The 52,709-nt window shown below is 64.5% G+C and carries 65 protein-coding genes (2 of these 65 cut by a window edge); 44 read left to right on the top strand and 21 right to left on the bottom strand.

Annotation, left to right across the window (positions count from 1 at the left end; translation table 11 throughout):
* The 12 genes from F3H32_RS07425 to F3H32_RS07375 form a co-directional block, all read right to left on the bottom strand.
* Window positions 1-848, bottom strand: the 5' portion of a protein-coding gene (locus F3H32_RS07425; protein WP_149765282.1) for a tyrosine-type recombinase/integrase. Its footprint begins 232 nt before the window's first position; only the first 848 of its 1,080 coding nucleotides appear in the window; the start codon lies at window positions 846-848; the stop codon falls past the left edge of the window.
* A complete protein-coding gene (locus F3H32_RS07420) occupies window positions 845-1,078 on the bottom strand; it encodes a helix-turn-helix domain-containing protein (protein WP_394349611.1) in 234 nt (77 codons plus the stop codon). Before F3H32_RS07420 ends, F3H32_RS07425 begins: the two co-directional genes overlap by 4 nt.
* Window positions 1,075-1,260 (bottom strand): hypothetical protein, encoded by a 186-nt coding sequence (locus tag F3H32_RS07415; protein ID WP_149765280.1) that lies wholly within the window; start codon window positions 1,258-1,260, stop codon window positions 1,075-1,077. Before F3H32_RS07415 ends, F3H32_RS07420 begins: the two co-directional genes overlap by 4 nt.
* Window positions 1,257-1,514 (bottom strand): hypothetical protein, encoded by a 258-nt coding sequence (locus tag F3H32_RS07410; RefSeq protein ID WP_149765279.1) that lies wholly within the window; start codon window positions 1,512-1,514, stop codon window positions 1,257-1,259. Before F3H32_RS07410 ends, F3H32_RS07415 begins: the two co-directional genes overlap by 4 nt.
* Window positions 1,507-2,292 carry a hypothetical protein gene (locus F3H32_RS07405; RefSeq protein ID WP_149765278.1) on the bottom strand — a complete coding sequence of 262 codons (786 nt, stop codon included), beginning with the start codon at window positions 2,290-2,292 and terminating at the stop codon, window positions 1,507-1,509. The genes F3H32_RS07410 and F3H32_RS07405 overlap by 8 nt, the downstream gene beginning before the upstream one ends.
* Entirely contained in the window at window positions 2,289-2,708 is a 420-nt protein-coding gene (locus tag F3H32_RS07400) for a hypothetical protein (RefSeq protein WP_149765277.1), read from the bottom strand. Before F3H32_RS07400 ends, F3H32_RS07405 begins: the two co-directional genes overlap by 4 nt.
* Window positions 2,705-5,350: a DNA methyltransferase gene (locus tag F3H32_RS07395; RefSeq protein ID WP_149765276.1), complete on the bottom strand. Its 2,646-nt coding sequence runs from the start codon at window positions 5,348-5,350 to the stop codon at window positions 2,705-2,707. Before F3H32_RS07395 ends, F3H32_RS07400 begins: the two co-directional genes overlap by 4 nt.
* A gap of 3 nt (window positions 5,351-5,353) precedes the next feature.
* Window positions 5,354-6,472, bottom strand: a complete 1,119-nt coding sequence (locus tag F3H32_RS07390) for a DNA polymerase III subunit beta (protein WP_149765275.1) — start codon at window positions 6,470-6,472, stop codon at window positions 5,354-5,356.
* Between the two features lie 134 nt (window positions 6,473-6,606).
* Window positions 6,607-6,756 carry a hypothetical protein gene (locus tag F3H32_RS17680; protein WP_188128616.1) on the bottom strand — a complete coding sequence of 50 codons (150 nt, stop codon included), beginning with the start codon at window positions 6,754-6,756 and terminating at the stop codon, window positions 6,607-6,609.
* Window positions 6,753-7,013 carry a hypothetical protein gene (locus F3H32_RS07385; protein ID WP_149765274.1) on the bottom strand — a complete coding sequence of 87 codons (261 nt, stop codon included), beginning with the start codon at window positions 7,011-7,013 and terminating at the stop codon, window positions 6,753-6,755. Before F3H32_RS07385 ends, F3H32_RS17680 begins: the two co-directional genes overlap by 4 nt.
* Window positions 7,013-7,210: a hypothetical protein gene (locus tag F3H32_RS07380; RefSeq protein WP_149765273.1), complete on the bottom strand. Its 198-nt coding sequence runs from the start codon at window positions 7,208-7,210 to the stop codon at window positions 7,013-7,015. The genes F3H32_RS07385 and F3H32_RS07380 overlap by 1 nt, the downstream gene beginning before the upstream one ends.
* A 223-nt stretch (window positions 7,211-7,433) precedes the next feature.
* A complete protein-coding gene (locus tag F3H32_RS07375; protein ID WP_149765272.1) occupies window positions 7,434-7,745 on the bottom strand; it encodes a helix-turn-helix domain-containing protein in 312 nt (103 codons plus the stop codon).
* A 93-nt stretch (window positions 7,746-7,838) separates the two neighbouring features.
* Here F3H32_RS07375 and F3H32_RS07370 point away from each other — a divergent pair, with 93 nt between their 5' ends.
* The 20 genes from F3H32_RS07370 (at window position 7,839) to F3H32_RS07275 (ending at window position 22,932) form a co-directional block, all read left to right on the top strand.
* Window positions 7,839-8,141 carry a helix-turn-helix domain-containing protein gene (locus tag F3H32_RS07370; RefSeq protein ID WP_149765271.1) on the top strand — a complete coding sequence of 101 codons (303 nt, stop codon included), beginning with the start codon at window positions 7,839-7,841 and terminating at the stop codon, window positions 8,139-8,141.
* A 16-nt stretch (window positions 8,142-8,157) separates the two neighbouring features.
* A complete protein-coding gene (locus tag F3H32_RS07365) occupies window positions 8,158-8,436 on the top strand; it encodes a hypothetical protein (protein WP_149765270.1) in 279 nt (92 codons plus the stop codon).
* Between the two features lie 262 nt (window positions 8,437-8,698).
* Window positions 8,699-9,031 carry a hypothetical protein gene (locus F3H32_RS07360; protein WP_149765269.1) on the top strand — a complete coding sequence of 111 codons (333 nt, stop codon included), beginning with the start codon at window positions 8,699-8,701 and terminating at the stop codon, window positions 9,029-9,031.
* A 31-nt stretch (window positions 9,032-9,062) separates the two neighbouring features.
* On the top strand, window positions 9,063-9,347 hold the full coding sequence (locus F3H32_RS07355; protein WP_149765268.1) for a hypothetical protein: 285 nt from the start codon (window positions 9,063-9,065) through the stop codon (window positions 9,345-9,347).
* Window positions 9,347-10,486, top strand: coding sequence for a DUF7146 domain-containing protein (locus tag F3H32_RS07350; protein WP_223191374.1), 1,140 nt, complete (start codon window positions 9,347-9,349; stop codon window positions 10,484-10,486). Before F3H32_RS07355 ends, F3H32_RS07350 begins: the two co-directional genes overlap by 1 nt.
* Entirely contained in the window at window positions 10,479-12,323 is a 1,845-nt protein-coding gene (locus F3H32_RS07345) for a DNA primase family protein (RefSeq protein ID WP_149765266.1), read from the top strand. Before F3H32_RS07350 ends, F3H32_RS07345 begins: the two co-directional genes overlap by 8 nt.
* A gap of 347 nt (window positions 12,324-12,670) precedes the next feature.
* Window positions 12,671-13,540, top strand: a complete 870-nt coding sequence (locus F3H32_RS07340) for a hypothetical protein (protein WP_223191373.1) — start codon at window positions 12,671-12,673, stop codon at window positions 13,538-13,540.
* Window positions 13,541-13,721: 181 nt separating this feature from the next.
* Window positions 13,722-14,072, top strand: a complete 351-nt coding sequence (locus F3H32_RS07335; RefSeq protein ID WP_149765265.1) for an HNH endonuclease — start codon at window positions 13,722-13,724, stop codon at window positions 14,070-14,072.
* A 250-nt stretch (window positions 14,073-14,322) separates the two neighbouring features.
* Window positions 14,323-14,805: a helix-turn-helix transcriptional regulator gene (locus tag F3H32_RS07330; protein ID WP_115754571.1), complete on the top strand. Its 483-nt coding sequence runs from the start codon at window positions 14,323-14,325 to the stop codon at window positions 14,803-14,805.
* A 55-nt stretch (window positions 14,806-14,860) separates the two neighbouring features.
* Window positions 14,861-16,498, top strand: a complete 1,638-nt coding sequence (locus F3H32_RS07325; protein ID WP_223191372.1) for a terminase large subunit domain-containing protein — start codon at window positions 14,861-14,863, stop codon at window positions 16,496-16,498.
* Window position 16,499: 1 nt separating this feature from the next.
* On the top strand, window positions 16,500-17,741 hold the full coding sequence (locus tag F3H32_RS07320) for a phage portal protein (protein ID WP_149765264.1): 1,242 nt from the start codon (window positions 16,500-16,502) through the stop codon (window positions 17,739-17,741).
* Between the two features lie 16 nt (window positions 17,742-17,757).
* Complete coding sequence (locus F3H32_RS07315; protein ID WP_149765263.1) at window positions 17,758-18,609, top strand: head maturation protease, ClpP-related; 852 nt, start codon at window positions 17,758-17,760, stop codon at window positions 18,607-18,609.
* A 1-nt stretch (window position 18,610) separates the two neighbouring features.
* On the top strand, window positions 18,611-19,825 hold the full coding sequence (locus tag F3H32_RS07310; protein WP_115754574.1) for a phage major capsid protein: 1,215 nt from the start codon (window positions 18,611-18,613) through the stop codon (window positions 19,823-19,825).
* A gap of 62 nt (window positions 19,826-19,887) precedes the next feature.
* The gene (locus tag F3H32_RS07305) at window positions 19,888-20,490 is read left to right on the top strand and encodes a hypothetical protein (protein ID WP_147296765.1); all 603 of its coding nucleotides are present in this window, start codon (window positions 19,888-19,890) and stop codon (window positions 20,488-20,490) included.
* Window positions 20,487-20,846 carry a head-tail connector protein gene (locus F3H32_RS07300; RefSeq protein WP_149765262.1) on the top strand — a complete coding sequence of 120 codons (360 nt, stop codon included), beginning with the start codon at window positions 20,487-20,489 and terminating at the stop codon, window positions 20,844-20,846. The genes F3H32_RS07305 and F3H32_RS07300 overlap by 4 nt, the downstream gene beginning before the upstream one ends.
* Window positions 20,761-21,174 carry a phage head completion protein gene (locus tag F3H32_RS07295; protein ID WP_441339208.1) on the top strand — a complete coding sequence of 138 codons (414 nt, stop codon included), beginning with the start codon at window positions 20,761-20,763 and terminating at the stop codon, window positions 21,172-21,174. The genes F3H32_RS07300 and F3H32_RS07295 overlap by 86 nt, the downstream gene beginning before the upstream one ends.
* Window positions 21,174-21,740 (top strand): HK97-gp10 family putative phage morphogenesis protein, encoded by a 567-nt coding sequence (locus F3H32_RS07290; protein ID WP_149765261.1) that lies wholly within the window; start codon window positions 21,174-21,176, stop codon window positions 21,738-21,740. Before F3H32_RS07295 ends, F3H32_RS07290 begins: the two co-directional genes overlap by 1 nt.
* A 3-nt stretch (window positions 21,741-21,743) precedes the next feature.
* Window positions 21,744-22,130: a DUF3168 domain-containing protein gene (locus F3H32_RS07285; RefSeq protein ID WP_149765260.1), complete on the top strand. Its 387-nt coding sequence runs from the start codon at window positions 21,744-21,746 to the stop codon at window positions 22,128-22,130.
* Entirely contained in the window at window positions 22,123-22,590 is a 468-nt protein-coding gene (locus F3H32_RS07280) for a phage tail tube protein (protein ID WP_149765259.1), read from the top strand. Before F3H32_RS07285 ends, F3H32_RS07280 begins: the two co-directional genes overlap by 8 nt.
* Before the next feature lie 9 nt (window positions 22,591-22,599).
* Window positions 22,600-22,932: a hypothetical protein gene (locus F3H32_RS07275; RefSeq protein ID WP_149765258.1), complete on the top strand. Its 333-nt coding sequence runs from the start codon at window positions 22,600-22,602 to the stop codon at window positions 22,930-22,932.
* 279 nt (window positions 22,933-23,211) lie between these two features.
* Here F3H32_RS07275 and F3H32_RS07270 read toward each other — a convergent pair whose 3' ends face one another.
* On the bottom strand, window positions 23,212-23,541 hold the full coding sequence (locus F3H32_RS07270; RefSeq protein ID WP_149765257.1) for a signal recognition particle: 330 nt from the start codon (window positions 23,539-23,541) through the stop codon (window positions 23,212-23,214).
* Between the two features lie 22 nt (window positions 23,542-23,563).
* Between F3H32_RS07270 and F3H32_RS07265 the strand changes: the two genes are divergently transcribed.
* From F3H32_RS07265 to F3H32_RS07230, 8 genes are all read left to right on the top strand, one after another.
* Window positions 23,564-25,516 carry a phage tail tape measure protein gene (locus F3H32_RS07265; RefSeq protein WP_149765256.1) on the top strand — a complete coding sequence of 651 codons (1,953 nt, stop codon included), beginning with the start codon at window positions 23,564-23,566 and terminating at the stop codon, window positions 25,514-25,516.
* Complete coding sequence (locus F3H32_RS07260; protein ID WP_149765255.1) at window positions 25,516-26,178, top strand: hypothetical protein; 663 nt, start codon at window positions 25,516-25,518, stop codon at window positions 26,176-26,178. Before F3H32_RS07265 ends, F3H32_RS07260 begins: the two co-directional genes overlap by 1 nt.
* Complete coding sequence (locus F3H32_RS07255) at window positions 26,178-26,768, top strand: hypothetical protein (protein ID WP_149765254.1); 591 nt, start codon at window positions 26,178-26,180, stop codon at window positions 26,766-26,768. Before F3H32_RS07260 ends, F3H32_RS07255 begins: the two co-directional genes overlap by 1 nt.
* Window positions 26,769-26,800: 32 nt before the next feature.
* A complete protein-coding gene (locus tag F3H32_RS07250; RefSeq protein WP_149765253.1) occupies window positions 26,801-27,151 on the top strand; it encodes a hypothetical protein in 351 nt (116 codons plus the stop codon).
* Complete coding sequence (locus F3H32_RS07245) at window positions 27,151-29,241, top strand: phage tail protein (protein ID WP_149765252.1); 2,091 nt, start codon at window positions 27,151-27,153, stop codon at window positions 29,239-29,241. The genes F3H32_RS07250 and F3H32_RS07245 overlap by 1 nt, the downstream gene beginning before the upstream one ends.
* A 64-nt stretch (window positions 29,242-29,305) precedes the next feature.
* A complete protein-coding gene (locus F3H32_RS07240) occupies window positions 29,306-33,715 on the top strand; it encodes a hypothetical protein (RefSeq protein ID WP_149765251.1) in 4,410 nt (1,469 codons plus the stop codon).
* Window positions 33,716-33,899: 184 nt separating this feature from the next.
* A complete protein-coding gene (locus F3H32_RS07235; RefSeq protein ID WP_188128615.1) occupies window positions 33,900-34,910 on the top strand; it encodes a hypothetical protein in 1,011 nt (336 codons plus the stop codon).
* Window positions 34,911-34,987: 77 nt separating this feature from the next.
* A complete protein-coding gene (locus F3H32_RS07230; protein ID WP_149765249.1) occupies window positions 34,988-35,314 on the top strand; it encodes a phage holin family protein in 327 nt (108 codons plus the stop codon).
* On the opposite strand, the gene F3H32_RS07225 is transcribed toward F3H32_RS07230, so the two are convergent.
* Both F3H32_RS07225 and F3H32_RS07220 read right to left on the bottom strand, forming a co-directional pair.
* Complete coding sequence (locus F3H32_RS07225; protein ID WP_149765248.1) at window positions 35,248-35,499, bottom strand: hypothetical protein; 252 nt, start codon at window positions 35,497-35,499, stop codon at window positions 35,248-35,250. The two genes, F3H32_RS07230 and F3H32_RS07225, sit on opposite strands and share 67 nt — an antisense overlap.
* Window positions 35,500-35,557: 58 nt before the next feature.
* Window positions 35,558-35,962 (bottom strand): hypothetical protein, encoded by a 405-nt coding sequence (locus F3H32_RS07220; protein ID WP_223191371.1) that lies wholly within the window; start codon window positions 35,960-35,962, stop codon window positions 35,558-35,560.
* Window positions 35,963-36,201: 239 nt separating this feature from the next.
* On the opposite strand from F3H32_RS07220, the gene F3H32_RS07215 reads away from it, so the two are divergent.
* Together F3H32_RS07215 and F3H32_RS07210 are read left to right on the top strand one after the other, a co-directional pair.
* The gene (locus tag F3H32_RS07215; protein WP_223191370.1) at window positions 36,202-36,834 is read left to right on the top strand and encodes a peptidoglycan recognition protein family protein; all 633 of its coding nucleotides are present in this window, start codon (window positions 36,202-36,204) and stop codon (window positions 36,832-36,834) included.
* 10 nt (window positions 36,835-36,844) lie between these two features.
* A complete protein-coding gene (locus F3H32_RS07210) occupies window positions 36,845-37,240 on the top strand; it encodes a hypothetical protein (protein WP_149765246.1) in 396 nt (131 codons plus the stop codon).
* A gap of 115 nt (window positions 37,241-37,355) precedes the next feature.
* Here the strand turns inward: F3H32_RS07210 and F3H32_RS07205 are convergent, their stop codons facing one another.
* Window positions 37,356-38,558 carry a Y-family DNA polymerase gene (locus F3H32_RS07205; protein ID WP_115754593.1) on the bottom strand — a complete coding sequence of 401 codons (1,203 nt, stop codon included), beginning with the start codon at window positions 38,556-38,558 and terminating at the stop codon, window positions 37,356-37,358.
* 71 nt (window positions 38,559-38,629) lie between these two features.
* Between F3H32_RS07205 and F3H32_RS07200 the strand changes: the two genes are divergently transcribed.
* From F3H32_RS07200 to F3H32_RS07190, 3 genes are all read left to right on the top strand, one after another.
* Entirely contained in the window at window positions 38,630-38,950 is a 321-nt protein-coding gene (locus F3H32_RS07200) for a hypothetical protein (protein ID WP_115754594.1), read from the top strand.
* 23 nt (window positions 38,951-38,973) lie between these two features.
* Complete coding sequence (locus F3H32_RS07195; protein WP_115754595.1) at window positions 38,974-39,246, top strand: hypothetical protein; 273 nt, start codon at window positions 38,974-38,976, stop codon at window positions 39,244-39,246.
* Between the two features lie 175 nt (window positions 39,247-39,421).
* Window positions 39,422-40,804, top strand: coding sequence for a tyrosine-type recombinase/integrase (locus tag F3H32_RS07190; RefSeq protein WP_223191369.1), 1,383 nt, complete (start codon window positions 39,422-39,424; stop codon window positions 40,802-40,804).
* Here the strand turns inward: F3H32_RS07190 and F3H32_RS07185 are convergent.
* The 3 genes from F3H32_RS07185 to F3H32_RS07175 are packed head-to-tail and all read right to left on the bottom strand — an operon-like array spanning window position 40,801 to window position 41,916.
* Entirely contained in the window at window positions 40,801-41,064 is a 264-nt protein-coding gene (locus F3H32_RS07185; RefSeq protein ID WP_149765245.1) for a hypothetical protein, read from the bottom strand. The genes F3H32_RS07190 and F3H32_RS07185 overlap by 4 nt on opposite strands.
* Complete coding sequence (locus F3H32_RS07180) at window positions 41,064-41,291, bottom strand: hypothetical protein (protein WP_188128614.1); 228 nt, start codon at window positions 41,289-41,291, stop codon at window positions 41,064-41,066. Before F3H32_RS07180 ends, F3H32_RS07185 begins: the two co-directional genes overlap by 1 nt.
* Complete coding sequence (locus tag F3H32_RS07175; RefSeq protein ID WP_149765243.1) at window positions 41,281-41,916, bottom strand: hypothetical protein; 636 nt, start codon at window positions 41,914-41,916, stop codon at window positions 41,281-41,283. The genes F3H32_RS07180 and F3H32_RS07175 overlap by 11 nt, the downstream gene beginning before the upstream one ends.
* A gap of 241 nt (window positions 41,917-42,157) precedes the next feature.
* On the opposite strand from F3H32_RS07175, the gene F3H32_RS18155 reads away from it, so the two are divergent.
* The 3 genes from F3H32_RS18155 to F3H32_RS07155 all read left to right on the top strand — a co-directional run bounded on the left by F3H32_RS18155 (window position 42,158) and on the right by F3H32_RS07155 (window position 44,019).
* Window positions 42,158-42,502, top strand: coding sequence for a DUF6634 family protein (locus tag F3H32_RS18155; protein ID WP_316701641.1), 345 nt, complete (start codon window positions 42,158-42,160; stop codon window positions 42,500-42,502).
* A gap of 109 nt (window positions 42,503-42,611) precedes the next feature.
* Window positions 42,612-43,067, top strand: a complete 456-nt coding sequence (locus F3H32_RS07160) for a hypothetical protein (protein ID WP_223191367.1) — start codon at window positions 42,612-42,614, stop codon at window positions 43,065-43,067.
* Window positions 43,030-44,019 (top strand): PLxRFG domain-containing protein, encoded by a 990-nt coding sequence (locus F3H32_RS07155; RefSeq protein ID WP_223191366.1) that lies wholly within the window; start codon window positions 43,030-43,032, stop codon window positions 44,017-44,019. Before F3H32_RS07160 ends, F3H32_RS07155 begins: the two co-directional genes overlap by 38 nt.
* 421 nt (window positions 44,020-44,440) lie before the next feature.
* On the opposite strand, the gene def is transcribed toward F3H32_RS07155, so the two are convergent.
* On the bottom strand, window positions 44,441-44,962 hold the full coding sequence (gene def, locus F3H32_RS07150; RefSeq protein WP_149765241.1) for a peptide deformylase: 522 nt from the start codon (window positions 44,960-44,962) through the stop codon (window positions 44,441-44,443).
* A gap of 78 nt (window positions 44,963-45,040) precedes the next feature.
* Here def and F3H32_RS07145 point away from each other — a divergent pair, with 78 nt between their 5' ends.
* The 5 genes from F3H32_RS07145 (at window position 45,041) to F3H32_RS07125 (ending at window position 49,706) form a co-directional block, all read left to right on the top strand.
* Complete coding sequence (locus F3H32_RS07145; protein WP_149765240.1) at window positions 45,041-46,225, top strand: MalY/PatB family protein; 1,185 nt, start codon at window positions 45,041-45,043, stop codon at window positions 46,223-46,225.
* Complete coding sequence (locus tag F3H32_RS07140) at window positions 46,222-46,794, top strand: L,D-transpeptidase family protein (RefSeq protein ID WP_149765239.1); 573 nt, start codon at window positions 46,222-46,224, stop codon at window positions 46,792-46,794. The genes F3H32_RS07145 and F3H32_RS07140 overlap by 4 nt, the downstream gene beginning before the upstream one ends.
* Before the next feature lie 54 nt (window positions 46,795-46,848).
* On the top strand, window positions 46,849-48,225 hold the full coding sequence (locus F3H32_RS07135; RefSeq protein WP_149765238.1) for an MATE family efflux transporter: 1,377 nt from the start codon (window positions 46,849-46,851) through the stop codon (window positions 48,223-48,225).
* Between the two features lie 30 nt (window positions 48,226-48,255).
* Window positions 48,256-48,492 (top strand): Lrp/AsnC ligand binding domain-containing protein, encoded by a 237-nt coding sequence (locus F3H32_RS07130; RefSeq protein WP_028713408.1) that lies wholly within the window; start codon window positions 48,256-48,258, stop codon window positions 48,490-48,492.
* A gap of 110 nt (window positions 48,493-48,602) precedes the next feature.
* Window positions 48,603-49,706 (top strand): pyridoxal phosphate-dependent aminotransferase, encoded by a 1,104-nt coding sequence (locus F3H32_RS07125; RefSeq protein WP_149765237.1) that lies wholly within the window; start codon window positions 48,603-48,605, stop codon window positions 49,704-49,706.
* A gap of 49 nt (window positions 49,707-49,755) precedes the next feature.
* Here F3H32_RS07125 and F3H32_RS07120 read toward each other — a convergent pair whose 3' ends face one another.
* Complete coding sequence (locus F3H32_RS07120) at window positions 49,756-50,238, bottom strand: Lrp/AsnC family transcriptional regulator (RefSeq protein ID WP_149765236.1); 483 nt, start codon at window positions 50,236-50,238, stop codon at window positions 49,756-49,758.
* 122 nt (window positions 50,239-50,360) lie between these two features.
* Here F3H32_RS07120 and F3H32_RS07115 point away from each other — a divergent pair, with 122 nt between their 5' ends.
* The 3 genes in view from F3H32_RS07115 to F3H32_RS07105 are tightly spaced (each overlapping or abutting the next) and all read left to right on the top strand, a layout consistent with a single transcriptional unit that may run on beyond the window.
* Window positions 50,361-50,687 (top strand): DUF2849 domain-containing protein, encoded by a 327-nt coding sequence (locus tag F3H32_RS07115; protein WP_149765235.1) that lies wholly within the window; start codon window positions 50,361-50,363, stop codon window positions 50,685-50,687.
* Window positions 50,680-52,344, top strand: coding sequence for a nitrite/sulfite reductase (locus tag F3H32_RS07110; RefSeq protein ID WP_149765234.1), 1,665 nt, complete (start codon window positions 50,680-50,682; stop codon window positions 52,342-52,344). The genes F3H32_RS07115 and F3H32_RS07110 overlap by 8 nt, the downstream gene beginning before the upstream one ends.
* Window positions 52,337-52,709 carry the 5' portion of a phosphoadenylyl-sulfate reductase gene (locus tag F3H32_RS07105; protein ID WP_149765233.1) on the top strand. It continues 359 nt past the right edge of the window, so only the first 373 of its 732 coding nucleotides appear in the window; it begins with the start codon at window positions 52,337-52,339; its stop codon lies beyond the right edge, outside the window. The genes F3H32_RS07110 and F3H32_RS07105 overlap by 8 nt, the downstream gene beginning before the upstream one ends.

Raw genomic sequence — 52,709 nt, 5'->3', positions numbered from 1 at the left:
TCGCGCGCCGCGGCGCTGATGAGATTGCTAAGCCCCTTCTCCGATCTCGGCCGCGCGCCGCGTGCCTGGAGGAAGGTCAGCCCGCCGGATAGACACCGCAGCGCCTGCGCCATTTCCCGCCGCTCCTCCGCCCATCCGACGCCCCAGATGGGCAGGGGCGCGGTCCATGGGACATAGGCCATCCCTCCAGTCTTGGACTGCCGGAACGACAGGACGCCATCTTTACCAACGTGCTGCGGCCCGATCCGCACGGCGTCCACCGTCCGCGCCGCCGTCCACAGCAGCAGTTCGAAACAGGCACGCTGCACGGTTCCGGTTTTCCATTTTGCCCGGAACGCTTCTATGTCACCTTCGGTCCAGACTTCATGGCCCTTCAGCTTCACCTTCGGGGCTTTCACGGTCAGGCTGGGATCTTCCTCGATCAATCCGGTGCGGCGCGCGTGATCCATGACCTTGCGCCACGTCTTGAGCCGCGATAGCGGCCTGGTGCCCGCAAGTTTGGCCAGATCGGCGCTGATGTGTTTGGCCTTGATCGCCTTTATCGCGACATGACCATATTCGCCGCGGATTGCCTCGATGTTGCGAGTCAGGATGTCGCGATAGACCGGCGATTGCTGCTTGAACGATGGCGAGCCTCTGAATGCGATGCAGGCAGCCGCCAGCGACCCCGTCGGCGCTGGCGCCTTTGGTGCGGCCGATTGTCCTTGCCCGGCCTCGCAGCGCGCCCAAGCGGCGACGAAGTCCGGGTGCGTTTCGGGGATGTCGTCGGGCAGGCGTATGCCGGTGGCCCGATGGTAGCGGACCACCTTGTCGCCGCGCTTTTGGCGCCTGATGCCCTTCAGCTTCACAGCCCAAATGCCTTGTCGCATTCCGACGCCTCATTCCCGGTTTCGCCATCAACAGGCAGGCCGGATGCGTATTCGTCAAGAGTCATGCGGTCGTAAAGTCGCTTTCCACCGAGCATCCGCCGGGGCAGGCCGAGGCCGCGTAGTGTCGTCTCGCTGATTCCGAGGTAATGCGCGGCCTCCGGGGCAGGTAGCAAACGCGGCGCGAAGCTTGGCTCGTGTCTCGCCATCACGCCATCCTCCCCTCTTCCTCAATCGCAGTGTGCTGGTCGTTCGGCTTCTCTCCCTCCGCGGTCGGCAGAAACCCCGTGCCGCGCAGCCATTCCCATTCGTCGTCGGTGCCGAGGTATTCCACCCATTCGCCCTCGCCGCGAAACTGGCCGGGGCCGGGCTGCTTGATCCAGCGGTCGGTCATTGGACACTCCCTTCCGGCGGCTCGGCATAGCGACCCTCGACCCGCGCGAGGTATTCGCGGAGCATGGCGATCATGTCCTCGCGCTGGCCGTTGCTGATATAGTTGACCTTGCCGCCGTCGATCTTGCCGAACTCCGCGGTCAGGAGGATGAAGCCCAGTCGCCTCGGTTTTCTGGTCCCGTTCAGTTCCCGGTCGATCTTCTTGGCGAGCGTGTTCATGCGGGCGCGGTATTGCGCCGAGATCGGGTCAGCCATTATGTGACCGTCCTTTCAGGGCGCGCAGGGCGGCATGCAGCCCCTTGGCCGGATCATCCGCGTCCAGCTTGCTCTTACTCAGCCATTGTCCGTCGGGGTGTTGCCACATTAGCCATCCGTCATAGCGACCGCCGACGCAGACCCCGTAACCGTCCATGGGATACGGCAAGCAGATGACGCGAGGCTCCGCGCCCGTCTCGCTGGGCTGAGGCGGGTGGGCGATCTCGCTTTCGTGCTTGATGGTGATATTGTCGCGGGGACCGTCCCAGTCGTTGGGGTGCGAGTAGGACAGCGCATCCTCGCGCGAGTAGCGTCCCGCCTCGGCGATGCAGCCGGTGTATCCCTTCGCTTTCGGAAGAAACCAGCCGCGACCGGCCTTATGGATCAGCCATCCGTGCGACAGATCCACCGGCACCGCCTCTTGCGCCGGCTGCTGATCGACCTCATTGACCAGTTCCTTTGCCAGCCAATCACCCATGGCGCCATAGTCGGTTGTATCCCAGATCGCACCGATGCCGCCGCATTCGCTGCACCCCAGGCCGACATGGCATTTCAAGACTGGGTGATACGGCCCGGTGGGATATCCCTCGTTCGATTCGTGGCACCCCGAGCATGGGCGCCAGAAACCGTCGCCGCTCTCCGCGACCTCTTGGACATTACCCTTAGTGGGCCACGGATCCTGCGGGGCTGGGGTCAGGGCGGCGAGGACCGGCGCCTCCTTGGCCTGTCCCTGCCAGGTGCTGCGGCCGATCTCGACGGATACGATGTCGCCGGTCATGCGTCACCGCCTTCCTCGGCTTTCGCCCAGGCTGCGATTTCGGGCTCATCGCCGCCGCTGAACCGCCAGGGCGTCGGCGCAAGCTGATGGGCGACCTGCCATTCGTCGATCGCGGCCCGGACGCGGGTCTGCAAATCGAGGTTGACCGCCGGATCGAAATCCAGGGTCGGATCGCCGTCCTCGTTGCAGAGGTCATACAGGCTTTCCTCGGCCGCCTCGAAGAACCCGCCCTGGTCGAAATGCTTCGACACACGGATCGGGGTTTTCGTGGCCCGCATGATCAGCCGATGCCAATTGGCCTTGGCCTCTTCTTCAGCCTCCTGGCGGGTGTCATAGGGTCCGCCGGTCCAGACATCTTCATCGTTCGAGGAATACCAGGCCGTCTCGCTGGCCGTCAGCTGTTCGATGGTCTTCATGCGGTCCTCCGCAGCTTCTGGTTTTCGGGTTGATCGGCGTCGAGCAGGTCAAAAAGACTGGGCATGCCGGCCTCGCGCGAGGCGGCCTCGCAATATTTCGCGCCGTCGAGCCAGTAGCCCTTGTTCAGCTCGACCCCGATGCCCTTGCGGCCGAGCTTCACGGCGCGGAAGGGCACGGTCATGAGCCCGCCGAAGGGGTCAAAGACCCATTCGGCGGGCTCGGTGTATTGGGCGATAGCCCGGTCCACGATGTCGTATTGCAGCGGGCACAGGTGCATTTCGTTGCCCTTTCGCGCCTGCTCGGCGTTGATCGTGCGCATCCGCGCGACATCGGTCCAGACATCCGGGTGCAGGCTATGCGGGGGCAACAGCATGAAGGTCGGCGGCAGCCGGCCCTTCATCTCCAACGCCTCGCCGATACGGACGTGATGCTCGAAATCGTAGACCTGCTGTAGGTTGTAGGCCTTCCAGACCTTGTAGACCTGGTCCGCGTCCAGCCCTTCCAGGTCCTCGGGCGCCAGCGGCCGGTCGCCGCTCGATCGCATGTAGCCGTGCGCGTCGATCTGCCAGCGGGCGCGGCTGTAGCCGCCCTCGTTGCGCCAGTCCTTGGCCTCGGGGTCCCATTCCTTCTTGGCCTTCTTGACCGGCCGGTCGGCGTAGCCGTTGCTGGTGTCGCTGGGCGGGCGGCGGAAGATCAGCAGGTATTCCGGGACGCCGGCACCCATGCGGCTGCCGTCCTTGCACTGTTCAGACCAGCCCAGGCGATAGGTCTGGTTGTTCTCGCGGACCACGTCTGTCGTGATGGTCTTCATCCCGAGATAGGCCCAGCCATGGCGCTGGAACTCGCGCACGCAATCCATGTGCAGGGTCGAGAGGGTCTGGAACCCGAACCCGTTGATGCCGCCCGGAATGATCCGATCCTTGACGTGGATCGCGCAGATCCGGCCCGGCTCCAGCACGCGCAGAAGCTCGGGGACCAGGAAGCCCATCTGCTGCCAGAAATGCGGATCGTCATCGGTATGGCCGAAATCCGCGTAGTTCGGGCTGTATTCGTACTGGGTACTGAATGGGATCGAGGTGACGATCAGCTGCACCGAGGCGTCGGCCATGCTGCGGGTCTCGGCCACGCAATCGTTGTGGACGCAGCGATAGTCGGGGCCCGAGGCCTCGACCCGCTCGACGCCCAGGGCGCGCACCAGCGCCTGCTGCATCGCGACCTCGGACAGACCGAATTCCTTGATGATGCCGATCATCTTGCTGACCATCTCCTCATGCTGACGCCATTTTCGCTCGAGGCTGCGGCGCACCTCGCGCTCGGCCTCGGTGTAGATCAAGTCCAGCCGCACGCTGTCGGCGGTCTGGCCGAAGCGCCGCAGGCGATGGACCGCCTGGATGAAGTCGTTGAACTTGAAGCCGATCCCGAGGAACACGGACCAAGCGCAGTGCCGTTGCAGGTTGGTGCCCGAACCGAGCATCACCGGCTTGGCGCCCAGCTCCTGCACCCGGCCGTCGGCGAAATCGCCGATCAGCTCCTCGCGCTGGTCGAGGTCCTGGGAGCCATAGACCGTGGCGATGCCCGGCACCGCCTTCTCCAGCGCCGCGCGTTCGGCCTCGAGGTCATGCCAGATGATCCGGTGCGCGGCCGGGTCTTCGGCCCGGATCTCCATCAGCTTTTCGACCCGCGCCGGCAGGCTCTCGCGCTTCTCGCGCGCCGCGGCGGACAGATCGGCCGTCGCGTCCTTGAACATGCGCTTCTGGCCGCTTTTCTCGACGGCAGCGCCGGCCAGGTGATCGACCGGCAGCTCGTGCCAGCGCACGTCGAGCGGCGGCAGGTCGTAGCCCTCGTCCGAAAACGCCGGGTCCAGATCGCTGGGCCGGGTGACGAACAGCGCCCAGGACGCGACCCATAGCCAGAATTCGCGCTCCTTGTGCTGCATCAGGGTCAGCTGGTCGGCCTTCTCGCTATTGCGCTTGAAGAAGCGGGTCTTGGCCTGACCGATATCCATCACGTCGAGGAAGCCGGCATAGGACAGCAACTCGATATAGTCGTTCGGGCTGGGCGTGGCGGTGGCGACGAAGCGATAGGGGACACCGGCCGTCTTGATGCGGTTCGACTGATCGCGCCGGTCGTCGCCGGCGAAGAGGGCCATGAACTCGCGGAAGGTCTTGGTGCCGCCGAAGCCGCGCAGGATCGCGGCCTCGTCCAGGCAGACGCCGATGAACGGGTCGGGAGAAACCTTGCCTTCACGTACGCTCTCGTAATTGGTCAGGTAGATGCCCGGACCGTCGACCTTGTCCGTGTCGCGGATGAATTTCAGGTCCACGGCATAGGAGCCCCGGAACCGCTCCTGCGCCTCGCGGATGAACTCGCGCCGGACGCCCAGCGGGGCGCAGATCAGCGTCGGCTGGCCCGTCGTTTCGGTCAGCACGCGCATCGTCTCCAGCTGCGTCGCGGTCTTGTGCAGGCCGAAATTGGCGAACCATGCGCGCCGGCCGCCTTGCAAGCCCCAACTCACCATGCGGCGGGTGTGCGGTTTCAGCGCCGGGTTCAGCGTCGCCTCGTCCACCTGCATGCCGCCGAAGCGCGGCGCGATGGCGGCCTTGGCGCGCAGGAACTCGTCATAGGAGGGCTGCTGTCCCATCGCTCACACCCTCATCGGCATGAGGACGACCGTCAGGTCGGGATCCTCGGTCAGGATCAGGGCGGCGTCGCTCGCGGTGCTGGCCTCGATCCGCACGGTGTCGAAGATCGACGCTATCTCGCGGACGTATCGCTGGTTGAAGCCGATGCTGAAATCGCCGTCAGCTTCGATCGGCATCTCGACATCAACCCCGAGGCTGACGCTGCTCAGATTGGCGACCTTTCGGGACAGATCGAATTTCAAGGCGTCGCCGAGGTGATGGAGGGACCGGGTGTTGGGGACCCGCCGCAGCAAGGCACGATTGATCACCGCATAGCCGCGCATCGTGCCCCGGTCGGGGATGACCCGCGTGTAGTCGGGATAGGCGCCGTCGATGCATTTGACCGTCAGCGTCCAGCCGTGGCCCGAAATCTGCATCCGAACGGGATCGGCCGAGCCGCCGATCCGCAGCGGCTGATTGCCGCCGTGGGTCATCAGGTGGTGCAGCGCGGCCACCGAGTAGCGGGGGAAGATCAGGTCGGGCAGGGGCCATTCGGCATCGGCCCGATACAGCGCCAGCCGGTGGCCGTCCGTGGCGGCGCAGGCAAGACGCCCGTCACGACCGTGCATGTAGATGCCGTTCAGGTAGTAGCGCGTCTCCTCGGTCGAGATGGCCCACCGCACGCGGCCGATCATCTTGGCAAGCGCCGCCTCCGGTATGCTGACCCACGACATGCCCTTGGTGCCGGGCTCCGACGGCCAGTCCGATGCCAGGCAAAGCAGCTGGACACGGGCAACCGCCGGGCCGATCCGCAGCGTCACGACATTCCCGTCCAGGGTGATGCTGACGCTGTCGTCGCGCTCGGCGCCGGTCAGCAGCGCGATCAGCAGGCGCGCGTCGATCACGAATGGCTCGCCCTTGGTGCAGGTGGCCGGGCAGTCCACCATCAGCCAGCTGTCCAGGTTGGTGCCCTCGATCCGCAGCTTGTCGTTCAGCGGCTCGATCCGCAGGCAGCCAAGGACGGGGATGGTGTTGCGCCGTTCGACCACGAACGCGGCCGCGTTCACCGCGCGGCGCAGGTCCGCGACGGTGCAGGTGATCCCGGCCTGGGCGGCGGGCTTGATGGGCTCCATCAGGGTCATGGGTGGCCTCAAAAACTTTGGCCGAACCGGCCGGATTGCAGAAAAGAGCCCCCGGCCCGAGCAGAAGCCGGGGGCCAGTGATGCCCGGCAGGACAGGCGAACGTCCGGCGGGCAGGAACTTGGGGATGCGGGTGTCAGGACACCCATTCGGTCGCGCAGATCGAGACAGGATCGGTCCAGTCGCGCGGGTCGCGGTTGTCGAAAAATCGGGCGAGTTCAGCCGCGGACAGCAGCCGGACCAGCCCGGTGCGCCTGTTGCGGGTGCCGAAATAGGTCCGCATCATCTCGACCCCTCCGAAAGCGCAACCCAGCCGGCATCGCGCGCCTGGACCGCCGTCGGAGACAGGTAGTCCAGCACGGTGCCGGCCTCGGGCAGGTAGGACCAGAGCGCGAAGGCGGCGAGGATCAGCCAGAAGACCAGGCCGGCGACGAACAGGCCGCGCACGAACCAGCAGGCGGCGCAGGCCGAGCGGCTACGCTTCTGTGGCACCCGGCGGGCGAAATCCCGGATCTGGAACCCGATGTTGTCGATGGCAGCCATCACGCGCCCTCCGGGAGGTGGCTTAGGTGATAGCGAACATGGTCGCGGCAGGCTCGATCGCGGGCGATTTGCCACGCCATGGTGCGGACGTAGAGCGGCTGCTGCGCGGCGCGCTCGGGGTCGGCGATCAGTGCGCGGGCAGCGTGGACCGCACGGGGGCAGTTCAGAAGAGGCAAGGCCTGCATGGGACGCTCCATCCAACGGTTGCGGATGGCTTGAAAATGACTGTCAGGAATATTCCTGTCAATCCTAAAAATTCTTGCTAGGAATTATGCGAGCGCAAGCAAAATATTGCCGAGTCACCGCTTGCGCCCATGTCGGGCAGCGGGGCAGTATTTGTTCACTTAATGTTCCGGGAGGCTGGTATGAGCAACGAGGAGAGGTTCGCGGCACTGTTGAGCGCCATGTCGGCCGACCAGTTTAGGGTTCTTGTTTTGACCCTGCATCGCCGTCGCGAACTAGAGTCTCGGCAAGATCAAGCCATCCCTGCTGACGTTCTGGAGAAAGCTTTCGAAACGCCCGAATAAGCGCTGCTTCTGCGCGCGTTCGATCATCGGTGAAGAGGTCAACGGCCTCGACCTCGAGTGCAGCGGCAATCTGCTTGAGAACCCTTAGAGTTACGCCATCAAAGCCGCCCTCGATCTTGGAGATCGTCGACTGCTTTACGCCAGCCATCTCGGCCAGTTCGTCCTGGTTGAGACCGCGGTCGCGGCGAAGGCGTTCTATGTTCATAGCGCAATGATCGTTTGTTTCGCGGTGAGGCGCAAACGCGCATCAGGAATATAATGCTTGACGGGAATATTCCTGACGGTCATATCATGCTCCATGACTATGCTCGAACATCATCTGAAAGCTTCCAATGAAACGCAGGCGCAGTTCGCCTCGCGAATCGGTGTGCGGCAGGGAACGGTCTCCAAGCTCATGCGCGGGCTTGTAACGCCCAGCCTGAAGCTCGCGCAGAAGATCGAGCGTGTCACCAATGGCGCCGTCCCTGTTTCGTCGTGGGTCGAACCTGTCCCATCCGAAACGTTGGACGCGCAATCCTCTCAACCCGCCGCCAAGGCGGCACAACCCCAAGAGCATCCTCATGTCCCTGATTTGCAAAGTTCCGGATCGGAAGCGATCTGACCTGCCCGCGCGGCAAATGTCCTTCACGCCGGCGGGCGGCCGCGGCCGCTCGGCGGCAGCGCGGCGCCGGGCGCATGTCCACGCGCAGCGGCGCGATACCGACGACTTCCTGCGGCGCTGGTCGATGCTGATGATCGTCAGCTTTTCCACGGCCGAGGCCTGCGGCCAGCACTTCGGCGTGACCAAGCAGACCGGCTGCAACTGGCGCGAGGGCACGCATCGTCCCTGCGGCGACGCCGTGGATTTCGCCATGCAGACGCTGCCCCGCTATGCCGATGTGATGTGGGGGCAGTGATGAGTTTCGGGCTTTCAGGTTGCCCGGGGCGGGGGAGACAGCCGGGGCGCAGCACCTGGTCCACCCGTCACGATTCCGGCCGCCTCGGGCGGGACTAGACCGGGATCGTGGAACCTGCGGCTGGCCCGGCCGAGAGCCGTCTTGTGGCGGCAGGGCAAAAACACACGCCGGGATCGAGGCAGCGGATCATGGCGTGTCAGGCGGGGCGGTCAATCCTCCCTTGGGCCGCCCCGCCGAACCAACGCGCCAAGAGGATTTGACCATGCACGCGCAACCACAGGATTTGAAAAGCAACACCGCAGCCAGGCTTATGTCGATCGCGGCAATCAGGGCCCGAATGTCGATGCTGGCGGTGGCCTATTCCGCGCGGCTCGGCGCCGTGAACATGCGCGACATCGAGGCGGCAGCGGCACAGCTTGACGGCGTGTTCGGCGCTGATCACGACCTGACCCATGAGATGCGGCGCTTCGTCTCGGAGCTGCCAGCGCTGCGTCGCTATGTCCCTAATCTGGCCGCCGCCGGGGACCGCCTGATCCGGGCGGTCGAGCGGACCACCTGGCCGGACGCTGACGCGAGGGCCGACATCCATGGCTGATCCGCTACGCCTCTCATTGCATGATCAGGCCATGATCCACGCCCTGGGCGTGCTTTCCAGGCCCCCGATCACGGATCGCGAGGACCTGGACCTGGTCGTCGGCGTGATGCGCGACTTGATGCCGGGCGTGTCGCGCGAAAACACGCGCCTGATGGGGTTGATCCAGACGGCCGATCAGTTCCTGACCTGCCGGGTATCGGTTCCGGGATGCTATGGCGGGCTGCATGATCGGGCTCGCAAGGCGATGAACGATTGGGATCGCCGACGGCTGGCAGATGCCTGGGAGCATGTGCGGGGCCCGCGGGGCCGGACGTGATGCGGGACGATCATCGCCTCGACGAAGCCAAGGCCATGCCCATCGCCGATGTGGTGGCGCGGCTGGAGCTGTCCGGCCTGGTCCGCACCGGCGGCGAGATGGTCGGGCCGTGCCCGCAATGCGGCGGGCGTGATCGGTTCGGGGTTAATCTGAGGGACGGGATATTCACCTGCCGGAAAGAATGCGGGCCGCATGCCCGCGGCGACCAGATCGCGCTGGTGCAGCATGTGCTGGGGCTGGATTTTCGGGCTGCGCTGGAATGGCTTTGCGGTCCGGCCCAAGGCCTGTCCGATGCCGAACGCGCCGAGCGCAGGCGCAAGGCCGAAGAGAATCGGCGCAAGCAGTCCGATATCGCCCGCCGCACGCGCGAAAACTCGATCCGGGCCGCACGGGATATCTGGTTCGCCGGCGTCCCGGCCGAGGGCACGGCGGTGCGGGATTACCTGACCCTGCGCGGCATCGAGCCCGCGCTTTATCCCGACCTGCCGCAGGTCCTGCGCTTTGATCCCGAGGCCCGCTATACGGTGCCGGTCGAGGGCAAGTCGCAGGAATGGCAGACCCTGCATGTCGGGCCTGCGATGATCGCGGCGGTGGTGGATGCGGGCAACCGGGTGACGGCGGTGCATCGCACCTGGCTCGACCTAGGCCAGCCCAAGGGCAAGTTGATACTGACCGATCCGCGCAAGCCGGGCGAGACGCTGCCCAGCAAGAAGGTGCTGGGCTCGAAGAAGGGGGCCGTCATCCGGTTCATGACGCCGCCGGACTGCGACACCATGATCATGGCCGAGGGGGTCGAGACGACCCTTTCCGCCCTGATCGCGGAGGCCACGCCCAGGCGCTGCGCCTATTGGTGCGGCGTGGATCTGGGCAACATGGCGGGCCGCATGCAACGCGGCCCCGGCCTGAAATATGCTGGCCTGCCCGACATGGACGACACCGACGCCTGGCTGCCGCCGGCTTGGGTCAAGCGGCTGATCTTCGTCCAGGACGGGGACAGTGATCCGAAACTGACGCGCGCCAAGCTCCTCGCGGGGTTGCGGCGCGCCAAGATCAAGCGGCCGGGCCTGCGGGGATACATCGTCCATGCCGGCGACGGCCGCGATCTCAACGATATCCTGATGGGACAGCGAGATGAGTGACAACGACGCGCTCGGGCAGGTCCGGGCCGTGATGAGCAATGCCGAAGAGGTCGACCTGCCCGAGGGTGTGGCGCCCGATTCCGGTGATGATGGATGCCCGGATGATTACTCTCCCCCGCCGCCCCCTCCGGAAAATGGACCAGACCAGGGGGGAGAGCCCGAAGATCCTGTCAGCGCGTCGTCGCGGCAACCGCTCAACGATATCGGCAACGGCCAGCGCTTTCGCATCCATTTCGGCGAAAACATCCTGTTCGTCTCGCAGGTCGGCTGGTTCGTCTGGGACGGCGCGCGCTGGAAGCGTGATCCCGAGATCAGCCGCGATTGTTCGCCTCTGATCAGGGGGCGGGCGCACCAGATGTCCGGGCTGATCGAGAAGGAGATCGACTTCCTCCAGCCGTCCAAGCGCGATCGCCAGCTGCTCAACGAAGAGCGCGACCTGCGGAAGCGCCGGATAGAGATCGAAGCCACCCCGGATTATGCCGGCGATGAAACCCTTATCACGGAACTCGGCCAGATCGGCGCGCGATTGCGGACCATCGATGGCGCTTTGAAATCGCACAAGAGCCTGATCGGCCGGCGACTGACCCATGCGAAGAACGCGGGCAACAGCGGTCCGATGTCCAACATGATCAACGAAGCTCGTGTCATGCTGGCCCATGCCGTCGATGAGATGGACCGCGGCGACCTGGACGTGAACACGCTTTCGGGGGTGCTGCGGTTCAAGCGGATCGCCGGCGATCCGCAAGAAGGGATGACGCCCATGTCCGAGGTGGAGCTTATTCCGCCCGACCGTGGGCAGCTGCTGACCAAAGTCGTGCCGGTGGAATATGAGCCCGACGCCACCTGTCCGCGCTTTGATGCGTTCCTTCAGCAGATCCAGCCGAATATCGAAATGCGGCGGTTCCTCCAGCGCTGGTTTGGCTTGTCCATGTCGGGCATCGACATTCAGAAGCTGGCGTTTTTCCACGGCGGCGGTGCGAACGGGAAATCGGTCCTGGTCGATCTTATGGCCAGGATGATGGGCGATTACGCCGCCACCGCCAAGATCGAGAGCCTGACCGGCAAAAACAAGAAATCCGGCTCGGATTCACAGCCTGACCTGATCCCGCTGATCGGTGCCCGCATGGTTCGGACATCGGAGCCCGAAGAGGGCGAGCGCTTGCAGGAAGGTCTGGTGAAGGCGCTGACCGGCGGCGAGCCGATGATGGTGCGTGCGCTGTACACGGACATGATCACCTTCCAGCCCATCTTTAAGCTGACGATATCGGGCAACCACTTACCCGATATCCGTGGCGGCGACGACGGGATCTGGCGGCGTTTGATGCTCGTGACGTTCCCGGTCCAGATCCCCGAGAACAAGCGCATCCCGAAGAAGGAACTTGATGAGATCCTTTGGCAGGAACGATCCGGCATCCTGAACTGGCTGGTGCAGGGCTTGCTGGACTATCTGGATGGCGGCTTGCAGGAGCCCGAAGACGTCACCATGGCCACCGAGGGCTACCGCAAGGATAGCGACCCGATCGGCACCTTCCTGGCCGATGCGACGACCGTCACCGGATATGAGGGCGATTTCATGACCGCCCGCGAGCTGATCGAGGCGTTCAATTTCTGGATCGAGGAGCGGGGCGAGACCCGCTGGGGCAACAGGACGGTATCGAACCGCTTGAAGGCCAAGGCCGGGACATGGCGGCACCCGGACACCCAGAAGCCCTTCGCGGCCGGGAAATCCGGGGTCACGGGATATCGGGGCATCCGGTTGTCGGACGCCTTTTCCGCGCGAATGCGAGAGGCCGAGGCGCGCGCGTCCCAGAACTCGTCATGGAGCAGTCCGCGATGACCCCGCACCCCATTCCACGTCTTCTATCGATCTGGCGGGCCTGCGGGCCCGTCACGCGTCTTTGGGCCTTGCCATCGTTGTTGGGCCTGGTGGGCTTTGCTGGCTGTGAGCGTGGGCCTGAAATCTGCACGGGGTCCGGGGGTGCCACATGCGCAATATCAACGGCTTGATTGTAGTTTTTGGGCCTGACGGGCCGGGCGGGCCTGAAAAATCGACATGTACCCGCGCGCGTATTCCTCGAGGGGTCAGGGGAAAAGGCACTTACGCAAAGGGTGGATTCTCAAGCCCATCAAGCCCGTCAGGCCCAAAAACAAGGTTCAAGCCATTGAAAACAAACAAACGACAGAATGGGTTATGCGCCCATTTTCGAGCCCATTTCCACTCTTACTAAGCCCGTCAAACCCAAGTCCGAAAAGCGGAAAGCAAGATATAGCGGAATGCCAGAAGGAAACCACAAGATGATGAGTAGGGAAGAGAGGATCGATGCGGGCAAGGTCCTGGTGCGGGCTGCCCAGGATGCCCGAGAACGCACGCGCGCCGAAGAGGCGGCGCGGTTGGCTTCCATCCGCGAAGCTTGTGCGATCCCGGATCGCTGCGGGCCGGATACCATCGCGGCGCCGGCCCGCGGTCCCTTCGTGGTTGAGCCGCAGCTGACCATGGTCCCCAATGGCGTCGATCATCGCGGGCTGGACAAATGGGTGGCCGCCCCGACCGGATATGGCCACCGGGAAAGCGTCCGCGCCGCGGATGTGTTCGATCGCATGGTCGCGTCCGCTCTTCGCCGCAAGAAGCCGTGCCCAGTGACGCCTGGCCAGATCGCCATGGGCCGGCGCTATGCAGCCTTGGTCGAACGGGCGGCGGCCGACGGCACCAAGCTTTCGCGCCTCGATGCGTCACGGGCGGGCGGTGACAGCATGGGATGGATGGACCGGCATCTGGAAGTCGCCCAGGAACTGGCCATCCTGCGCAATCGCATCGGCGCTGGCGCTGCTATGACGCTGCGCCGCATCAGGCCGTCCAAGCGGGGCGAGACGCAACGCGGCCCGATCATGGATCGAGTGCTGGTGGATATGGTCTGCATCAAGGGCTGCACGCTGGACGAGGTGCTGTCCAGCCATGGCTGGTCGATAAAAGGCGACCACAGGAAAGCCGTCACCGAGGCGCTGTGCGCGGCGCTGGACCGGATGATTGGATATCGAGGCAAAAAAACTTCTTGACTGCTTAAGTCCGTCTGTGAGACAGAATTCCATAGTATCAAGAATTGCGCCCGCAGGGATCATGTCCCGAGCGGGCGTTGTCGTTTCCATGATCCCCTGCGGATGATGGGTGGAAGGTCGGGGCGGGCGAAGTGTGGTAGCAGAGACCGCCCCGACCGGCTTTCTTACTGCTGGGACATCAATGGCACGGCTCAAGCAACTGGCACCGCGCGTCGGCTCGTTGTCGTCGCGGGTCTCGTCTATTGGTGCCGGGCCGGATCGGCTCAAGCGTCGCGACCAAATGGTGCCATGGCGCAAATGGTACAAGACGGCCGAGTGGCAGCGGCTCCGCTGGGACTGCCTTGCGTCGGCGTTGTTCACCTGTGCCCGCTGCGGCGTCATTGGCCAAAGCCGCGACCTGGTGGCCGACCATATCCGGCCGCATCGTGGCGAGCGCGCGCTGTTCTTCGACCCCGGCAACCTGCAATGCCTCTGCGCCACCTGCCACAACCGGGACAAACAGCGCGAGGAACGGGCATGCCGCCCATCCTGACCCCGCCTTGCGCCGGCGCATCGCCGCCCGTGCTGAGCTTGCCGCCTTGCAGCTGGTGCGGATCGGCCGCCACAGGGACCAGATGCTCGGGCTGCGGCGCCCCGACCCCATGGGCGGCGCCGCCGCGCCCGCGCTGACCTCGAACCCGCCCCAAATCGACCCCTCGGACCCCCGAAGGGGGGGTGGGTCGAAAGTCAGGGGGCCTGTGGGCCGCGGACCCGCGCCCCCCTCATCTGGAGATTTTTTTCTGATGGCAGAGGTTTTCGACCTGTTCGGAAACCCCGTTGACGCGGGGTCCGGCAAGCCCGGCCGGCCCCGCAAGGTGGCGACGCTGGAAGATCGCAACAAAGTCAACATGTTGCTGGCGGTGGGCTGGTCCAACGAACGGATCGCCGCCGTTCTCCGCATGTCGCTTCCGACATTTCGGCGGCTTTTTTTTCAGGAGCTGAAGATCCGCCCCGTAGCGCGCGACATGCTCGATGCCCGCCGGCTGGAGTTGGCCATGGCGGCCGCCCAAGCCGGCAACGTCGGTGCCATGCGGCAGGTGGACCGCCTGCTGGATCGCTTCGACCAGATGGAAGCGGAGCGGACCTATGCGTCCCGGCCGAAGGACCAGCCCGAGCCGAAAGAGAAGCTGGGCAAGAAGGTCCTGGACGAGGTGCTGGCGCTGGACGCCGACGCGGCGCTGACGCTGGAACTGGACCAGGAGACCAAGGGCAATGTCCGCCACTGAGGCGCTGCCGCGCTTCGCCTGCCCGGATTGGTGGGAGAAGCTTCAGGCCGGCGAGGTGCCGATTGCCGATGTTCCGGTCAACGAGGCGAAGGCGGCACGCGTCCTGGCGTTCTTCAATCGGCTGCGGCTGCCCGACGTACCCGGCAATCCGCCGATGTCGGAAGCCTGCGGCGACTGGTTCAAGACCATCCTGGTGGTGTTCTTTGCCAGCGAAGATCCGGACACGCATCGCGAGATCGTCTGGGAACTGCTGTGCATGGTCCCGAAGAAGAACTCGAAATCGACCTATGTCGCGGCACTCGGGCTGACGGCGCTCTACATGGAGGAGGCGCCGAATCGGCAGATGCTGCTGGTGGGGCCGAGCCAGAACATCTCCGAACGGTGCTTCGACCAGGCGCAGGGGATGATAAACCTCGACGACAAGCTGAAGCTGATCTTCAAGGTGCAGGAGCACCTGAAGACGATCACGCGGCGCAAGACCGGCACGGCGCTGGACGTCAAGACCTTCGACACCCAGATCGTCACCGGGGAAATCCCGGTGCTTACGATCATCGACGAGTTGCACGAGCTGGGGAAGAAGGCCAAGGCCGCCAAGGTCATGCAGCAGATCCGCGGCGGCGGCATCACCAAGGTTCGCGGCAAGGTGCTGATGATCACCACCCAGTCGGACGAGATGCCGACCGGCATTTGGAAATCGGAGCTGAAGAAGGCTCGGGCGATCCGAGACGGCAAGGGCGGGCCGGCGCCGATCATGTTGCCGGTGCTCTACGAGTTCCCGGAGGAGCACCAGCGCAACGAGAAATACTGGCGCGACCGCGGCAACTGGCACCTGGTCCTGCCGAACCTCGGCCTGTCGATCGACGAACAGGCGCTCGAGGACGATTACGAGAACAACGGCAAGGTCTCGAAAGAGGCCGAGCAGATCTGGGCCAGCCAGCATCTGAACATCGAAATCGGCGTCGGCCTCGGTGGCGATGCCTGGTCGGGTGCGGTGCATTGGGAATCGGCCGCTGCCGACTGGATCACGCTCGACCGGCTGCTGGACGAAAGCGATGTCTGCACCATCGGCGCGGACTGGGGCGGTGCCGACGACCTGGCGGCGCTGGCCGTTCTCGGCCGCCGGTCGCGCGACAAGGTCTGGCTGCTCTGGGTTCGCGCCTGGGCGCGCGAGACGGTCTTCAAGGCCCGGCCGCAGATCGCCGATGCGCTGCGCGGGTTCGAGGAAGACGGCGACCTTCGGGTTGCGGCCACGCCGGAGCAACAGGCGATCGAAGCGGCCGAGATATGTGACCGGGTGCGGATGGCAGGCCGATTGCCAGAGGCGGGCGGCATCGGGCTTGACGCCGCCGGGATCGCGCTGCTGCTCGATGCGCTCGAGGAGATGGGGATGGTTTCGCCGCTGGTCCAGGCGGTCCAACAGGGCTGGAAGCTCCAGACCGCGGTTTCGACAGTGCCGCTCAAGCTGGAATCGCGGCGGATGCTGCACGCCGACCAGCCGATCATGAACTGGGCGGTCGGCAACGCCAAGCAGGAGCTCAAGGGGAGCAATTACATGGTGACGAAGCAAGCTTCCGGCTCTGCCAAGATCGATCCCCTGATGGCGGCCTTCGATGCGGCGATGCTGATGTTCAGCAATCCGCAGGCGGCGCCGCCGATCGGCGATTTCCTTGCCAATCCGATCATGGTGATCTGACATGGACCTGCCCCGGGGCATTATCGACAGGTTCGGTCGCCCCATGGCGGCGCTGTCGGATCTTACCAAGGCTCAGCGCCTGACGCTGCAGGGCGGCGATCTGGGCTATTACGTCGCCAGCAATAGTTCGGGCAAGGTCGTCACGCTCTCGGCCGCCATGACGATTTCGGCGGTCTGGGCCTGCATCGCGCGCAGCGCGCAGGCCATGGCCTCGCTGCCGTTGGACCTGTATCGCAAGACGGCGAGCGGTCGGCAGGCCCAATCCGGCGCGCTGGCCGACCTGATCAGCCTGTCGCCGAACGAGGATCAGACCCCGGTCGAATTCTGGGAGGGCATGTTCTCGTGGATGCTGACCACGGGCAATGCCTATGCCGAGATCTTCTGGATCAATGGCCGGGCGGCCTCGCTGACACCTATCCCGTCGACCCATGTGACGCCGATCCGGAACAAGGTGACGAACCAGCTGTCCTATGAGGTCCTGGAACTGGGCAGTTCGCGCCGGCGTATCGTCCAGCGGCAGGACATGTTCCATCTTCGCGGCTGGGGGTTCGGCGGCGACGAAGGTCTGTCGCCGATCCGCTGGGGGACGCAATCCCTCGGCGCGGCGATGGCGGCAGACGAGGCTTCGGCCAAGATGTTCGGCTCGGGCATGCAGGCCTCGGGCGTGCTGAAGACGAATCAGCGCATCATGCCGGAGCAGCGCCCGCAGTTGCAGGCGATGATGAGCGAATATGCCGGATCGACCAAGGCCGGCAAGCTGATGATCCTCGAGGCCGGCATGGAGTTCGAGCAGCTGACGCTGAATCCGGACGATGCCCAAATGCTGGAAACCCGGCGCTTCTCGATCGAGGAGGTTTGCCGCTGGTTCGGAACGCCGCCCATCGTCATCGGCCATTCTGCGGAAGGGCAGACAATGTGGGGTACGGGGGTCGAGCAGATCTTCCTGTCCTGGATGCAACTGGGCATCAACCCGGTGTTGAAAAAGGTCGAGCAGCGGATCCGCAAGCAGCTGATCCCGATCCGCGATCAGCGCGACCTCTACGCCGAGTTCAACCGCGAGGCCATGCTCCAGATGGACAGCAAGGCCAAGGCCGAGTTCCTGCGCGCGATGACGACCAACGGCATCATGACCAGGGACGAGGCGCGCGACAAGCTCAACCTGGAGCGCCGCGGCGGCGTCGCCGACGAGCTGATGGTGCAGACGGCGATGTCGCCTATTGATCTGCTGAACGAAAGGATCTGACATGGCCAAGAACCATATGCCGGTCGCGCATTTCGGTGTGCGGCCCGACGACGTACGCGCCGAATGCGCCCCGCCCAAGGCCTTCGAGAAGTGGCAGCCCGAGTTGCGCGCCAAGGCCGAAGCTGCCGGCGACGCCAGCGGGCCGTTCGTCATCGATGTCATGGACGTGATTGGCGAGAGCTGGGACGGCTACGGCATTACCGGCCGTCGCGTCGGCGCCCTGCTGCGGTCCGCAGGCGACCGTGACGTGGTCGTGAACATCAATAGCCCCGGCGGCGACGTGTTCGAGGGCTTGGCGATCTACAACATGCTGCGCGGCCACAAGGGCGATGTCACGGTACGCATCGTCGGCCTGGCCGCCTCGGCAGCCTCGGTCATCGCCATGGCAGGCGACAAGGTCGAGATCGCGCGGGCGGGCTTCCTGATGATCCACAACACCTGGGTCTTTGCCATCGGCGATCGGCACGATCTTTCCACCGTGGCTGGCCAGCTGGCCGCCTTCGACGAGGTCATGGCAGAGCTTTACGCCCTTCGCGCCAAGGCGGACGCGAAAGAGATCGGCGCCATGATGGATCGCGAGACATGGATTTCGGGTCGCGCGGCCATCGACCAGGGATTCGCCGACGCGCTGCTGGATGCGGACCAGATCGAGGCATCCGACCAGGCGAAGGCCAAGGATGCCAAGGCCGTCACGGAATTCGCGTTCATGGCCCGCAAGGCGGGCTATTCGCGCTCGCAGGCCAATGCCCTGCGCAACCGCCTTACCAGCAAGCCAGGCGCTGCTGACGACGACATGCCGAGCGCTGTCGAGACGATGGCCAACCTGACCGGGTGGGCCAAATCCCTATCGGCCAAAATGGAGAACTGACATGGCCTTCGACATGGAACAGGCGTTCGGCGAGTTCAAAGCCGAATTCGACAAGGTCACCGGCAACATCAACAAGAGTGCCCAGGCTGCGCTGGACGAGGCGAAACGCCTTGGCGGGCTGACCGAAGAAACCAAGGCCAGCGTGGACAAGGCGCTGGCGGAGCAGGGCGAACTCAAGGGCCGCCTCGACGAAATGCAGGCCTCGGCCCGTGAGCTCGAGCAGCGCGTGGCCAACGGCGTCCGCGGTGGCGCGGGGGCTGCGAAGTCACTCGGCCAGATGGTCATGGATGAGGCAACCGACAAGATCCGCGCGCTCGCCAAGAGCGGCGTGCAGGGCGATCAGTCGCTTGGCGTCTTCAACGCGATCACCTCGCTGCCGGGTTCCGGTGGAGTGCTGGTCCCCGAGCGCCGGGAAAGCGAGATCATCGCCGAGCCGGACAAGAAGCTGGTGGTGAAGGATCTGGTGACGGTGGGTCAGACCGATCAGCCGCTGCTGAAGTTCTTCCGCGAGGTCGCGCGCACCGGCGCCGCGGGCATCGTGCCCGACGACGGTGTTACTGTGAAACCGCTGATCGACAAGACCTGGGTGTCGGAATCGGAGGAGGTGCGCACTATCGCGGGCCGGATGGAAATCCACAAGCACATGCTGGACGACATTCCCGCGCTACGCACCGACATTGACACCACGCTGACCTATGAGGTCAACAAGGTCGAGAACGCCCAGATCCTCGCGGGGGACGGCACCGGCGAGAACATGTCGGGCCTGATCACCAACGCCACCGCCTATGGCCAGACCGCCCGGGAGCCGGCCGGCGCGACCATCCTGGACCGCCTGCGCCTTGCCATCCTGCAGGTTGCCGCCGCCGGCTATGTCGTCGACGCGAACGTGCTGAATATCTGGGACTGGGCCGCTGCCGAGATGCTGAAGGACACGACCGGCCGGTACATCTTCGGCAACCCCTTCGACGGCACCGCGACGCCGCGTCTTTGGGGGCGTCGCATCGTCGACACCGAGGACATGCCCGAAGGAGATTTCCTGACCGGCGCGTTCAAGATGGCCGCCACCTACTACGAGCGCCAGGGGATCGAGATCCTGCTGTCGTCGGAGAACCGCGACAACTTCGACAAGAACATGCTGACGGTTCGCGGCGAGAAGCGCGGCGTCGTCGCGGTCAAGCGCCCCCTGGCGCTCTGCTACTACACCCCGACCCCCTGATGATCCCGCCGGGCGCGGCGCTGGTTGCGCCCGGTTCAACCCCGAACAGAAGGAATTCGGACATGCCGAAATTGAAAGCGCTCCGCGGCGCGATCGGGATCTATGGCCGGGTCAAGGCCAATGGGATCGTCGAGGTCGAAGACAAGGACGTCGAGAAGCTGCTCAAGACCAAGCGCTTCGTCCGGGCCACTGAAGCCGACATCGCCTCGGCGGAGAAGGCGCAGCAGGATTTCCTGGCGGTGAACATGACCGGGGCCGCGCCCGGGTTCGCGCCGGTGGCCACGCCCAAGCCGAACGACCGCCTGCAGGCCATGATCGATGGCGGTTCCATTACCAAGGAGAAGGCGCAGGAGCTGGTCGCACTGCAGATCGAGCTTTCCGATGATGAGGTGAAGGCGGCGCTTCAGCGCTGGATGCATGAGAGCAGCGCCGCGCTGTCGGCCCGCGAGGAGGAGCTCACCGCCCGGGAGGAAGCCCATGCAGAATCCGTTGCGGATCATGAGGCCGAGGTTCAGCGCTTGGCAGATATCGCCGCCGATCTCGACAAGCGCGAGAAGGCGATTGCCGAAGCCGCCGCCGCGAAAGCTTCGGCACTTGATGATCAGGGCAATGCCCATGCGACGGCCGAGGCCAAGGAAGCGCCGAAGGGTAAGGCCGCGAAATGATCGTTCCGCTGGCCGATCTGAAGGTGCATCTGCGCGTCGATCACGATGCCGAGGATTGGCTGATCACCAATATCGGCCTGGCGGCGGAACTGCGGGTGCGGAACTGGATCGGCCGGCCGATCTATGCCGCCGCCGAAGACCTGCCCCCGGCGACAGATCCCCGCTACAACCGCTATCAGATGGTCGCCGGCGAGGCGATCATCGTCGCCATCATGCAGTTGGCGGATCGCATGTATCAGCAGCGCAGCGGCGAGGGCGACAGCCAAGGCGATGCCGTACCGCCCCGGACGGTGCGCGATCTGCTGTCCGGCTATCGGGTATTCTTCCCGGCTCCGGAGGCCGGGGAGGGGTGGTGACGTGATACAAACAGGAAGCTTGGATCGCCGCATAACCATCAGCCGCAGGACGGTGACGAACGGCCCCCTCGGCGCAACCGAGACGTGGATCACGCTCGGCACCATCTGGGCAGCCAGGAAGGACGTGAGCGATGGCGAGAAGGCCGCTGCGGGCACGGTCATGTCAACGCTGGCGGCACGCTTCACGGTGCGCTCGTTTGAAATGACGCGGGGCATCCGTCCTGCTGACACGATCACCGAGGGCCGGCTGACGTTCGATATCGTCGGTATCAAGGAGCTAGGCCGGCGGGACTATCTGGAAATCACAGCGCAGGCGCGGCTGGACTGATGGCAAAGCACGTCACCTTCAAGCTTGAGGGCTTCAAGGAGCTTGAGGCCACACTGATGCGGCTGGACAAACAGGCGACACGCAAGACGGTATCGCGCAATGCGCTGAAAAAGGCGGGCGAGCCGATCAAGGCGGCGATGGAGGCCCATGCGCCGGTTGATGACGGCGTGTTGAAAGGCAGCATCACGATCAGCACCAAGATCAAGGGCGAGGTCGGGAAGGCCGCCTATTCCCAAGCAATGCGGCAGGGGTTCGACAAAGCTTCGGCGGTCAAGGCCATGCGCGATGCGCGGCGCGCCGCCAAGGGAACTGCGCCGCCGGTCATCATGTACGTCGGGCCGGGCGAGCGGGCATTCCACGCCCACCTGGTCGAGTTCGGGACCGCCCCGCATATCGTCGGCGGTAAGTTCGCCGGTGCCCGTCACCCCGGCACGGCGCCACAGCCGTTCGCCCGTCCGGTGTGGGATGCGAACAAGGGCGCGGCGCTGCGCATCCTGGCCGAGGAACTGCGGTTGCAGATCAATAAGGCCATCGCCCGACAGGCCAAGAGACAGGCGAAAGGCTGACCCATGGACGAGGTTTTCTGGGCGCTGCTGTCGGGTTCTTCGGCGGTGCAATCTCTGGTGGGCGAGCGGATATTCTGGGGTATTGCGCCGCAGAGTGCTGGCCTGCCCTATCTGGTGCTGAACATCATCAGCGCCACCGATAACCCGCATATGCAGGGCGCTGGCGGGTTCTTCCAATACCGCGTTCAGGTGGACAGCTACGGTGCTGACCGTTCTGCCGCACGAACCCTGTCCCGTGCGGTCAGGGGAGAAATCAACGGGACGCGCGCCGGGGAAATCCGGCTGATCCTGTTTGATGCCGAGCGCGAGATTTTCGAGAGCGGCGCCGATGGTCGGCCCTTCCGGATCTCGCAGGATTACATCGTGACATGGAGGCCGGATCATGGCTGAACTTGCTTCGCAGGCCGAGGTGGCCTGGGACGACGAACTCTGGATCGGGCCGCTCGCGCCTGACGGGACCGTCGAGGAATGGACGCAGATCTTCGGCATTGAAGAACTGAACGCGCCGGAGCGCACGCCCGACGATGTCGACGTGACGCATATGCAATCGCCTGGTCGCAGCCGCGAAACGATCCCCGGCCTTATGTCGGCTGCGGACTGGTCGCAGGATCTACAATACTGGCCGACGCACGCATCGCAGGTTCTGCTCGACACGCTGGCGGGCCTGACCGAGACCGGGCAGCATGAGGACGTACTGATCGAGTTCAATGTCGGGGGCATCCGGCGGACCTATCGCGGCTATGTCAATGCCTTCACGCCGCAGGGTTCGGTCGGTGAGAAGCGCATGGTCACGCTGGCGCTGAAAATCTTCGAGCGGCGCACGGCCAACCCGCGCCCTGAAAATCCCTGAGGTAAAATCATGGCTGATGTGACCGGTGCGCTGCACCACGAGTTTGGCGGGAAGGGTTACGAACTTCGTATGACCTTTGGCGTCCTGGCGAAGCTACAAGCCCGCCACGGCTCGGACCTGAAAGGGCTGCTGTCGGGCAGTGTCGAGAAAATTCCGGCGTTTGACGTGATGTTGGACGGGGTCGCCGGTGCCTTGGTGAAGGGCGGCGTTCCCGAAGAAGCGGCAGCCGAGCTGGCGGATGACATGCTGACTGCCGACCCCGAGTTGTTCGCACGCCTGCTTTCTGCGGCTTTCCCGGATGCGGTGGGAAACGCCGGAGCGCAGGGCAAGAAGAAGGACTGAATCTCGCGCGGCTCTGCGCGCAATATATCGCGGCGGGCCTGGACCCTGCTCGTTTTTGGGAAGTCACGCCGCGCCTCTACTCGGTCGAGATAGAGGGTGCCGGGATTCGATTGGAGCGCGAGCGGGAAATGGTCTGGTGGGGTGCAATGCTGCCGCACTTGAAAAAGGCTCCTGATCTGAAAACCTTCGTTGGGCATAGGGATGTCGCCAGAACCCGCGCGGAACGGGTCAGGCAGTTTCATGCCGCGTGGGATCGGGTTGACCGGGCGTTGGCTCGGGCTAGTCGATGAAGCCGTAGTGTTTGGCGGTTTTCTTGATCGCCGCACAGTGGGCAGTGCGCTCCGATGTTGTCTGGTCGCGGTATCCGAATTTTCCGCCCATAACTGCGGTGTCCAGGGACGAAGCGAACATAATGTCATCGGCCGGCACGTTCTTATCAATCCATGCCTCGATGGCGGCCTGTTTGTAGCTGAGGCCACAAATTTCCTCGCTGGCGAGAACGCTTCCCAATTCACCCGCTCTTATCATCCTAGCCAAATCCTCTTGCGCGTTGGATTGGCTGGCGCCGCCGCCGGCAATGGTTATGGCCAAAGCGAATCTTGTAATCATCGGATCATCCAAAGGCTAGAACATGGCATCGCAGGCAATCGGTTCGCTCTACGTTGCACTCGGGCTGGATAGTGCCGCGTTTACGCAGGGCGTCAAGCGCGTTCAGGGCGCGACGGGGAAGCTGGTCAGCGGTCTAGACAGGGTCGGCAAGGCCGCGACTGATATGGGCAAGAAGATGTCCATCGTCTCTGGCGCAATGGCCACGGCCGGCGCCGCCGCGATTGCACTGGTGAAGAACACGGCTGATGCGGCCAAGGAAATCAGCATCCAGTCGAAGTTGGCCAATGCCAGCACCAAAGAGTTCCAACGGTGGTCGGCTGGCTCCAAGACGGTCGGCATCCAGCAGGACAAGCTGGCCGACATCCTGAAGGACGTGAACGACCGGGTCGGGGATTTCATGGAGACCGGCGGCGGTCCCATGGCCGATTTCTTCGAGAATGTCGCGCCGAAGGTGGGCGTGACGGCCGAGGAGTTCAAGAATCTGTCTGGCCCGCAGGCGCTTCAGCTTTATGTGGACACCCTGCAAAAGGCGGGGCTGAACCAGCAGCAGATGACCTTCTACATGGAGGCAATGGCATCGGATGCGACGGCGCTGATCCCGTTGCTGATGAATGGCGGCGCCGCGATGGAGGGGTTTGGAAATGCCGCGGAGCGATCCGGCGCAGTCATGTCCGATACCGCCATCCGCGGTTCGCTGGAGTTTCAGGAGAAGCTGGACACCCTGCGCCAAGCTGTTGACGGGGTGCGGATCCGGCTTTCCGAAGCCCTCCTGCCAATTGTTAACCGGTTCATGGACGTGCTGATAGACCGGGTTGTGCCCGCGATGGACAAGGCGGTGCAGAAGATCGAGGGCCTGATCCAGTGGTTTGGGCAACTTCCCGGCCCTGTTCAGGACGCCGCCGCGGGTATTGCCGCTGCATTGGGGCTGGGAGGGCCGGTCCTGTTCGCCATTGGCACGGTGTCGCGAGCTTTTTCCTTGCTAATCGCCGCCACGGGGCCAGTTGGGCTCTTCATCGCCGCCGCGGCCGCAGCTGTCGCCGCATGGCAAGTGTGGGGCGACGACATCAAGGCCGCCGTCGGTGCGGCAATCGATTGGATCTCTGCAAAGTTTCAGGCATTCATCGACTTCCTACAAAAAATCATCGACAAGGCGACCGCGGTCAAAGATGCCATTGCGGATGCGCTGTCCGTGGGGAACCGGGCTGATCCTTCGGCGGGGGCCGCCAGCGCTGAGGATATGCGCGGCGTTGGAGTGGATATAGGTCGCGGCCTGATTTCGGGGGTGGGCCAAGGCATCGACGGCCAGCGCCAGGAGCTCCGCAGCTATCTGAACAGCGTCACAGGCACCGCGAAAGACGAATTCGATACGCATAGCCCGTCTCGCGTTTTCCAGCAGATCGGCAACTGGCTGATGCAGGGGCTCGGGCATGGGATTGGCCAGGGCGCACCAGGGGTTCAGAATGCCATGGCGTCCGTCACCGATGCTGTCAGCGGGCGCGGGGAAAGCCTGTCGGAGAGCATGAACAGCTTCGCCAGCACCGCACAGTCCGCCTTCCAGAGCGTGATTAGCGGCTCCACGAAGGTGAAGGATGCGCTGCGGCAGGTCGCTTCGCAATGGCTTGCGAGCTTCGGAAACGACATGCTGACCTCGGCGTTCGGCGGGCTTTTCGGCGGCATCGGTGCAAATGCCAACGGCACCAGTAACTGGCGCGGCGGCCTGACGGAAATTAACGAGCGCGGCGGCGAGATCGTGGATCTGCCATCGGGGACCAGAATTATCCCGCATGATGTCAGTAAGCGCATGGCGGACCGTTCGGGGGCCTCTGACGGGACCTTAGATGTCCGGGTAGGCGTAGACCAAAATGGCAACCTTCAAGCCTTCGTCGAGCGCATTAGCGGAAAAGTTTCGGCTCACGTCGTAGCCCAGAACAATCGGTCACAGGTGCAGCGCCAATACCTGTCGGGGGGCAAATAATGCAGATCGCTTTTCCCGCGCCGGTCCGGCTGCAATCATCTGTGCCGCGGCTGGAGGGACTGCGCCTTCAGCCTTTCACGAATATCGACGGGGAAACCTTCGCCAAGCCCGCCATGAATGGTTTTTGGCGCCTCGACATGCAGGCGTTCGCCTTCGACATGCAGAGCCATCTTGCCCTGTCGGCTTTCGTCACCGCGATGGGGGCGGCAAATGCGGAGTGCGTGGTGCCGGTCTATGTCAAATGGCGTCCGCTTGGCGGCAATGGTCGGATGCTGGTCCGTGGCGGGCCAGGCGCGCCCTTCACATCGGACCACATCGGCTTCACCTCCCCGCAGTTCGGTGGGTTTACCCTGCGCGCGCCGGCGGCCTATCGCGACAGCTATATCGACGTGGACACGCCGGCGCTGTCGAATCTTTCGCCCGGCCATTTCGTGACCTTGGGCGCGCGGTTGCACCAGGTCGTGAATGTTGTGCCGATCGACGAGCATCCCCAGCGTGCGCGGGTCTCGCTCATGCCGAACCTGCGGGCGGCCTATCCGGTCGGAGAGGTGGTGGTGGTGGACCAGCTGCGGCTGCGGTGTCGGCTCGAATCCGGCGATCCTGTCGCGTCCGATCTGTCGCCGCGGCAGGATACCTCCCTTACCTTCATCGAGGCGTTCTGATGTCGATCCATGACATCCCCGATGCCGAGCTGCGCCGCGGGGACGTGGCCTGCACCATCCTGTGCCAGATGGATTTCGCGACCAATCCGCAGCGGTGGTGGCTGGGATATGGGGACCTGACCACCGGCGGCGTGACCTACCGCGGCACGGGGGACGTGATCCAGATTTCATCCATGTCGCTGACCTACGGCACCTCGGCCGGCATGATCACTTTCACCATCCCGGCCGCGTCGCCCGAGATGATCGCGCGCTGCGACAACCAGGCGACAGAGGTCAACAACCGGTCGTGCCGGCTGTTCTATCAGCTGTTCTCGATGCAGGAGGCGGGCGAGGGCGGCGGCCACCGGGGCCGGCTGATCGGATCGCCGATCAGCGTGTTCACCGGCCGCATGCGCGACATGCGCAGCACGTCGAGCCATGTTGAGCGGACCATCGAGCTGGAGGCTTATGGCCGCATGTCGTGGCAGGGCAAGCCGCCGCATGGACGCTGGACGCCGGCCGACCAGAAAGCCCGGTTTCCGGGCGACAAGGGCCTCGACCTGACGCCCAGCCTGAAAGACCGGAGCGTCGTATGGGTCCCTGCCGGATAGCGGGGGAGGCGGACATCCCCCGCATCATCGACATGATCGAGCGGCTGGCCGCTGCGGTCGATGGCCCGCAGCGCGTGGACCGGCTGAAGACCGGCGAGACGTTGGCCGCGCTGATCCAGGATCCTGGCGGCGTCGCTTTCGTCTCGGGGCGCGGGTTTATCGCCGGCTGCATCGCGCAGACGGTGATCAACCCCGATCCGGTTGCGATCGAGCTGGGTTGGTATGCCGAGGATCGGTCGGGCCTGGCGCTGCTGCGCGCGTTCGAGGCCTGGGCGCACCGGCAGGGCGCGACCTTGATCAAGCTCAGCTGCAACGGAGGTGCTGCGCAGCGCATCCTTCAACGCTCGGGTTACCGGGTCGCGGAAATCCAGATGGTGAAATAATGGCTATTTTTTCCGCGATCAGCTACGCGGTTGCGTATGCAGCCAGCTTCCTTGCTTCGGCGGCGGGACTGTCCTTCGCGACGGCCGTGGAGATCGGTGTCTCAGCAGCACAGATCGCGGTTGCCGCGGCCGCGTCGGCCTTGTCGCGCGCCTTGGCGCCCAAGCCCAGCATCCCGACGCATGAGATCCAGGCCGTCATCAACCAGACCGATGCGCCGCGGCGGATCTATGTGGGACGCTATCTGGCCGGCGGTATTCGAGCCTTCTTCGATGTGAAAGAGGGCACCCTGTTCCAGCTGGTCATGGCCAATCACGGGCGCATCGACGCTTTCGAGCAGTTCTGGATCGACGGGGAGGCCGTGTCGCTGACCGGGGACCAGGTCGATTATGGCGACAAGGCTGGCTTCGTTTTCGTCACCACCCGCAATGGCGCGGGTCTGGGCGGGGACTACCCGCTGTTGTTGGAGAAATTCGCGTCGATCTGGAGCGCGGATCACCGTCTTCAGGGCCAGGCGACATTCCTTGTCCGCAGCCGAGCGCCCGGCGGCGAAGATTTCATGAAGATTTTTCCGAAAGGGTCCAACACGGTCTATCAATGGGTTGTCCGGGGCCAGCGCGTTTACGATCCGCGCACAGGCAGCACCGTCTGGTCCGACAATGCCGCCTTGGTGATCGCCCACTACCTGACCCATCCGGATGGCTATCGCCTCGACCCTGCCGAGGTCGATTGGGCCAGCGTCTCGGCGATGGCGGACTGGTGCGACCTGCCGATCCCGCAGCGCGCCGGCGGTACGGAGCCGAATATGCGGCTTTGGGGCTACTGGACGATGGACGAGGATCCAAAGGCGGTCCTGGACCGGATGAAGGCGGCCAGCGGCATCAGCACCTACGAGACGCAAGATGGCAAGGTGGGCCTGATCGGCGGGCCCTTCGGGACGCCGGCCTGCACCTTGACGGCCAAGGACATCGAGCAGATCCAGACCCGCGAGGCGATCAGCGAGCGCGAGGGCTACAATACGCTGCGGGTCTATCACCTGGCGGCCGGCGCAAAGTACGAGATCGCAGAAGTCGACGCCTGGCGTGACCAGGCCCGCCTCGCGCGCGAGGGCGAGATCGCGCAGGAGCTGCGGCTGGAGATGTGCCCCGACACCTCGCAAGCGCGCCGCCGCGGCAAGATGCAGATGCATGACGACAACCGCGCCAGGATCGAGATGATCACCGATGTGGTCGGGCTGAAAGCGCGCTTCCCGGCTGCCCACGGCCAGCGGCACACGATCATGCTGAACTATCGGCCCCAGGACGGGTCCGGTCGGGTGATCCAGGGCGAATACGAAGTCCTCGATCATGAATTCGACCCACAGGCGCTGCAATGCCGGATCGAGCTGGCCAAGGTGGACCGGGCCGCGGCAGCGTGGAACCCCGCGACGGAGGAGGGGGCGCCGCCAGCTTCTGCCATTGGCGCGGCGGGCGATCCGCCGCCGGACATCGTGGCCACATTGAGCCAGGTGATCACGCGGCCGAACGAAAATTCGGCTTTTGCGGTGCTGTCGGTGACGGCCGAGCAAATCCCCGATCGCGATGATCTGAAAATTCAGGCGCGTTATCGCAAGCTCGGCGACACGGCATGGATTTCCATGGAAGGCGGCGGATTTATCAGTTCAGGAGGGCGCTATATCGCCCGCTCGGGCGTGGTCCAGGACCGCCAGCAATATCAAGCCCAGGTCCGCTTCCAGGGCGTTTTCACCGGCATCGACGAATGGGAAAACCTGGGGCCGATCACGGTGCTGGAGAATGGCATTCCGCCCGGCCAGCCGACGCAATTGATCCCGTCGAACGGCACGGGATACGTCCACCTAAGCTGGCGAAATCCGAACGGTTCGTTCAGCAAGATCCGCATCTATCGTGGCACCAGCGCTGATCCATCCCAGGCCGGGCAGGTGGGCGAAACCGGCGGCGCGTCCGGCCAGATCAGCGAATATCAGGACGATACCGCCAGCCCCGCCACAGACTACTGGTACTGGGTCGTGGCCGTGAACTCTTCCGGGATCGAGGGCACCTACGCGGGCCCGGCACCCATCACCACACCCTAACGCATCCGATCATCACTGACCGACAGGCTCGCTCCGGCGGGCCTTTTTTGCATGGAGAGGCCGCATGGCTCTGCTTGACGACATCAACCGCCTGCTGCGCGACCACACCGGCTATACCGGCGACGGGCAGGGCAGCAATGGACCGCTGCCGGTCGGGGACAGGTCCACTGCGCGCTACACGCCGAATATGCGCGATCTGCGCGAGTTGATGAAGACCATCGCCCAAACCCTGGGCGATCCCGGCGCGCTCCAGGACATCCTTGCCAATAGCGGCAAGGTTTTCGCAAACCGCGCCGAGGCGGTGAGCTTTGGCCAGGACCGTCTGCCCGCGGCGCTGGGGCGCATCATCACACTCGAGGGCAACTACCTGGTTGTGCGCGGCCAGGGTCAGACCGAGGATGATCCGCTGTTCGAAATCGCGCCGCGCTGGGGCGTCCTCGTTCGCATACCCAACAGGGATCTGGTCGAGTCGATCAGCAACCTCGGTGATGTCCTCTCCCTGCAGACCGACACCGAGGCCAGCACGGGGCAGTTGGTCATGGCGACCATCCCGGCCGGACAGGCTCATATGACCCTGTACGCGGGCCAGCAGCTTCGGTTCCGCTGGCCGTTCTCGAACACCGGGCCGGATCCCGTCATCAACATCGATGGCGCCGAGTTCCTGATCCGGGCGCGCAATGGGGGGGAATTGTCCGCTGGCGATCTTCCAGGCGGCCAGCGCTTGCTGGGCTATGTCTATTTCAACACGCCGGAAACCAAGATCATCCGCCTGTCGGAATCTGTCCGGGCGACCGACATCAATGGCCTCAAGGGCTCGCTGGAGGCCGGGTCGATCATCCCGCTCGTCAACATCGGGGGCGACGGCACCGTGATCACCGCCGACCTAGCTGCGGCGGCAGTCAATGCCGGCGTCACGGTCACCGGCAGCCTGTCGGTGCGATACATCCCGGCCGCGACCAACGCCAACGATGCCGAGACCGATGTGACGCTGTTCGTGTCGGGCGACGAGCCGCGGATCCTGCGTTCCGCCGACGGCACGCGGCTTCCCGCAGAGTTCTTTGTCGTCGGCCGGGCCTATACCCTCGACCGGCGCGGGACGATCTGGCGCGTGGCCACGGGCAGCGTTGACCGTATGGAATTGAACGGCAAAGCGGACCTCGCCAACTCGGGCAAAACCTTTAGCTCCCGTGCGGCTGCGGTCGCATTGGGACAGGAGAATCTGCCGAGCATTCTGGGACCGATTATCACTCAAGAGGGAAATTTTCTGGTGTTTCGTGGACCGGGACAGAACACCGATGATCCGCTCTTTGAAACTGCACCTCGGTGGGGCGTGATCGTGCGCGCGCCGGCCGGCACTTTGCTGGGCATAGGCGCGATTCCACTGATCAACATCAGCGGCACGGGCGACGCGATTGCCGCGGAACTTTCCATCCCAGAGGCCCGGATTTCCGACAGAACTTCGGTCGAATACATCCCTGTCGATACAAACACGGGTGCGGTCAAGCTCACCATCGACGGCGACATCGAGCGAGATGTGTTCAGCCCGGACGGGACGGTTCTGCCCCCAGGATACTTCAAGCCGGGCCGGTCCTATACCCTGACGCGCCGTGGCGCGAGCGCATGGCGCGTCCGCAGCGGTACAGTGGATGATCGAGATCTAGCGACCGCACTGGCCGCCAAGGCCGATCTGGCGAACAGCGGCCGAATATTCTCTACCCGAGCTGCTGCTGTCGCGGCTGGTCAGGCCGCTTTGCCGGGGTCGTTGGGCCAAATTTTCACCGGTGCCGGCCGGGCCCTCCAGGTGCGCGGCCCAGGGTCAACTAACGACCCGCTGTTCGATACGTGGCCTTATTGGGGTATCGCACAGGTCCAGAACACCTCCTGGGCGGTGGCGAATGCGGGGATACCGCGACTGAACACAATAGCGTCGAGTTCCGGTCCCTATCTGGCCCGGTTTAGCGCTGGAGTGGCGAACTACATCTCGGCTGGCGACCTCACCGACAACAGCAAGGTCGAGTTCATTCCGAACAGAGACAGCCCGGCGGCCCCCTCGATCTTGATTGAGGGTGATACTGAGAGGTCCATTTTTTCCAGCACCGGCCAGATTCTGCCCCAGGGGGCGATGAAGGCAGGAAAGGCATATCTCCTGACCCGCAGGGGCGAATTCTGGCGCCTGCTGGTTGACGATTCCTCCGATGTGCCGCCTGATGTTGCAACGCGGCTGACAGCCTTGGAGGCCGGTCTGCCGGCAGAGAGGCTTGCTCGAGAGGCCGCGGATCAGGCGGAGGCCGATGCCCGGCAGGTTGACGTTGCAGGGCTTCAGCACGAGGTTTCTGACCTGCGTAGTGATGTCGATGCTCTCGTGACCGGTGTCCGACCGGTGGGGGATTGGGACGCGGCGTCGGGCGCCTTCCCATCCGATCGGCCTGACGCTAGCCCGGTACAGGCCGGTGACCAATGGTCAGTAACCGGTGGCGGCGTTGTCGATGGCGTCAATTTCGCGCCAGGCGACCTGCTGACCGCGCTGGTGGATGGAGGCGGAGCAACCTACGCTGGTTCTTGGAGCCGCCGTGTTGGCACGGCGACACAGGCCGATCAGGTGGTCACGACCACGCCCGGGGTTTCTGTTCAAAACTGGATCGACCGCTACGTAAAACGCACGTCTTTGGAGTGGAATCTGTCCGAATATCTGGATGACGAGGACTATTATTACGCCGGCCTGGCGAACTCTGCCGATCAGGATGAGGCTCGAGTCACGGCGGCGGTGCAGTTGTTTCATGACGAGTTCATGGACTGGTGGTCCACGTCTCCGGGGCGACATGGTTTGGTGCGTTACAGACCAATCACGCTGGCCGTCAATGATGAGGTGTTCAGCGAGTACTTCGCGCAGAGCCTTTGGGACATGAGCAACTTGTTCGATGACAGTCGGGTTGAGTTCGATTGCTCGGGCGTCAAATTCCAGATCAAGAACTGGAGCGCACGTGCGGCGGTCAGAACGTCCGGTTTCTGGGCCGCCGAGGGGATCGTTGAACCTGTTCCGAAGGCCGTTTGGCGGTGGGAGCAATCTTCCTCGCGCCAGCTTTCTCCCCAGATCAGGGGGCGCATGTATATCACGGGGGAAATGAACCCGAATATGGATGTGATTGGCATGAAAACCATGTCCCTAAACGCGGCAAATCTGGATCGAGTCTATATCAATAACCTGTGCAATTATGGAAAGTTCACCGAGAACTTCTTTAATTCCACGGTTAACGAGATGGATATTCTGCGTTGCGGATACCAGCCTACTGATTTTGGTGGCGACGGCTTCATGTCTGCATCGGTTCGATTTTCCAATGTCGGAAATATCATTGAGGCTACCGAGCCGGTGTTTGAAAGCGGCCATGCTGGCCTGTCGTTCGCGCTTGCGGGCGCGGGCCCTGCTCGCGGCGGATTGCGCCAGGTCCACTGGTCGCCGGTGGACGAAGTACTTGACGCGCACCATGTCAGGCTGGTCAAGGTTCCAGCCGCCAATGTAACCGGTCAGGTCGGCAGTTTCGAAGCGATCCGGGGCTCAATTGAGGCCGGGTCGGCCCTACTGGAACTTTCCAGACCGATCTCGCGGAGCCTGGTGGGGCGATATATCACCGTGTTCCGCTGTGGGCAGCAGGGCGCGCCGTCTGATTTCGGAACCCTGACCGCGCGGGTGACCTCCCATGTTGGCGATCAGGTCATCCTGTCCCATGCGGCGCAGCTGACCGTCCATGGTGCTGCGGTCTCAGTTGCGTGTGGACTGTATCAAGGACGCTCGTCTGATTTCATGCTGACGAACAGGGGGCAAAACAATGATGTAACTTACCATAATCTCAGGCTGGTCGGCGGCGAGATTTCGCATTCAGCATGCGCAATACTCGTGGACAACAATGGCGTGGATTTTGGTCCAGGGTCCAAGGTCCACGGGTCGCCGCCGGTCGCGAATAACTTCGGCGGGAACTTCATGGCCATCGGTTATGACGTGGCGGAAACGGTGAACCTCGATCACTGCTTGATCGAGCATGGCGGGCATTCACCGCGTTTTGGTCGGCATGTCCTGACCGGCGGTAACATCCAAGTCGATGTGAGCGGAGGCGTGGCTGGCGATTTCCTAATCGGTACGGAGAGTGCGGAGGTTTACAACGACATTCACGACAATCCGACAGTGGCGCAGTTCTACTACTCGGCCATCCGCCATCGCGGCTATGTCGCCGATCAGCAGCTCATCCGCTACGGTGCGAACGGCCGGCCGGGACAGGTTCTGGGCGGGGCCAGTTCTCGGTCAGCGCGACGAAATCCCGACGCACTAGCGTTCCCCAACCGGGTTGCCGGGAATGGAGGCCCAACCTCTCAAAGGCCGAGCCCGCCGTTTCTCTTCGAGAAGTTCTTCGACACCGACCTCGGCGTCGAGATCACCTGGACGGGCTCGGCGTGGGTGGATGCCCTGGGGAACGCGGTGTGATGATTCGCGGCGCGCGGGCGAGGTCTCGACGGTCCTCGCCCCGGCGATGTTGCTGTAATGTTCTCGTGATCGAAAATTCTGCATTGTCGCCCGACACTTGGGTGGTCGATCCGCCTTAGCCTTGATCTGATCCGCCCGACCACCTATGCAATAGCTTCCGATCCAAGCAGCAAGGGCTTTTCAAATGCAACGGATTTATGTCACCGGCGGGTCCAACTCCCTTATGAGGAATGGTTGGGTTTCGCGAATGAAAACCGCTTATGAGGATCGTATCGAGGTTGAGAATCTGTCGATCGGCGCGGCTACGTCGTTGATGGCAATTCTCCGGGTAAAGTCAGGCGCAATTCCTGACGGCAGCACTGTCGTTTGGGAGTATGCCCTTAATGAGTCAAATCATTTCAAGAACGGGCAATCAGCCGCGAGCTTGATGTATAATATAGACTGGTTGCTGACTCTTTGCGCAAGAAGGTCGATTAAGGTTGTTCCTCTGATATTCTGGACGAAGGTTGATGCTGAAGTGGCGGAAACTGGTGAGCCCAATCAGTATTATAAAGATCTTTTCGCGCTTTTCGAGAGCAGGGGAATTTCACCGCTGGATTTTGGCGCAAAGGTGAAAGAAATCGCCAGTGCTACGGGCGTCTCAGTTTCTGATATGTATGAAAATGGTCTACACTATGTGACCAGTGAAACAGTGATGGACGCTGTTTGCGAGCTCGTTGTAAGCGCATTGGACTCGGCATCTGTTCCGGAGGAGGCGGAAGGTCTAAAAGGAAAAGACTTGACGCTGATTCATCCTGAATCGGAAGCTGTTGAGAACTTTAAGTCAGGCGCATTTGCCGGAGAATACGCGCCTGTTGTGGATGAATTGCGCATTCCGGCAAACGGCCTGCTCCTCGCTTCTTATGTCGTTGCGTCGCAGAATGGTGGCGGGGTTGAGGTTGCTGTGGATGATCAGCCGCTCAATTCTTACTCTCTGATGACGCCGCAACGTGAGAACCCACCGTTCCGTCTGATCAAGCACCTGGTGCATGCGAACGGTGAGGGTGTTGGAGTTCCGGTGGAGAGCTCCATCACGGTGTCTCGGTATCAGAAGGACGATAAGCCGATTATCCAGAATATGTTCGCCTGGTATCCCAAGAAGGCGCAAGAAGGCGAAAAGGACGATGGGTTCATTTCTGCTCTCGTAGAGGTCTAACGACCTGAGACTGAAAACTAAACAAATGAATTAGCCCCGCCTTGTGCGGGGCTTTTTCTTTGCCAAACGGAGAGACAATGGATACACCGCCTGAACCCGGCCTCATCGAGGCCATGCAGAAACTGATTGGCGGCGCCGGCACGGCGATGGTCGCTGCCGTCGTCGGCCGCCTGATGTGGCATGCCGGCGAGGTCCGGGCCCGCCGCCGCCCGGCCTTCGGGTTGTTCATGATCTGGGAGCTTCCGATGGCCATCGGGATGGCGCTGATCGGTGACGGCGCCGGCGAATACCTGGAACTGACTGACCCGCAGACCGTGGCGCTGATCGCGGTGCTGTCCTACCTCGGCCCGCGCGGCATCTGCGCGGCGCTGGAGCGCTGGTGGGTCAATCGGAAGGCACTGTAGCCCAGCTCTCCCGCCAGCCCCTCCAGCGCGGCAATCGTCGCGTCGTAGCTGTTCCCGGCCTTCGGGAACCGCGCCTTGCGGCTGCGATACCAGCGCAGCCATTTCGGCAGCTCGTCCAGGGGATAGGTCGCGGACCAGATCTCGCCGGTCAGCGTGAAGGTGGTTTCGTCATGCGTCGCTTTCATGGCGGCGTTTTGCGGCGGGGCGCGGGCGGGCGCCAGACTGCCTTAAGCCCAGCCTCTCTCAGTTCGCGAAGGCGTCGATCAGGTTCAGCACCGCGAGGATCTTCCGGGTGCTGCTGTCGACGCGGTAAATCCGGCCATCGTCCCGGTAGTAGTTCCACCCCCGGCGCTGCTCCAGGCCGTACCGGTCCAGATCGCGGATCAACAGGTAATCGCCGATGCGTAGCGTATCGCCGACGCGGGTGCCGTAACGTTTGCCGACCTGACCGGGCGGAATGCAGGGCGGGTTCTTCTTGGCGAGGCCGGGCGGGCAATCGGTTACATAGCGGACCGGCGCGCGGTGGCTGTCCCTGTGGCCGCGGCCGTCGTGATGACGCGCGGACCCGCCTTTGCCATGCCCGCGTCCAGGATCGGCAGCGGCCGGGGCCGAACCAAAGGCGGCAACGGCCAAGGCGGTCAGCAGCATCGGTGCCAGTTTCATCGTTCGTACTCCGCAGAATTCACAGAGCAATATAGCTTTGGCGCGCGCGGCAGTTGCATCACAAAAACATGCGCTGGCGGAAAGCTGCCAGCGAGAACATCCGGGAACAGACCCAGATCGTTTCCGAACCGATCAGTTCAGAATCGGGACCGAACCGCGAATGAACGCGGAACATCCCGCCACGTCGCCCGCCTCGCGCGGGCTTTTTCATTTGGAGAACCGACATGACAGCAGTCATGAACGCGGTGCGCGCGCGGCAGGCGCGCTGCGCCGCCCTGGGCTTTTGGCCCGGACCCATCGACGGAATCGACGGCCCGCGCACCCGCGCCGCCTATGCCGCAGCGATCGAGGCGCAGCGGGCGCGGGGTCTACCGTTCCAGCATCCGACGGGGATCACGCGCATCCACTGGCACTGGACCGCGGGCGGCTATAGCCCGAACGCCGTGGACCTGCGGTCCTATCACGCGCTGATCGATGGCGAGGGCAAGATCCGCTGGCCGGTCGATCCGACCACCTCGCGCTCGCACACGCTCAACGCAAACGGCGGCGCCATCGGGCTGTCGATCTGCGCCATGGCCGGGGCTCAGGAGCGGCCGTTTGCCTGGGGCAAAGCGCCGATCACGCCGGCGCAGGTCTCGGCCCTCGCGCGCGAGACCGCGCGGCTGTGCCGGACCTATGACATCCCGGTCTCGCGCTGGTCCACGCTGTCGCATGCCGAGGTGCAGCCCACCCTCGGCGTGGTGCAGCGCAGTAAATGGGACATCACGGTCCTGCCGGGCATGTCGGCGCCGGCCGATCCGATCACCGTCGGCGACCGCCTGCGCGACCTGGTCGCGCGCGAGTTTTCCACCTACTGAGGAGCATCACATGCAATCCATCATCAACGCGGCCGCGCCGCATCTGCTCGAACTGCTCGGCCTGGCGATCACCGGGGTCATCGGCTGGGCCGCGGCCGCCGCGCGCCGCAAATGGGGCATCGACATCGAGGCGAGCCACCGCGAGGCGCTGCATTGGGCGCTTTATACGGCGGCGCAACTGGCCATCAAGCACGAGCTGACCGGCAAGGCCGCGGTGGACCTGGTGCTGGAATATGCGCGGCGCAGCGTGCCTGATGCGATCGGCAATCTGAAGCCCTCGGCCGAGGTGCTGACAGATCTGGCGCGTGCAAAGCTGGAGGAGGTCGCGGCCGAGAAGGTGAAGGGTGCGACTGGCGATGCCGTCGACCGGCTCGCGGATGCGCTGCGTCGAGCTGCGGGGGTATAGAGGTGACGGCGCTGCCAACCGCGCCGGGTGCCGCGCCGTCGCGCGCATAGTTGCGCGGCCGGGCCGGCCTCCGTAAAAAACGGCATCTCGGCTCGGTGGCCCTCCGTACCGTCGTTTAGCCACGCTCGAAAAACCCCGGATGCGGCCGGTTGATCCCGAACTGGATGGTGCCTTGTCCGAATCGCTGATTGATGAAGTCCGCCGCGACTGAAGCCCGCTCGCCGGCCGTCATCTCGCCTGGGGCGACCGGCTTGAGCAGGTCGCCGGTGCGCGCGGTCAGGAAGTCCACGTCGCCCAGATGCACGCCTATGGCCGCGAGCTTGCGGCCCCGGATGTACGGCCAGGCACGCCGCCAGAGCGCCCGGTTCATCCGCATGAACTCCAGCGTGTCCTGCGTCGCCGCGCAGCGCACCGACCGCGCCCACGGCGGCGCGCCCATCGGTGACAGATGCAGCGCGAAACTGCCCGCGACGCGCGCCTCCCGTCGCAGCCGCGCGGCCGCCTTCTCGATCAGCCATCGCGACACCAGATAGGCCTCGGCGGGGGCGCGGAATTCCGGCGCCAGCACCTTCGAGTTGCCAAAGCCACCACGCCGCGTCTTGACCAGCGGGATGGGCTCGCCCTGCAAGGACCGGACGAAGCGCTCTCCCTCGACCGATCGCCAGATGGCGCGCGCGTGGCGCGGGTCGAGGCGGCACAGCGACACCATGTCCCGCACGCCGGCCGCCTCCAGCCGGGTGCGCATCGAGCGCGAGATGCCCGGCAGATCGTCCAGCGCCAGGTCCGCGATCCGGCCGGGCATGTTGTCGGGCCCGAGGTGCTGGCAGCCGTCCGGCTTCTCAAGCTTCCCTGCGATCTTGGCCAGCAGGTGATTCGGCCCGATCCCGGCCGAGAACCGCAGGCATACGCCGACCTCGGCCGCCACCGCGGACTTGAGCCGTGCGACCAGCGCGCGGGCACCGTCCAACTCGGTGGCCTCGCCAGAGAGGACGATCTGAAATTCATCCACCGAGCGGATGCGCTCCAGTTCGGCATACCGGTCCAGCACGGCCGCGACGCGCAGGTTGAAGCGGACATAGAGCCGGTGACGCGAAGGCAGGAAGACGATGCCGGGACAGAGTGATCGTGCGTCGGGTACGCTGGTGCCGGTCTTCACCCCGAAAGCCTTGGCCTCATACGAGGCCGCGACACAGCAGCCCTTCTCATTCTCCATGGCGGTGATGGCAACCGGCTGGCCGCGAATCGCGGGGTTCAGCTGCTGCTCGACGCTCGCGAAGAAGCTGTTCATGTCGATGTATAGCGTGCGGAACGGGCCCATTCTCTAGATCCTGCGGATGTTCATCGGGCCGTTAATGTTCTACTTATGTTCTCATCAGGCAAGAGGGCGAAATGGACAGGAAGCAACAGCTCGGCAACGTCTCATTCGGCGGCGCGTGGTCGGAACAGATCGCCGATGACGAGGCGCTGGCACTGGCCATGGCGCGCCTCGATGGCGCTGTCATCGACACGATGAACGACGACCTGCGGGGTGATCCTGAACTGGAGGGGGCGCTGGCGCGTACTGCTGCTGCGCACCCGAAAGGCCCGATGCTGGCCAAGGCCTGGAGCAAAGCCCTTGCTATGCCCAATCCCGGCCTGCGCTCGGCCGAGCTTCAGCGGATCGCCACGGCACTAAGGGCCGGCATTGGCGTTAGGCTTCCGGGACGCTGATTTTCACGATGGGAGGACGTGCTGTGTGGGATGTGAAAGGCTACGGCCCCGAGGATGCCGAGGAGGATCTGGTACGCAGCTATATCGCGGAAGCTTTCCCGGATGCCCTGATCGTCGATCTGCTCCAGCGCGAGGACGGCTGGTGGGGCGCCCAGCTCAGGCACCCTGGCGATAAGAGCGACCATTGGAAGTGCGTCAGGACGGCGCCAGTCGAGGATGGAGAGTATCTGGCAATCCGGATCGAAGGGCATCCGCCGTTGACGCGGTTGAGGGACTTCCAGACCGCCAGACGGTGATACAATCCTCTGCGCAACCTATTGATTTCTTCCGGAATGATTTTGTATCATCATCCCTCTTTGATGATTGAAAGTTAAAGATTAGTTCGGTTCCTCACCGTCCGCCAATTTCCCCATTTTCTCGCCCCTTAAAGACTTGAAAACTAAGGGATTCATCCGTTGCCTCCTGCAATGGGTGCCGAAATCGGCTTGTATTGCACCACTTTTTGCACCACATTTTGTCGCACGTCAACCTTGCTTTCTGGACGATCTGGCGCAATATGGCGGCATGAAAAAGATCACTCCGACCCTGCGCGGCGATACCTATTATCTGCGGAAGCGGGTGCCGATCCGGTATTCGGTGATCGAGCATAAGGAACTGGTCCACATATCGCTGGCGACAGACAGCTTCGACGTTGCCCGCCGGAAGGCCCCGGAGGTCTGGGCGCAGATGATCGAGGCTTGGGAGGCCAAGCTGGACGGCCACGACACGGAGGGCGAGGCGCGGATGAAGGCGGCGCGGAACCTGGCGCAACGGCGGGGTTATCGCTATCTGGACGCGCCAGAGGTTGCACGGTTGCCGCTTGAAGAAATCCTGAAGCGCGTCGAATCTATCGTGGACAAACGCGGCCGGCTCGACATGAAGGAAGCCGAGGCTGCGCTTGGGCTGGTCCCAACCCCGGCGCTGACGGTTTCCCAAGCCTATGATGAATTTTACCGGGTGGCGGGCGACCGGATCGTCGGAAAGAGCCCGGATCAGCTGCGGCGCCACAAGGCCCCGCGCTTGAAGGCCACGAACAATTTCATCGCCGTGATCGGGAACAAGCAGCTTGCGGATGTGACCACTGACGACATGTTCGCTTTCCGGGCGAAATGGCTGGAACGGGTCGCGGCGGGCGAGGTGAAGGCGGAATCGGCCAACAAGGACTTCATCTATCTCGGCGCGATGTGGCGCGCTGTCGCGCAGGCCAAGGGTATAGCCCTTCGTTTCGATACGGACGGGCTGGCGCTTTCGGCCAGCAAGGGCAAGAAGGCGACCCGGCCGCCGTTCAGCGATAAATGGATCAAGGAAAAGCTGCTGGCTCGTGACGCCCTGAGCGGCTTGAACATCGAGGCCCGCACTATCCTGCTGGTCATGGTCAACACCGGCGCGCGGCCGTCCGAAATTGCAGGCTTGCTGCCCGAGGAAATCCGGCTGGATGGAAAGGTGCCGCACATCATCATCCAGCCCAACGCGAACCGGCACCTGAAGAACCGACACAGCGAGCGGTATATCCCGCTGACCGGCGTGAGCATTGAGGCGATTCGGGCCATGCCAGGCGGCTTCCCGACCTATGCGCAGAAAAGCGCGACCCTTAGCGCGACGGTGAACAAGTTCCTGGCCGAGAACGGGCTGCTCGAAACGGAGCAACATTCCATGTATTCGCTCAGGCATGCCTTCGAGGACCGGATGCTGACGGCGGGGATAGACGAGCGCATCAGGCGCGACCTCATGGGCCACGGTCTGAAGCGCGAGAGATACGGCAAGGGCTCGGACATGGAGCATGTCCACGGCCTGCTGCTGCCGCTGGCGCTCTAGCCCCGGTGGGCGCGCAACGCCTTTGCCAGGTTCATCACGCCCGCAATTCCCGCCGCTTCTGCCGCGACATGCTGTTCGCAGGCCGTCAGCATCTTGTCGATCTCGCGAGTATCGCCGCCGGCGGCGCGGGCAATGGATCGACCAAGCATCGTGGCCAAGCCTTCAATCACCGCGCCCGCCCGGTCGAGATCGCCATCTTTCATTGCTGCGTTCATTTCAGGGCCGCAAAGCGTAACCAGTTGGTCGAAGAACTCGGCCATCAGTTCGCTTTCCTGGCCTGCGCCAGCGCGCGGGCGCGGGCGCGGGGATCATCCATGCGCCTGGCCGCCATCTCGGCACGAGCCGCCAGCAATTCGGCATCCAGCCGCTCGAAGATCGGCAGAGCGGCAATGTCCTGTTCCACCACGCGAGCCAGGATCAGATGCGCCCGCTCCAGATCGGCCATGAAAGCCGGGCTGATCCGCTGCGGGGTTCCATCAAGAGGCATCAATCCTTCCCGACAGGGCGCGCAGGGCGGCTTCGAGCGCGTGCATCAGGTCGCTATGGACGATGTAGCACATCTCACCGTCATCAGCCTCAATGCCGTCTTTACGGCCATGCCCGGCGCGGTAGGTGGTGCTGGCTCCGTCGAGCAGTTCGCGCGCCGCTTCTACGACCGTCTCACTGGGCTGCGGGGCTGGCGTCAGGGCGGCAATCTCGATTTGAAGGTCAGAAATCAGCTTGCCCTGTGCAAAGCATTTCCAGCCGATTGTTTTCTTGGTCAGCCGATCTCGCTCTGCTGTCCACGCTTTCTGGACTTGCTCAACCGTCAGCCCTGCCTCGCAGGACCGCGCCTCCTGCACGTCCCCGCCGCGCTCGGGTGGGTGGGCGTAGAGGGGTGTCCATCGATCATGAGTCGCTCGGCCAATGCCGGCGATTAGGTGGACATGCATGGCCGTCTCTGGGTCCAGCTCCGTGCCGGTGGCGGTAAGCATCTCGATCTGCTCCAGAGCAGAGACAAGATCGTCTTGGGTGATGTGCGCCAGCCGCGGCGCTTCCTCGGCCGGGCCCTGCCAGGTGCTGCGGCCGATCTCAACCGAGACATGCCGTGACCTGATTATCGCACGGGGCACGGTTGTTTCTCAAGAGGGGAGTGGCGGTTCCCAGGCGACAGCGGCCGTTTCCCCAGCGTTGCGGCGGAGGCGCTTGCGGCAATCGGGTTCGATCCGGCTACGGGCCAACAGATTGAACCGAAACGGCCAAAGGCCGAGAGTTGACAACTAGCATAACAGCGATCACATCGTCACCCATCTGTGAGAGGGTTGTGATGTTTACGAAAATTGGAAAAATGGCGGCCGTCTTGGCGGTCGCAGGCTGCGCGACAACTTCGGTTACGCCCGTTGCGAAGAACAAGCTCACCCGCTCCTCGGCACTGCGAGCATCACCACCTCGCAGCTCGTCGGGATCGATCCCGAGGCCGGCTGGGCACGAACCGCGTCAAGATGGTATCGGCTCGGCCGATCCATCGACGCCCTCGAGGCGGAATTGGCGGAATCCCTGAACGGGAAGAACACTGAGGCCGACGTCATCCGGTTCACCCTTCCCGGTTTCATCAACATCGACGATCCCGCGCTTCTGGCGCAACTGCTGGCCGAATATATCAAGCGGGTGCGCAAGATCGACGCGGCGGACCGGGCCGCCTCCGGGAAGGAGGAGTAAAAATGCACTGGTTCACCGCCGATCCGCATTATGGCCATGATCGGATCATCGGTTTCTGCGACCGTCCGTTCCCGGATGTGGCCGCGATGAACGCCCACTTGTTGGCCGAATGCCGAGCCCGGGTCCAGCCAATCGGGCGCAGGGTTTCTATGTCTACCGCGAAGGCCGCCTGATCCAGGATGGCGGATGGCTGGATGTCTTCGGCTTTCCCGAACCACATACATCACTGCTGCGCATCGAGTTCGATTTCGGCCACGCGCTTGACGAAGCGTTCAGGATCGACGTGAAGAAGTCGCGCATCCTGTTCCATCCCGACCTGGAAGAGGGCCTGCGCAAACTGTTGCAGCCTGTCTATCGCGAGGCCGGGCAGCGCTATCGCCGCACAAATCGCGACGATGCCAACACCAGACAGACGGTCGACCACAGCAGCGCGAACAAGAACATCGCAGGCACCGGCAACACCGCCAAGCCGCAGGTGGCCTCGATCGATTCCGCTACGCAGACGGCAGAGATATCCAACAACCACGGTGACCTGCCACGGGATTTTTCCTCCACGCTCGATTAGCGTCCGCCCCACCTTGAGGACGGACAATGAAGCGAACGAGATTCACGGACGAGCAGATCCACGCTTCCTGTCCGACGTCGAGGGCTTGCTGATGGAGGCCGGCGCGTCGCGCGAGATGATGGACGCGGTGTGGCAGCGCTGGCTGGAAACCCTGCCGGACCAGTCGATGCGCACCAGCCGCATCCACCGCAAGAACCGGCTGGGCTTCAACCAGGATGCGATCCGCGCCTTCTCGTCGGCCATGTTCCACGGCGCGCACCAGACCGCGCGCCTGCGCTACGGCACCCAGATGGAAGAATCGCTGGCAGTGGCCGAGGAACAGGCAAAATCAGCGCCCGATCCGAACCGGGCCGGTTTCGTGGTGCGCGAGATGAAGCAGCGCCATGCCTTCACCATGTCACCGACCAACAACCAGTGGGTGACAAAGGCCACGACCATGGCGTTCGTCTGGTCTCTTGCGGCGAACCCGGCTGCGGCCGCGATCAACCTGACGCAGACCACCGTCGTCGGGGTGCCGCTGATGTCGGCGCGCTACAGGAAAGCGGGCGTCTCGGGCGTGACGCGGGCCCTGGCGCGCGCGTCGCGCGACTTCATGCGCGGGCAGGGAAAGGTCGCAAAGCAGGTCAAGGGCGTGCCCGTCTGGACCGATACCTGGAGCGCGGAGAACTCGGCCACCCTGTCCGGCGAAGAGCGGCGTGCCATGCAGCAGGGCTATGAATTGGGCGTGATCGACAAGACCCAGGCCCATGATCTGGCGTCGGTGGCGGATTCCGGGATCGAGCAGCGCGGCGCGCTTGTCCTCGTATTCGGCCACCAGTTCGGTGATGCTCAGAGTGGCGCGCTTCGTCGCGACCTCGGCGCCGAGGCGCGCGGCGACGGCCGCAGGCGACTGGCCGGGATAGACCGCGCGGCCCCGGACGGCGCGGTCGCAGATCACCACCGCGACGGGTAGTTCCCCGCGGCGGTTCGGGCGTTCCGCCATCGAGAGTTCGGTTCCCTGGCGGTGCGTGATATGCTGGGGTAGGGCGCGCGCTACGGGGACCTTACGACCCGCGATTGCGGCGCATTCTGCACCACAAAAAATGCGGCACGCGAATCTTGCAGTGCGTTGTTTTTGCTGATATTTGTTGATAAATTACGGACTCACCGTCCGCCACCGCCCCAAGCAGCCCCACCATCGCGCCCTTAGCGGCCCGGACCCGGATCGCGCGATGCGGACCTTGCCCGCGGCGGCCTCATTGTCGCGCTTGCGCGGGAGCAGGCCGGCCTGCCGGTCGGGCCCATCACCCAGGCGAAACGATAACGTACGCCAAAGCGGCCGGGTTCATGGCCGGCGCGGCGGCCTTGGCTGGCATGGACCAGGACGGGACCCGCTAGGCCCGTCCGCGTTCGCGTTTCAGCTTGACCATCTTGCGGGTGATCATCTGCCGCTTGATCGGGCTCAGGTAATCCAGGAACAGCTTGCCGTCCAGGTGGTCGATCTCGTGCTGGGCGCAGGTGGCCCAGAGCCCGTCGAACTCGCGTTCCTGCGTCTTGCCGTCAAGGCCCAGCCAGTGCACGCGCACCTGGGCCGGGCGGGTCACGTCGGCATATTGCTCGGGGATGGACAGGCAGCCTTCCTCATAGGTGTTCAGCGCCTCGGACCGCCAGGTGATCTCGGGGTTGACCATGACGATGGGATTGCGCGGGGCCTCGGGGTCCTTTTCGCAATCCATGACGTAAAGCCGCGACAGCACGCCCACCTGCGGCGCGGCCAGGCCCACGCCCGGCGCGTCATACATGGTGGCCAGCATGTCGGCGGCCAGGGTCTCGACCTCGGGGGTGATGCGGGCTACCGGCTCGCAGGGCTTCTTCAGCCGCGGATCGGGGTGGAGGATGATGCTGCGCAATGTCATGCCCGTGATCTAGGGCAAGGCTTGGCCTTGCGCAACAAGCCGCTATGCTGCGCCGGAACGGAAAAACGAGGGGGAACCATGACCCGGCCCGATTTCGACGAGATCATCGACCGCACCGGCACCGCCTGTTCGAAATGGGACGACATGCAGGCGGCCTATGGCGTCTCGCCCCAGGACGGGATCGCGATGTGGGTTGCGGATATGGATTTCCGCCCGCCAGCAGCCGTCCAGCGCGCGGTCGAGGCGATGGCGGCCCATGGCATCTATGGCTATCCCGGCGCCAATGCCGCCTATACAGAGGCGATCCGCTGGTGGATGGACAGCCGTCACGGCTGGCAGATCCAGCCGGACTGGATCCTGTCGGCGCATGGGCTGGTCAACGGCACGGCGGTCTGCGTCGATGCCTTTACCCAGCCGGGCGACCGGGTGATCCTCATGACCCCGGTCTATCACGCCTTTGCCCGCGTCATCCGCGCCGCAGGCCGCGAGGTGGCCGAGTTTCCGCTGGCCATGCAGGACGGGCAGTACCGCATGGACTGGGAAAACTGGCAAAAGCTGCTGACCGGGCGCGAGCGGATGCTGATCCTGTGTTCGCCCCACAACCCCGGCGGACGGGTCTGGAGCGCCGAGGAATTGCGCCAGGTCGCCGATTTCTGCGCCGCCCATGACCTGATCCTGGTCTCGGACGAGATCCACCATGACCTGGTCCTGCCTGGCAGCCCGCGCCATTCCGTGCTGGCGACCGTGGCGCCGGATGCCGCGCCGCGGTTGGTGACGCTGAGCGCGGCCACCAAGACCTTCAACATCGCTGGCGCCCATATCGGCAACCTGATCGTCGCTGACGAGCAGTTGCGCAAGCGCCTGCAAACCCGCCTGGCGGCCCAGGGCATCTCGCCCGGCCTGTTCGGGCCGGGCATGGTCGCCGCCGCCTATTCCCCCGAGGGGGCGGCCTGGGTCGATGCGCTGCTGGCCTATCTGGACGGCAACCGGCGGCTGTTCGACCAGGGGGTGGATGCGATTCCCGGCCTGCGCTCGATGCCCTTGCAGGCGACCTACCTGGCCTGGGTGGATTTCTCGGGCACCGGCATGGAGGGGCCTGCGTTCACCCGCCGCGTCGAGCAGGGCGCCCGCATCGCCGCCAACCATGGCGGCACCTTCGGCAGCGGCGGCGAGGATTTCCTGCGCTTCAACCTGGCCACGCCGCGGGCGCGGGTGGCCGAGGCGGTGGCGCGGCTGCAAGAGGCGTTCCGCGACCTGCAATGAACCGGCTTGGCGGATTTTTCGCGGCGCTGTGCCTGCTGGCCGCGCTTTGGGCGCTGTGGATGCTTTGGTCGCCGGCGCCGGGTCCGCTGGGGCCGCCGCGGCCGAGCGTCGAATATCGCCCGTCCAAGGGGGAGGCCGGTCAGATCGCCTCGCCCGTGCGGCGCATCCTGGTCGAGAAGGCCGCGCGGCGCATGACCGTCTGGCAGCAGGACGGACCGCCCCGGACCTTTCGCATCGCGCTGGGCTTCGCGGCCCAGGGCGACAAGCTGCGCGAAGGGGACGGCCGCACCCCCGAGGGCGTCTTTCGCATCGACAGGCTGAACCGGCAAAGCGCCTATCACCTGTCGCTGGGCATCGACTATCCGCAGCCCCGCCACCGCAAGGCGGCGCGCGCCCAGGGCGTCAGCCCCGGCGGCGACATCATGATCCACGGCCAGCCGAACCGGCTGCCCCAGGGCCATCGGCTCAGCGGCGATTGGACCGCCGGCTGCATCGCCGTCGGCAATGCCGAGATCGAGGAAATCTTCGCCCATGCCCGCATCGGCACCGAGGTCGAGATCCGGCCCTGACCGGCGGCCTGTATGGCACCTTGCCGCAGCCGCTGGCCGCGGCTAAGGCAAGGCATGATGTCCAGCCGCTATACCCCCCATTTGCGCGCGACGCTTGCGCTTGGCCTGCCGCTGGTCGGCAGCCACCTGGCGCGCATGACGATCCATGTCGCCGATACGGTCATGATCGGCTGGTATGGCGTGGCCGAACTGGCGGCGCTGGTCATCGCCGTGTCCTTCTTCAACATCCTGTTCTTCCTGGGCATGGGGTTCGGCATCGGCGTGATGGGGCTGATCGCCGCCGCCATCGCGCGCGGCGACGAGGTCGAGGTGCGCCGCTCGGCCCGCATGGCGCTGTGGCTGTCCATCGGCTTTGCCGTGGCGGTGATCCCGGCCCTGTGGCATTCCGAGCCGATCCTGCTGGCCATCGGGCAAGAGCCGGTGGTGGCGCGGCTGGCGCAGGATTACCTGCGCATCGCCGGCTTCGGGCTGATCGCGGTGCTGTGCCAGTTGACGCTGAACAGCTATCTGGCGGCGATGGAGCGGACGCAGGTGGTGCTGTGGATCACCCTGGCCGGGCTGCCGCTGGTCATCGTGCTGAACTGGCTGCTGATCTTTGGCAATCTGGGGGCGCCGGAACTGGGGGTGCGGGGCGCCGCCATCGCTGCCGTGGCGGTGCAGTTCACCCAGCTTGCGGCGATCGCCGCCTATGCGGCCTGGCTGCCCGATGCGCGCAAGTTCCACCTGTTCCAGCGTTTCTGGCGCCCTGACTGGCCGGGGATGCGGACGGTCTTCGTGCTGGGCCTGCCCATCGGCCTGACCATGCTGGCCGAAGGCGGGCTGTTCGTCGGCTCGAACGTGATGATGGGCTGGATCGGCACGCGCGAACTGGCGGCGCATGGCATCGCGCTGCAACTCGCCTCACTAACTTTCATGCTGCATCTGGGCATGTCGAACGCCGCCACCGTGCGCATCGGCCAGGCCAAGGGACGGGGCGACGCGGCCTGGATGCGCGACGCGGGCGTGACGGTGACGGTGGTCTCGGCCGTCATCGCGGCGCTGGCGGTCGCGGGGTTCGAGCTGTTCCCGCGCCCGCTGGTCGGGCTTTACCTGGACGCCAGCGCCCCCCAGACGCCGGCCATCATCGAGATCGCCGCGGGGCTGTTGTTCTATGCCGGGCTGTTCCAGTTGATGGACGCGATGCAGGTGATCGCGCTGGGGCTTTTGCGCGGGGTGCAGGACACCCGCGTGCCCATGGTGATCGCCGGGATCAGCTATTGGCTGGTGGGCATGCCGGTGGCATACGGCCTGGCCTTTCCGGCCGGGCTGGGACCGGCGGGCCTGTGGCTGGGACTTCTGGCCGGGCTGAGCCTGGCGGCGCTGCTGCTGATGCGCCGCTTCTGGCGCGGGCTGGCGCGCGGGGACTGGACCGGCCAGCCTGCGGCGGGCTAGTCTGGCGCTGCAGAAGTCAGGAGGTCCGCCATGCGCCCGGTTTTCGTCCAGTTCCGTTGTTCGCCCGGCAAGACCTATGAGGTCGCCGACGCGATCTACGACCGCGAGATCGTGAGCGAGCTTTACTCGACCTCGGGCGATTACGACCTTTTGGCCAAGATCTATGTGCCCGAGGACCAGGATGTCGGGCATTACCTGTCCGAAAAGCTGTTCGACATCCCGCATATCGTGCGGACGCTGACCACGATCACCTTCAAGGCCTTTTAAGGGGGGCTTTGCCCCCGCGCGTTCCGCGCTCCCCCAGGATATTTGGACACGAAAGAAGCGCCGGCATGGATGCCCTTGCGCAAGCCCGGTCTTTGGGCTTCTTTGGCGCCATGACACGCTTTCGCTTTGCGCCCATCCCGGCCGCGCTGCCCGCCACGGTTCCCTTTACCGGCCCCGAGACGCTGGAGCGCCGCCGCGGCGCGCCTTTCCTGGCCCGGCTCGGCGCCAATGAGAACGGCTTCGGCCCCTCGCCCAGGGCTGTGGCGGCGATGGCGCGGGCGGCGGCCGAGGTCTGGAAATACGCCGATCCCGACAGCCACGACTTGCGCCATGCGCTGGCCGCGCATCACGGTGTCGGGCCGCAAAACATCATGATCGGCGAGGGGATCGACGGGCTTCTGGGTCTTCTGGTCCGGCTGATGGTCGCGCCGGGCGAAACGGTGGTCAGTTCCGACGGCGCCTATCCGACCTTTCACTATCATGTCGCGGGGTTCGGCGGCCGGTTGGTGAAGGTGCCCTATCGCAAGGATGCCGAGGATCCCGAGGCGCTGATCGCCGCCGCGCGCCGGACCGGGCCGCGTCTGGTCTATCTGGCCAATCCCGACAACCCGATGGGCAGTTGGCACCGGGGCGCGCGGATCGAGGCGATGCTGGACGATCTGCCCCAGGGCAGCCTGCTGGTGCTGGACGAGGCCTATGCCGAATTCGCCCCCGCCGACGCGATGCCACGGATCGACCCCGAGGATGCGCGCGTGATCCGCTTTCGCACCTTTTCCAAGGCTTATGCCATGGCGGGCGCGCGGGTCGGCTATGCCATCGGTCCGGCGGAACTGATCGCCGGCTTCGACCGTATCCGCAATCATTTCGGCATCAACCGCATGGCCCAGATCGGCGCCCTGGCGGCGCTGGAGGATCGCGACTGGCTGGCCCATCTTCTGGCCGAGACCGGCGCGGCCCGCGCCCGGCTTGCCGCGATCGCGGGCGAGAACGGGCTGACGGCGCTGCCCTCGGCCACGAATTTCGTGGCGATCGACTGCGGGCGCGACGGCGCCTTTGCCGGCGCTTTGCTGGAAGGGTTGGCGCAGCACGGCATCTTCGTGCGCATGCCCGGCGTCGCCCCCCTGGACCGCTGTATCCGCGTCTCTTGCGGGCCGCGGGCGGAACTCGACGCCTTTGCCCAGGCGCTGCCCAGGGTTCTCAAGGCGCTGGCCTGACCGTTTCACCGTTTCACAAATACTCCTGCGGCCGCGCCGCCTGCGCGGGTCAGTCGAGGGGTAGCGCCGTGGTCGCCTTCAACTCCTCCATCGACAGAAGCGCGGTGACGTTGTGGATGCGCACCTCGGCGATCAGCGCCTGGTAGAAGCGGTCATAGGCCCGCGCATTGCGCACCCGCACCTTCAGGATATAGTCGATGTCGCCGGCCAGGCGATGCGCCTCGATCACCTCGGGGCGGGCGCGCACCGCGGCCAGGAAGCGGCGCGCCCAGTCCGGGTCGTGTTCGCTGGTGCGCACCAGCACGAAGAAGCAGGCGTCGAGCCCCAGCGCATCGGGGTCGAGCAGCGCCACCTGGCCGCGGATCACCCCGGCCTCGCGCAGCTTGCGAATCCGGTTCCAGACCGGCGTCTTGGACGCGCTGACCCGCACCGCGATGTCGTCCAGCGACAGCGTCGCGTCCTCTTGCAGCAGGGACAGGATTTTGCGGTCGGTATCGTCCAGCCGGATGGGAGTTTGCCTGTTATCGCTCATCGTGAAACCTGGTCCTTGCTGCGCCGCTGTCTTGCGGAGATGTTTCTTATTTTTCCGCCCCACTCGTCAATATGCGGGATTTTTTTCTATATTGGCGACAGAGGAAAAGAAAGGCAAAGGCCATGTCCAAGGGCTTCACCCCATCCCCCGCGACCCCCGGCGTCATCACCGCGAATGACCTGCGCATGGGCCATTGCGTGTGGATGCGCGACGGCCGGTGGACCGCGGACCCGCGCGCGGCCGAGCTGTTCGAGGACGAGGCCATCGCCGAACTGGCGCTGCTCGACGCGGTCTCTCAGGCCGATCTGGTGGTCGGCCCCTATCTGGTCGAAGCGAAGCGTGGCGCCGACGGCCGCCCCGAGCCGGCGCATTTCCGCGAGGCGTTCCGGCGCAGCGGCCCGACCCACAAGCATTTCCAGCAAGCCGAAGCCGAGGCCAGCCATGTTTGACGCGCGCCCCCAGCATAACGACCAGCATCGCGAATACCTGCGCCACCGCACCCAGCAGTTCCGCCAGCAGGTCCAGCGCCGCCTGGACGGCAGCCTGACCGAAGAGGAATTCCGCCCGCTGCGGCTGAAGAACGGCGTCTATCTGCAACTGCATTCCTATATGTATCGGGTGGCGATCCCCTATGGCGCGCTGACCCCGGACCAGTTGCGCATGCTGGGCCACGTGGCCGAGCGCTGGGACCGCGGCTATGGCCATTTCACCACCCGCACCAATATCCAGTTCCACTGGCACAAGCTGGTCGATATCCCCGATTCGATGGAGGCGCTGAACTCGGTCGGCATCCACTCGATCCAGACCTCGGGCAATACCATCCGCAACGTCAATGCCGATGCCTTCGCCGGCGCCGCCGATGACGAGCTGGAGGATCCGCGCCCCTGGGCCGAACTGATCCGCATCTGGTCCACCGACCATGCCGAATTCCAGTTCCTGCCGCGCAAGTTCAAGATCTCGGTCTCGGCCGGCAAGCAGGACCGCTCGGCGGTTTCGGCCTATGACATCGGGCTGCGCATCGTCGAGCGGGACGGCCAGCGCGGCTTTCAGGTCTGGGTCGGCGGGGGCTTGGGCCGCACGCCCTATCTGGGCCAGGTGATCCGCGATTTCCTGCCGCAGGCGGACCTGCTGCCCTATCTGGAGGCGATCCTGTCGGTCTATAACCTGACCGGCCGGCGCGACAACAAGTGGAAGGCGCGGATCAAGATCACCGTGGCCGAACGCGGCCTTGACGTGTTCCGCGCCGATGTCGAGGCAGAGTTCGCGCAGCGCCGCCAGCAGTTCTCGGGGCTGGACCAGGAGATCTTGCGCGACCTGCGCGCCCGGTTCGCGCCGCCCGAATTTCGCGACGCGCCGGTTCAGGGCTATGAGGCGGCACGGGCGGCGAACGGCGCCTTCCGCTCCTGGACCGATACCAACCTGCACCCGCACCGCATTCCGGGCTATGCCAGCGTCATCGTCACGCTGAAGGCGCCGGGTGCCACGCCGGGCGACATGAGCGCCGAACAGATGCGGCTGGTGGCCGACCTGGCCGAGCGGCTGGCCCATGGCGACATCCGGGTGAACCACGACCAGAACCTCGTCCTGCCGCATGTGCGCAAGGCCGACCTGCCCGAGCTTTACGAGGCGCTGCGCGCGGTCGGGCTGGCCACGGCGAATTTCGGCAAGATCACCGACATCATCTCTTGCCCTGGCATGGACTATTGCACCCTGGCGACCGCGCGCTCGATCCCGATCGCGCAGGACATCGCCGCGCATTTCCGCGCCCGCGGGCTGGAGGACGAGATCGGCGAGATGAAGATCCGCATCTCGGGCTGCATCAACGCCTGCGGCCATCACCACCTGGGCCATATCGGCATCCTGGGCCTGGACCGGGCAGGGGTCGAGAACTACCAGATCACCCTGGGCGGCGACGGCTATGAGACCCCGACCCTGGGCCAGCGCGCCGGCGCGGGCTTCCCGGCGGACCAGGTGGTGCCCGCCATCGACCGGCTGGTCGATGCCTATCTGGAACTGCGGGAATCGCCCGACGAGCGGTTCCTTGACGCCTATCGCCGTCTGGGGGTAGCTCCGTTCAAGGCGGCGCTGTATCCGGCCGATGCTTGACCAGACGCTGGACGCGCGCGCGGCGCGGCTGAACGACCGCTATCGCCACCACGCGGCGACCGAGGTGCTGCGGCATGCGCTGCGCGATCCCGACCTGGGCGCGACCACGCTGGTTTCCAGCTTCGGGGCGGAATCGGTGGTGCTTTTGCACATGGTCTCGGTGGTGGCGCCGGGGACGCCGGTGCTGTTCATCGACACGATGATGCTGTTCCCCGAAACGCTGGACTATCAGCTTGAGGTGACGGAAAGGCTGAAGCTGACCGATGTGCGGCTGATCCGCGCCACCGAGCGCGAGGTGGCGCTGAACGACCCGGACGGCACGCTGCACCAGTTCAATGCCGATGCCTGCTGTGATCTGCGCAAGA

It is taken from the genome of Paracoccus thiocyanatus (genome assembly GCF_900156255.1).
GTDB lineage: Bacteria > Pseudomonadota > Alphaproteobacteria > Rhodobacterales > Rhodobacteraceae > Paracoccus > Paracoccus thiocyanatus.
Note: the sequence above shows the minus strand (reverse complement) of the source record. Positions and strands in the feature narration are given on the sequence as shown.

What these genes read in the sequence shown, in the direction of transcription:
- F3H32_RS07360 (WP_149765269.1), top strand. Translation starts at nt 8,699, where the DNA reads ATGCACGCGCAACCACAGGATTTGAAAAGCAACACCGCAGCCAGGCTT.
- F3H32_RS07280 (WP_149765259.1), top strand. Translation starts at nt 22,123, where the DNA reads ATGGCTGAACTTGCTTCGCAGGCCGAGGTGGCCTGGGACGACGAACTC.
- F3H32_RS07130 (WP_028713408.1), top strand. Translation starts at nt 48,256, where the DNA reads ATGCGCCCGGTTTTCGTCCAGTTCCGTTGTTCGCCCGGCAAGACCTAT.
- F3H32_RS07215 (WP_223191370.1), top strand. Translation starts at nt 36,202, where the DNA reads ATGACAGCAGTCATGAACGCGGTGCGCGCGCGGCAGGCGCGCTGCGCC.
- F3H32_RS07185 (WP_149765245.1), bottom strand. Translation starts at nt 41,064, where the DNA reads ATGGCCGAGTTCTTCGACCAACTGGTTACGCTTTGCGGCCCTGAAATG.
- F3H32_RS07250 (WP_149765253.1), top strand. Translation starts at nt 26,801, where the DNA reads ATGATCGAGCGGCTGGCCGCTGCGGTCGATGGCCCGCAGCGCGTGGAC.
- F3H32_RS07405 (WP_149765278.1), bottom strand. Translation starts at nt 2,292, where the DNA reads ATGACCGGCGACATCGTATCCGTCGAGATCGGCCGCAGCACCTGGCAG.
- F3H32_RS07140 (WP_149765239.1), top strand. Translation starts at nt 46,222, where the DNA reads ATGAACCGGCTTGGCGGATTTTTCGCGGCGCTGTGCCTGCTGGCCGCG.
- F3H32_RS07335 (WP_149765265.1), top strand. Translation starts at nt 13,722, where the DNA reads ATGGCACGGCTCAAGCAACTGGCACCGCGCGTCGGCTCGTTGTCGTCG.
- F3H32_RS07390 (WP_149765275.1), bottom strand. Translation starts at nt 6,472, where the DNA reads ATGACCCTGATGGAGCCCATCAAGCCCGCCGCCCAGGCCGGGATCACC.
- F3H32_RS07385 (WP_149765274.1), bottom strand. Translation starts at nt 7,013, where the DNA reads ATGGCTGCCATCGACAACATCGGGTTCCAGATCCGGGATTTCGCCCGC.
- F3H32_RS07375 (WP_149765272.1), bottom strand. Translation starts at nt 7,745, where the DNA reads ATGAACATAGAACGCCTTCGCCGCGACCGCGGTCTCAACCAGGACGAA.
- F3H32_RS07220 (WP_223191371.1), bottom strand. Translation starts at nt 35,962, where the DNA reads ATGCTGCTGACCGCCTTGGCCGTTGCCGCCTTTGGTTCGGCCCCGGCC.
- F3H32_RS07135 (WP_149765238.1), top strand. Translation starts at nt 46,849, where the DNA reads ATGATGTCCAGCCGCTATACCCCCCATTTGCGCGCGACGCTTGCGCTT.
- F3H32_RS07340 (WP_223191373.1), top strand. Translation starts at nt 12,671, where the DNA reads ATGGGTTATGCGCCCATTTTCGAGCCCATTTCCACTCTTACTAAGCCC.
- F3H32_RS07110 (WP_149765234.1), top strand. Translation starts at nt 50,680, where the DNA reads ATGTTTGACGCGCGCCCCCAGCATAACGACCAGCATCGCGAATACCTG.
- F3H32_RS07235 (WP_188128615.1), top strand. Translation starts at nt 33,900, where the DNA reads ATGCAACGGATTTATGTCACCGGCGGGTCCAACTCCCTTATGAGGAAT.
- def (WP_149765241.1), bottom strand. Translation starts at nt 44,962, where the DNA reads ATGACATTGCGCAGCATCATCCTCCACCCCGATCCGCGGCTGAAGAAG.
- F3H32_RS07210 (WP_149765246.1), top strand. Translation starts at nt 36,845, where the DNA reads ATGCAATCCATCATCAACGCGGCCGCGCCGCATCTGCTCGAACTGCTC.
- F3H32_RS07395 (WP_149765276.1), bottom strand. Translation starts at nt 5,350, where the DNA reads ATGGGACAGCAGCCCTCCTATGACGAGTTCCTGCGCGCCAAGGCCGCC.
- F3H32_RS07355 (WP_149765268.1), top strand. Translation starts at nt 9,063, where the DNA reads ATGATCCACGCCCTGGGCGTGCTTTCCAGGCCCCCGATCACGGATCGC.
- F3H32_RS07320 (WP_149765264.1), top strand. Translation starts at nt 16,500, where the DNA reads ATGGACCTGCCCCGGGGCATTATCGACAGGTTCGGTCGCCCCATGGCG.
- F3H32_RS07275 (WP_149765258.1), top strand. Translation starts at nt 22,600, where the DNA reads ATGGCTGATGTGACCGGTGCGCTGCACCACGAGTTTGGCGGGAAGGGT.
- F3H32_RS07205 (WP_115754593.1), bottom strand. Translation starts at nt 38,558, where the DNA reads ATGGGCCCGTTCCGCACGCTATACATCGACATGAACAGCTTCTTCGCG.
- F3H32_RS07305 (WP_147296765.1), top strand. Translation starts at nt 19,888, where the DNA reads ATGCCGAAATTGAAAGCGCTCCGCGGCGCGATCGGGATCTATGGCCGG.
- F3H32_RS07245 (WP_149765252.1), top strand. Translation starts at nt 27,151, where the DNA reads ATGGCTATTTTTTCCGCGATCAGCTACGCGGTTGCGTATGCAGCCAGC.
- F3H32_RS07370 (WP_149765271.1), top strand. Translation starts at nt 7,839, where the DNA reads ATGACTATGCTCGAACATCATCTGAAAGCTTCCAATGAAACGCAGGCG.
- F3H32_RS07290 (WP_149765261.1), top strand. Translation starts at nt 21,174, where the DNA reads ATGGCAAAGCACGTCACCTTCAAGCTTGAGGGCTTCAAGGAGCTTGAG.
- F3H32_RS07115 (WP_149765235.1), top strand. Translation starts at nt 50,361, where the DNA reads ATGTCCAAGGGCTTCACCCCATCCCCCGCGACCCCCGGCGTCATCACC.
- F3H32_RS07265 (WP_149765256.1), top strand. Translation starts at nt 23,564, where the DNA reads ATGGCATCGCAGGCAATCGGTTCGCTCTACGTTGCACTCGGGCTGGAT.
- F3H32_RS07260 (WP_149765255.1), top strand. Translation starts at nt 25,516, where the DNA reads ATGCAGATCGCTTTTCCCGCGCCGGTCCGGCTGCAATCATCTGTGCCG.
- F3H32_RS07200 (WP_115754594.1), top strand. Translation starts at nt 38,630, where the DNA reads ATGGACAGGAAGCAACAGCTCGGCAACGTCTCATTCGGCGGCGCGTGG.
- F3H32_RS07285 (WP_149765260.1), top strand. Translation starts at nt 21,744, where the DNA reads ATGGACGAGGTTTTCTGGGCGCTGCTGTCGGGTTCTTCGGCGGTGCAA.
- F3H32_RS07415 (WP_149765280.1), bottom strand. Translation starts at nt 1,260, where the DNA reads ATGACCGACCGCTGGATCAAGCAGCCCGGCCCCGGCCAGTTTCGCGGC.
- F3H32_RS07230 (WP_149765249.1), top strand. Translation starts at nt 34,988, where the DNA reads ATGGATACACCGCCTGAACCCGGCCTCATCGAGGCCATGCAGAAACTG.
- F3H32_RS07120 (WP_149765236.1), bottom strand. Translation starts at nt 50,238, where the DNA reads ATGAGCGATAACAGGCAAACTCCCATCCGGCTGGACGATACCGACCGC.
- F3H32_RS07160 (WP_223191367.1), top strand. Translation starts at nt 42,612, where the DNA reads ATGCCGAGCCCGGGTCCAGCCAATCGGGCGCAGGGTTTCTATGTCTAC.
- F3H32_RS07310 (WP_115754574.1), top strand. Translation starts at nt 18,611, where the DNA reads ATGGCCTTCGACATGGAACAGGCGTTCGGCGAGTTCAAAGCCGAATTC.
- F3H32_RS07240 (WP_149765251.1), top strand. Translation starts at nt 29,306, where the DNA reads ATGGCTCTGCTTGACGACATCAACCGCCTGCTGCGCGACCACACCGGC.
- F3H32_RS07225 (WP_149765248.1), bottom strand. Translation starts at nt 35,499, where the DNA reads ATGAAAGCGACGCATGACGAAACCACCTTCACGCTGACCGGCGAGATC.
- F3H32_RS07400 (WP_149765277.1), bottom strand. Translation starts at nt 2,708, where the DNA reads ATGAAGACCATCGAACAGCTGACGGCCAGCGAGACGGCCTGGTATTCC.
- F3H32_RS07255 (WP_149765254.1), top strand. Translation starts at nt 26,178, where the DNA reads ATGTCGATCCATGACATCCCCGATGCCGAGCTGCGCCGCGGGGACGTG.
- F3H32_RS07315 (WP_149765263.1), top strand. Translation starts at nt 17,758, where the DNA reads ATGCCGGTCGCGCATTTCGGTGTGCGGCCCGACGACGTACGCGCCGAA.
- F3H32_RS07125 (WP_149765237.1), top strand. Translation starts at nt 48,603, where the DNA reads ATGACACGCTTTCGCTTTGCGCCCATCCCGGCCGCGCTGCCCGCCACG.
- F3H32_RS07180 (WP_188128614.1), bottom strand. Translation starts at nt 41,291, where the DNA reads ATGCCTCTTGATGGAACCCCGCAGCGGATCAGCCCGGCTTTCATGGCC.
- F3H32_RS07350 (WP_223191374.1), top strand. Translation starts at nt 9,347, where the DNA reads ATGCGGGACGATCATCGCCTCGACGAAGCCAAGGCCATGCCCATCGCC.
- F3H32_RS07145 (WP_149765240.1), top strand. Translation starts at nt 45,041, where the DNA reads ATGACCCGGCCCGATTTCGACGAGATCATCGACCGCACCGGCACCGCC.
- F3H32_RS07380 (WP_149765273.1), bottom strand. Translation starts at nt 7,210, where the DNA reads ATGGAGCGTCCCATGCAGGCCTTGCCTCTTCTGAACTGCCCCCGTGCG.
- F3H32_RS17680 (WP_188128616.1), bottom strand. Translation starts at nt 6,756, where the DNA reads ATGATGCGGACCTATTTCGGCACCCGCAACAGGCGCACCGGGCTGGTC.
- F3H32_RS07410 (WP_149765279.1), bottom strand. Translation starts at nt 1,514, where the DNA reads ATGGCTGACCCGATCTCGGCGCAATACCGCGCCCGCATGAACACGCTC.
- F3H32_RS07345 (WP_149765266.1), top strand. Translation starts at nt 10,479, where the DNA reads ATGAGTGACAACGACGCGCTCGGGCAGGTCCGGGCCGTGATGAGCAAT.
- F3H32_RS07365 (WP_149765270.1), top strand. Translation starts at nt 8,158, where the DNA reads ATGTCCTTCACGCCGGCGGGCGGCCGCGGCCGCTCGGCGGCAGCGCGG.
- F3H32_RS07330 (WP_115754571.1), top strand. Translation starts at nt 14,323, where the DNA reads ATGGCAGAGGTTTTCGACCTGTTCGGAAACCCCGTTGACGCGGGGTCC.
- F3H32_RS07300 (WP_149765262.1), top strand. Translation starts at nt 20,487, where the DNA reads ATGATCGTTCCGCTGGCCGATCTGAAGGTGCATCTGCGCGTCGATCAC.
- F3H32_RS07295 (WP_441339208.1), top strand. Translation starts at nt 20,761, where the DNA reads ATGCCGTACCGCCCCGGACGGTGCGCGATCTGCTGTCCGGCTATCGGG.
- F3H32_RS07270 (WP_149765257.1), bottom strand. Translation starts at nt 23,541, where the DNA reads ATGATTACAAGATTCGCTTTGGCCATAACCATTGCCGGCGGCGGCGCC.